Raw genomic sequence first — 57671 nt, forward strand, 5'->3', positions numbered from 1 at the left:
CGCCATAGAGATTGCTGTGACTTCCGCATCCAGTACTGTGATTGTCAGCGTCTGCTCCACCACGTTAAAGCCATCGGTGACTTCGATAATCGCATCGAACACGCGTCCGGTTTCGTTTTCCGGCGTGCCTGACAGCCTGCCTGCGGTCGACAGAATCAACCATACAGGCAGGTCCTGATCCGCTTTAAAGCCGAAGGTCAGGGAGTCGTTGTTGCTGTCGGTCGCTGTGATGGTGATGCTGGAGTTTTCCCCTTCGAGGAAGGTGAACGCCGCGCCCGAGGTGAACACAGGCACCGAATTCACGTTCGCGACCATGGCCGCAATCTCAGCCGGAGAGTCCAGATCTTCAGGGCTCAGACTCTCGATGGCCGCCTGATAGGCGCTGTTGTTCTCAGGCACGGCATCCGTCACGCCGTTGACAGCGTTCAGTTCAACGCTGGTGATGATGTTCACGCTTCCTGCTGCGGATGAAATGGCGTTGACCTCAGCATCAATCACGGTCACTTCAATCGTCTGTTCAACCACAGTAAAGGTATCGCTGACCTGCACAATGACATTGAATACCCGGCCGCTTTCGTTCACAGGCGTTCCGGTCAAAGCGCTGCCCGAGATGGTCAGCCACACAGGCAGTTCCTGACCGGCTTTGATGCCGAAGATCAGGGCGTCATTGGCTACATCTGTCGCCGCCAGCGGGAAGTTAAATGCTTCGTTTTCGAGAACACTTAAGGTATCTGCAGAGATAAACACAGGCACGCTGTTCACACTGGCCACCAGAGCCGCGATTTCTTCAGGGGTATCCAGCTCTTCGCCTGTGCGTGCCTGAATCGCCGCCTGATATTTCGCATTGTTGGCTTCGATCGCGCCGCTGACACCATCAACTGCATTCAGCTCGACATACGTGATGCCATTCGGCAGACCTGCCGCCATAGAGATTGCTGTGACTTCGGCGTCCAGCACCGTAATGGTCAGCGTCTGCTCAACGACGTTATAGCCATCAGTGACTTCGATCACTGCGTCGAACACGCGTCCGGTTTCGTTCACTGGCGTGCCAGACAGTGCACCGGCTGCTGACAGGTTCAGCCATACGGGCAGATCCTGACCGGCTTTAAAGCCGAAGGTCAGATCGTCACCGTTGCTGTCGGTAGCTGTGAGAGTATTGTCAGAGTTTTCACCCTCAAGGAGGGTAAATGCCGCGCCCGAGGTGAACACAGGCACAGAATAACGAGATTCAAGTACAGACACTTGAGCTTCCAGCGTATCCAGCTGGTCATTCACCATCTTGATAGCTTTAACCTGAGCTTCGAAAGGTAACTTACGAAGCTGACCACGTGTCACCAGGTCGAGCTCGTTAATGCCCTCGGCAAGGTTGGCGATCCGACGTTGCGACTCGGAGTTACCTACCGATACGGCTTCGGCAACCCGGGCGCTGTCATTACCGAGGATAATAACGCTGGGAACTTCACGAATATCCGGATCTTCGTTATCCGAAAAGTCACGCTCCGCCTTGACCCCGAAGACCAAAGATTTTTTCGTAACGGCGATAGGATTGGCCTCTCCAACGTTAAGGCACCTCTCTGTACCGTCTGCGTCATAAGACACACGATCAAACATAGTTGTCTTCGCTGGCTGTCCAGCAGGTATAGGCTCATCAAGAGGAGTTACGTTTGGGATGTAGAACTCTCCTGAAATTACGGTAGCAGTACATTCATAGTCAGGTGCACTGCCATCACTCAGGACAAGACCTTCCGTGAAGCCACCCTGCCCTACAACAAACTCGATATCGCCGCCGTTTATGGTCTCATTCGCCTCTAGCTTCCAGTTATTACCTCCAGAAAAATTGCCATAATAACCCGCCCCTGGATTCGCAAAACTATACAATTCTGCACTCGCAGTTCCATCAACCAGACTGAGTCGGACATTATTCTCTCTCAGGATGACAAGGAAGTCCGGCCGGCCCGGAGATGGCTGAGCAAAGGGAATATCGGGAAAGCAGTCCATGCCACTGCACAGACCGCCCTGAACGATGAATGTGTCCGGCTTAATGACATCTGCAATTACCAGCGCAGACGGTACTGCGCTCGCAACCAGCAGAAGTATCTTTTTAGAAATATGCATAGTTATCTTCCGGTCACGGCTCCAGTGCAGATACACGTGCGGAAAGTGCGCTCAGGCGGGCGTTCAACTCACTAAGGGCCGCATCAAGTTCGGCGGCCTCTGCTTCAACATCCAGATTGCTGACCACATCCTGAGCTGTACGTAAGTTAACTGCATCAGTATCAGACTCTGCATCCGCTACAAAAGTGACACGGCGCTGAGCAGACTCGCTACCAACAGATATGGCATCTTCTACCACGACAGACATGGTACCAAGGGCGACATCCCCCTCTGGCGAGATTTCAAGTACACGACGACTGTGCGTCGTATCCTCAATAAAGAAGCTCGCAGCACTACCTGCTACTTCGTCTGATACACCAATCTGCCAGTCATTGCGCGGGAAGGCACCTGAGTTACTGGTATCCTTGAAATAGATCTGAGGAGAGTCGCCTTTGACCTTCAAGGTTTCAAATGAAAACTGTTCACCATCCTGACAGTCCACACCGATACAGGCTCTTTGTGTAACGACAAGATTTTCATTAATCACCTCATCAGCTACTGCACCGCCCGCCGCGCTTAAAAGCAGCGCACTTACGAAATACTTTTTCATCAGGATGTCCCTTTGGTTAGCCAATTGTCGTCGCAAGACATTAAATTGGGCGAACAATTGCCTAATAAGTAACCACTGTCAAGTAATGTCTAATCTGCGTAACCGATTGTCACTGATGTTAGCTTTTTGCTCATGTGGGATATTGCGCTGGGTTTCACGGTCAGATAAGTCACACACTCTCTTTGTATCGGGGTACACTCTGCAGAACCCGATCGAACTGCTGCTTCAAGGACTCCACTCGGACTGTTAATGATGACCAGACACCTCACCACTTCATTACTCCCTCTCACCCTCGCGATCAGCCTTTTGAGCGGCTGTAGCTCGCTTTACGAAAAAGGCGATTCCGACGTTATTCCGGATAACGTTAAGCAAGTGGAAAGCCTGCCCAGCTGGGTAACCAACCAACCCACAGATAAAACAAAGGCGTATGGCGTCGGCTCTATGGAAGTGTATGGCAGCCCTGATCAGGCATTAAAACGTGCCACAGATTTTGCCCGTGCGGATCTGGTCAGTCGCCTGAAAGTGACTATTTCTGCAACCAATTCCAGTCGCATCAATGAGTACACAACCGATGGCGAAACCCGCCTTCAGAAAAATATTTCCCAGACCATCAGCAGCACCATACCGACTGTGACACTGGACGAAGTCGTCATCCGTGATACCTACGTCGACGACAACTACGCCTATGCGCTGGCCGAGCTGGATCGTACCGCTGCGGCAAGTCGTATCAAAGGGCAGCTACAGGAAGTAGAGACCGAACTAGAAATGATGAAGTCTGCTCAGGTGACTGGCACCGGTAAGCTCGAGCGCTTGCAGCAGCAGTTACCTGCGCTAGCTCTCTTTGCTCAACATGACCAACTGGCAGAGCAATACGCGTTTGTCGCCACCAGCAGAACCCGACCACAGGCCCCGCAGGCTTTGCGTGATTATCGTGATGACATTCTCGCTGCCGTAAAAGAACTGGATGTTCGTCTGGTGCTGCTCGATGACGGCGCGCGTATCATGCGCGGTGGTTTGTTTGAGACTCTGACAAACCAGGGGCTTCGCCTTGGCGAGAGCGACACCCCTGACCTGAGTTTTGAAGTCAGCGCCAACCTCGACAGTCAGCAGCAGGATGGAAATTACTACGTTTTCGCCAACGCGCGGGTCAACCTCAGAGACAGCAGTGGTAAGGTTTTAAGTTCTTTTTCGGATAAGGCACGGGGGGTCTCTGGCATTCAGCAGAACGCCCTGAATAAGGCGTCAGAAAAGTTGGCTGAGCAGCTGTCAGAAGAACTGGCAGCCACTCTTACTCAGCGCCTGCGCTGATTGATCAGGCGGCTTGCGCTGCCTCAGTGACAGCCGCTGCCGCGTTACGAGCTTCGAATTGCTCGGGCGTCATCAGCGTCGCGTTGTTCTCGTCCCAGATAATGTAGCGCATTGAATGTGGTACATCCTTAAGGGTCAGACGGGTAACACTCTCGAATAATGCACTATTCTGCTCATGACACTCACGCAAACGGTAATTTGGAATGCGTGCTGACAGGTGGTGGATGTGGTGGTAACCGATGTCTGCGGTAAACCAATGCAGAATACGAGGCAGCTTAAGGTAGCTGGTGCCCGCCAGCGCAGCCTGGTAATAGTCCCAGCCCTCGGTCGGTGACGCATAAGAATTCTCAAAATTATGCTGAACCGTGAACAGAATAATTCCTGACGCACCTGCTAATGACAAAGCCACGATAAACACCGCGGCAAACTCGGCAAAGCCAAAGGTCATTGAAGCCAGTGTCCAGATCGATAACAGAGCCAGATTGTTAGCCGTCATGTGGCGAAACTCCTTCCAGTCCGCCCAGTAACGCGTGCTGTACTCAGAAGCTTTTTTGCCCTTCAGGATATGCGCAACCAACCCAAGCGTACCCTTGAACCAGGTAAAACGTGGGTTGAATACAAAATACAGAAAACCCGCGAGCGGCCCCATGAACAACTTGCGTTGACGAGCATAACTGCGCTTCTGCTTCGGCGTCAGCTCAGAATATTCCTCTGTCGACAGAACCGTAAGCGGACCACGGTACTTCTCCCAGTTACCATTGGTCGAGTGATGATAGTCATGATGTCTTGACCATACGTACTGAGGAACACCGCACACGACGCCAAAAATAAAACCTGCGATTTTATTGGCTCGCGGCGATTCATACAGACAGTTGTGACCGCAGTCGTGCAACATGACAAATGCACGCAGCAAGAACAGAGTCAGAAGTAACACGATACCTGAGGCAAGCAGCATTGAGACATCAAGGGCAGCAATACCGGCGTAAGTCAGAGCGATAACAGGAAGAAGCGTGGACAACGTCTGTGTCAGTGCAATACGGTTATTACGGACTGCGTAGCGCTTAATCAGGTCGTTTTTTATTTTTCTGAGCACCTGTGCTCCGGTATCGGTCTGCGTCATACCGCCCCCTGAAAATTATTACAAAACGGAGACAGTCTAGCAGAACAATACGTTTCTGCAGCGGAACAATGTAAGCAAGATCAACTTAGCTTCAGGGTGGCTCGTTTAGGTACATTTGCTGACCGCCGCCTGTACGCAGCGGATCAGCTTTTCCGGGTCGATGGGCTTGGCGATATGGTCGTTCATTCCCGCCGCCAGGCACGCCATCTTATCGTCATCCATGGCGTTAGCAGTCATGCCAATGATGGGGATCTCAGGCATTAACTTGCGAATCTCCCGGGTCGCGGTATACCCATCCATAACAGGCATCTGCACATCCATCAAAATAAAGTCGACCGCCGGCTTAGCCGCCATTCTATCTACCGCTTCTTTCCCGTTTTCTGCGATCAGTGTGCTCACACCATGTTTACTGAGGAACTCCTGAACAATCATCTGGTTTACTTTGATGTCCTCGACGATCAGAGCGCATTTACCCTGAAGTTGTCCCCAGCCTTCATGACCTGCCCTATCATCACTAGCTGCATCCCCAATCGGTAAATGCATATACGCCAGAAATTCACTGCCTTCGTTCTCAGTACTGTTCACCAGAATATCGCCTTTCATCATGATGGCGATCCTGCGGGATATACTCAGACCGAGGCCGGAGCCTCCGTAGCGGCGGCTGATCGAAGCATCCGCTTGTCCGAAAGCAGCGAAGATGTGATCCATTTTATCAGCGGGAATACCGACACCACTGTCGGTCACGCGAACCTCCAATTTCTCATCATCTGCGCAATAGCTGATGTTCAGATCTATGTAACCTTCACGCGTAAACTTAAACGCATTACTCAGGAGGTTGAGGATAATCTGCTCGATTCTCAATTCGTCACCGATAAGTATTTCAGGTACATCGTTCGCCAGTTTAATCCTGAAGTCCAACGCACTTTCGTCAGCGATATGATCAAACAGGGCCTCCATCTTCCGAACAATGCGGCGCATACGCACACTGGATTGCTCGAGTTCCATATTGCCGGATTCTATCTTTGCGTAGTTCAGCGTCTGATTAATCAGGCCGAGCAGGGTGACCGAAGCGAGATCCGCTTTCTGCAGGTAACTCTCCTGTACGGGCGTCAGTTCTGTATCAAGAACCAGCTTAAGGAATCCGTTGATCGCATTCAGCGGTGTACGTAACTCATGACTCATGTTGGCAAGAAACGCGGATTTGGCGTCGCTCGCCGCATTCGCTCGCGATACAGCGTCACTTAGTTCGGCCGTTCGCAATTCAACCTGCCGCCGAACCGTTTCAATCTGCCCCGTCGTTGTCAGAACAAACACCAGAAATAAAGTCGCAATCACAAACCCGCCGGTCAGGATGACATAACTGGTCCAGTCATTACGTCCATATATGTAGTTCTCTGCAGGAAATATCTGTAAGTGATACTTACGTGTGCCGAAATAGGCGTCGTAGCTGTGCATTGGTAGGTTGGAATGCGCCTGCTCAGCGGATTCATAAATGGGCTGACGCCCGCCGTCCGTCACATCATATAGGTTAAAGTACAAACCGGCCTGACGAGACTGAAAGATGCTTTCTCCGAGAATCCCGCTCACTTTCAGAACGCCGCTTGCGTACCCTACAAGTTCTTCATCGTCATCAAGATCAAATACGGGCATATAGAGAAGAATGGCCTGCTTTTCTCCTGTCTCTTGTGCCAGAACAATCGGGGCCGTCGCGACAGGCACATGCTCTATTGCAGCTTTATCGAGCGCGGCTTTACGCTCAGCATTAGCTCCAAGGTTCAGGCCAAATGCCCTGCGATTTGGCTCAAATGGGTAGATATATAAGACCGGGTAATATCGATCCTGATTACTGGCCTCGACCAGGCGACCGCCCTCTGCAAACTCGGTGAATGTGAAGCCCTCGAAGCCACGATCTCGATAAAAAGCTTCCCAACGCGCACGCCCCGCATTATCAACGATCTCCGTCCAGCCAACGCCGAAGAAGGCGTCATCACGAGACATCACACGTTCCGAGAACCGCGCAAACTCCTCGGGCGTCACGAAATCACTTGCACTGAATAATGCCGCGTAAGCGATCAGTTTGTTCTCTGAAATAGTTAACCGAGCATCAACGAGTTGTGACAGCTCATCAGCTGAGGCCTTGAGATCACTGACGATCCGCTCCCGGTTAAAACCAACGGACTTATAGAAAAGTCCGAACACGGCAGCAAGAATCAACAGTATTGGCACCATCACCTTAATTTTACGATCACGACTGTAGATATGTTCAGGCGCAGCCAACACCATAATTACAGGCGTCACCAAGAGCGCCCCTATCGCGTCGCCGGCCCACCAGGTGATCCAGTTAAACGCCAGCCGTTCAGTGACGATAAACTCATTAACGTACAGCGTAATATTGCCGATCGTTGTGCTGACCACACAGCCAAGCGCGACGACGACGAAACAGAACCGAACCAGGTGAGACAGTTCATCCCAACGGCTGCGGCCTGGCAGATAAGTGCGGTAAAGCCAAGCCCCGAACAGCCCCTGCAGCGTTGCACCAGCCCCCATGGCGATACCAGAGATAAGGGCAGTTGCAGACAACTCATTCAGTGCCGACGTGGTGGTGTACAGGTTGGCCCAAACGGCGCCTGCCATAACACCGGTGAAAGCAACAGTTCTGCTGAAAAGAAGAAAAGAGGCCAGGGCTACACCTGCGGCTGGCCAAACAGCGGCGGCATAATCTGGAGGGATTGCGAGCGCTGAACCCAGTCGGGCGAAAACAAAATAGGCCAACGCAGCAATGAGAAATCTGACGAAGTACATACCACCGTCCAGGAACATAACTTTTCAAGTATAGACAGAGATTTGAGGTTGGCCTTCTCTCGATCAGAAGCCAATGGAGCTAGCCCGTTAACAGATGGGTGGATGAATGCCATATATAAACTAGTCTCTGAAGAGCCCAGTCGACCTACCCCTGACGTCATCACTCGCGCGAATGGCGCAGCTGGATAAGGCATTTCAGGTCAAACCTGCAAGTCGCGACTTGGTACGCAACTTGTCTCGAAGTGACGTCTGTCGTCTCATACCACTGACTGAAGATATCCGTTATAGTTGGTGGCTCGGCGACAATAACAATAATAGGAAGCCCCCGATGGCAGAAAAAGACTACATTGCCATGTGGTACCACGCGCGTAAGCCGTATGGCATCAACGACACTATCTACTGGGGTTGGTACGACCCAGACACCAACAGCATTGACTGGCAAACCTGGCAGCACGCAGATGCTGATGGTATGGCAGGCTTCGCAAATATTCTCCGCCCGATGGGCTACCCCTGCTCCCCGCTTCCTGTCTGTAATGAAACCAAGGTTCCGGGCTGGCGCGAAATCATTAAAGCGAAAAAAGAGTTCCCAACCGAGGAAGGCGAGAAAGTCGTAAACTGGAAGAAAACCTACGAATACTCCAAAAATGACGTGTTCACGCCTGAAGTCGCCTGCCTGACTGAGGACGAAACAACCCGCCTGAACCAATGGTGTAAGGAGCACAAAGTGGCTCCGGGCAGCCTGGTCTACTCAAGTCTGAGCAATATCATCGCTGAACGTATGGTAAAAGGCGACAAGCCCTTTTACTGGTTTTATCCTATGAACGTGCGCGGTGCCACAGGCATTAAGACAGAAAGCTTTAACCAGGTGTCCGGTGTCTACATGCTGACAGATCCGGTATCCACTCCCGAAAGCTGGCAGTCACAGATGCGTCAGCGCTTTAAAGCCAAGCAGCACTGGGCCAACTGGAAGCTTGCTAATATCGGTAAGTACGTGGGTTACGCGGGTGTAAAACTCATTTATCGACTCACCAGTGGCAAACAGTTCTACATGGGCAATTGCTCCAACATGGGCTCTTGGCCATTCCCCGGACAGGACAACCCACCCAAACAAAACAACCTCCGTCTGATTGCAGTGGCCCCTGGCACAGCCAACTACCCGATTTCCGCAACAATGACGGAGTGGTACGGCCAGCTGACACTGACCTTAAAGATGCACCCTCACATCTGTCCTGACCAACAAACGGTCCGCGATATTTCTGATGCATGGCGCGATGCGCTACTGACGAAAATACAATAAGAAAAGCCCGCGACTGCGGGCTTTTTGCTGTCAAAGGGCGGCGACTAACGCCTTATTGGCTATTGCCGTAGCGTTGTTGCAGCGCCTGGATCCGCACATCCAGTGGTGGGTGCGTCGCAAACAGGGCTGAAAACTTACCCTCTCCTCGGATGCCGAAAGCGACCAACTCACCCTGCAGTTCACTGGGTTGCTCATACGTTTCTTTTAAGCGCATCAGCGCGGACGCCATGGCCGCAGGGCTCACCAGTTCGGCACCCGCCTGATCGGCACGGAACTCACGACGACGGCTGAACCAGGCAACGATGGTAGAGGCCAGAATGCCGAGGATAATCTCAGACACAATGGTCGCCACGAAAAAGCCAATGCCCGGTCCATTTTCATTCTTAAAGATCGCCTTATCGACGAAGTTACCGATGATGCGCGCGAAGAACATAACAAAGGCGTTCACCACGCCCTGAATCAGCGCCAGCGTGACCATATCGCCGTTCGCTACGTGGCCAATCTCGTGGCCCAGAACGGCTTTCACTTCATCTTTGCTCATTCGTTGCAGCAGGCCCGTAGAGACCGCCACCAGCGCATCATTTTTATTCCAACCCGTGGCAAACGCGTTCGGCGCATCCGACTGGAAAATACCAACTTCCGGCATACCGATTCCGGCTTTATCCGCCAGTTCTTTCACTGTACTGACCAGCCACTGCTCGCCAGAATTGTGCGGCTGATCAATGACCTGAACCCGCATACCGCGTTTCGCCATCCACTTTGAGATGAAAAGCGATACGAAAGAGCCCGCCATACCGAACACCAGACAGAAAATCAGCAGCGACTGCAGATTCAGGTCGGTGCCGTTCTGCTGAAAGTAACTGTCTACGCCCAGCAGGCTCAACGTGATACTGGCAACCGCGATAACCGCAAGGTTGGTCGCCAGAAAGAGGAATATACGAAGCATCTTTATGCTCTCCGCTAATCAAGTAAGGGTCTGACAGAGGTTATGAGGGTTTTACGCCCGCATATCAATAGATAGTGAGTGTAAAAAAAGGTGATGACAGTGGTATTGACGCTTAGTTACCATGCGCCATACCCAGGGGGAGGTTGCCACAAGCAGCCTGAGATTAGCTTCGAGCTTAAACCCCGGAACCTGATCCGGTTAGTACCGGCGTAGGAATGGGAAGGCAGCCTTCACCAGCTGCGTGACATTTCAGACACTGTTTATTCAGTCCGCTACGCGACAGCCGGGTCTTTGTTTACCAGCATTTGTAAGGTTTACAGGAAGACCCATGACACCAAAAACTCTACGCTCGCCACTGGCACTCGCCATTCTCGCAGCGGCGACGCTGGCCAACGCCGACGTCGAACTTACCCCCGTGACCGTCGAAGCCGATTTTCGTCAGACCGATGTTCAGCAGATTCCGGAAGCCGTGACCGTTGTCGGCAGCGACGACATCAACGCCCGCAGCGCCGAACATCTGGAGCAGGTGCTGAGCTTCGCGCCGAACGTGAATTATTCATCGGGTGCGTCTCGTGGACGCTTCTTTCAGATTCGCGGTATCGGCGAGCGAAGCCAGTTTATCGACCCGGTGAATCCGTCCGTGGGTCTGGTGATCGACGGTATCGATATGACCGGCCTTGGCGGCGCTGCCACACTGTTCGACGTGAAGCAGGTGGAAGTTCTCCGCGGCCCACAGGGCACACGCTTCGGTGCGAATGCGCTGGCTGGCATGATCAACATCCGCTCCAACGATCCGACCAAAGAAACCGAGGGGTATCTGTCGGCCCGCGCTGGCAACTACGACAGCTACGGCTTAGGCGGTGCGGTATCTGGCAGCATCAGTGACTCTGTTCAGGGGCGTATTGCCATCAACGGTTACCAGTCAGATGGTTACACAGACAACATCTGGCTCAACCGTGATGACGTTGAACAGATCGATGAAATAGTGGCTCGCGGAAAGCTGGCGTTTCAAGTCAGCGAAGATACGGATCTTGGGTTAACTTACCTCTACGCCGATATCGACAACGGCTACGATGCCTTCAGCCTCGACAACACCCGTGAGACCTACTCTGATGAACCGGGCACTGACGCACAGGATACCCATGCGTTCGCTCTGAGCTCAGACACCCAACTGAGTGATGCGCTGATTCTCCAGACAGAATTCACCGGCAGCTGGTCAGACATTGAATACAGCTACGACGAAGACTGGGCTTATGGCGAGTACATCTGGCTCGACGATGACCCTGTTTACCAGCCTGATCCGTGCGATACCACGCAAGGGCCATGTCTTGCTGACTTCGACGGTTACAGCTCGTTTGATCAGTACCTGCGTGATTACGATCGTCAGTCTGCGGATGTCCGCCTGATGTCTGGCACCGATGGCCGCATCTTCGGGAACACCACCGACTGGGTTGCTGGCATCTACGCTATGCAGCGCAATGAAGATCTGACCCGTAACTACACCTACCTTGAGTCACCGTTTGAAAGCGAACTGGAGACCACCTCCACTGCGGCGTATGGCGAACTGAGTACTCAGTTGTCGGAATCGCTCCGTCTGATCACTGGTTTACGTGTTGAAAACTGGACCAATGACTACCGCGACAGCGACGGTATTGAAGGCAGCACAGATGAAACACTGCTGGGTGGCAAGGTAACTCTCGAAGCCCTCGTGTCGTTTGATCATCTGGCGTACGTCTCGCTGGCGCGAGGATATAAAGCAGGCGGCATCAACACCGATCCGGATATCTCTGAAGCCAATCGCGAATTTGATACCGAATTCAACAACGCGTTGGAACTGGGCCTGAAATCGTCGCTGCTCGACAACGATCTGAAAACCCGTATTGCCGCGTTTTATATTCAGCGCAAAGACCAGCAGGTGAAAAGCTCATACGCCGTGCTGGATACCAATGGTCAGCCTGAGTCGTTTCAGGATTATTTGGCAAACGCAGCCGAAGGGCGCAACTACGGCATTGAGCTGGAGTCGGACTGGAACCTGACTGCACGCCTGAGCTGGTTGCTGAGTTACGGTTACCTGATCACCGAATTCGTTGATTACACCTACCAGACCATCGTCGACGATGTAACACAGGAAATATCAAAAGACGGTCGCCAGCAGGCACATGCACCTCAGTACAGCGTTTCCAGTGCGCTGACCTACGCGTTGACGGATGCGCTGTCATTCCGTGTAGGCGGAGAAGCTAAAGACGCCTTCTATTTTTCCGACAGCCATGACGAACGTTCTGAAGCTTACGTGCTCTGGAATGCCCGTATCGCTTACAGTCAGCCTGCCTATGAAGTGGCGCTCTATGGCCGTAACCTGACCGATCGTGATACACAGGTGAGAGGATTTGGTGGTTTTGGTAATGACCCACGTAAAGGTTATGCAGAAGAGCCTTATTACCAATACGGCGAGCCGCTGACGTACGGCGTCGAAGGCAAGTTCTACTTCTGACAGTGACAAAGCGGTGGGCAATGCCCACCCTACTTGCATGTAAGGTGCGCACCGCGCACCTTTAACGACGTCTACATTTCATCCGGAGACCACCATGGAAATATCTGTAGAAATAAGCAAATACCCTCTGGCTGACGACTATCTCCCGGCGATAAAAAGCTTTATTGATCGCCTGAACACCATCGACGGTCTGACCGTAGTTACCAATACCATGAGCACTCAGGTATTCGGTGATCATGATCTGGTGATGAATACGCTGCGTGATGAAATGAAGCTGAGCTGGGAAACCTACGGCAAAGCGATTTTTGTCTGTAAATTTATCGGTGTGAATCTTGATCCAGCACTGAAGCCGCACGGTTAATCCGGTACGTAATACCCATACTGCGCTGCAGAATATGATTCGGACGGTGGGAAGTTACCGAAATCAGATGATCAGCGGGCATCTGTGCCATGGCAGGAGCTGTTCCATACAGCTCTCTGCATTTCCGCCATCCCTGGCGGTCAGACGCACAGCTGAGCATACATGGATGTACTTGCTGCGTCCCGATGATCACTTATTGCGGTAACGACATAACATGGAATTAAGGAGCCTCTATGCTCGACACCATACTTTCAGGCGCGATTGAATACGCGCAGACCATGAGTCACTGGGAGACCACCGCAGTGCTTCTCGGCATTGCGTATCTCGTACTGGCCATGCGTCAGAGCCAGTGGTGTTGGTACGCGGCTTTCGGTAGCACAGCGATTTTCAGCTGGCTGTTTTTCGACGTATCGCTGGTGATGGAATCCGCGCTCAACGTGTATTACCTCGCCATGGCGGTGTATGGCTGGCTGGCGTGGCGAAATGGTTCTCCAGAGTCACCTGACCTACCCATTCAACGTTGGAGCCTTCAGCAACACGGCATGGCTATAGGTGGCGTCGTACTTATCAGTCTCATGAGTGGCTGGCTGCTGACCAACAATACCACTGCCGCCCTGCCTTATCTCGATTCGTTCACCACCTGGGGCGCAGTACTGACCACCTGGATGATCACCCGCAAAGTGTTGGAGAACTGGCTCTACTGGGTCGTGATCGATGCGGCTGCGATCTACCTCTATATCGACCGCGGGCTTTACCTGACGGCGGTGCTGATGGCCTTTTATGTGGTGCTGGCCGTGGGCGGTTACCTGCTCTGGCGCAAAGACTATCAGACGCAACAAGCGTCTCCGCAGGCTGCTTGAAGAGTGTAAATGTGATTTCTGAGGAGATTCTGGCTGAGTGGCATAAGTGGGGTGTGACCTCACGCCCTGAAAAAATTCAGCGCATCCCAGGCGGATTAACGAACCAGAACTTCCTTCTTTGCAGTGACGGTGTCGAACTACTCCTGCGCCTGAACAACAAAGCGACATCCCTGGGTATCTACCGCGAGGAAGAGCTAACGATCCACCAGCAGATGGCCAAGGCTGGACTCGCCCCCAAACTCAGATACCAATCGGCTGAACTTAACTACTGGGTACGTGATTTTATTCCCGGTGAGTCCCTCAATGCTGCACCATCGATAGATGAACTCAGGGCAATTGCGCAGATTCTGGCTTCCGTGCACTCGCAGCACCCCACCATCAACCTCCACACTCTCGATGTTCAGGCCGCATGCTCCCAGTATCTCGCCCAATGCGATGGCAATTCAGAGGCTGTCATCCGACTTAAAAGTGAGCTTGCGAAGCTGGCTCCCTTGCCTGCCGAAGAGGCCTGTTTATGCCATCTTGACCCATTGCCCGCAAACTGGCTGCGCGACATAGCAGGCAAACTCTGGCTACTGGATTGGGAATACGCTGCCATTGCCCACCCCGCTCTCGACTACGCGGCCCTGCAGCTCCAATTACCCGAGAATATGCAGGCTTCGTTTGAATCTTTCATACCTGAAAATTTCCGTGAAGTGATGCCAGACGCCCGCGCTCAGGTTCAACTGCTTGATCGCTCATGGCGCCTGGCTCATGCGTCCGAATAAGCCCCTCTTTGTAACACTTTGTTACATCACAAGCATGACTTAACAGTCATTCATGCCTAGCGCGGCCTAAGTTGGTTGGATTACGCCATATACAGTGAAACATTAGCCTCTGATAATTGAACGCTCGTTGCTTCAGTGAAGTCAGCCAATGAACATGAGTACCAAGCGATGCTATCAATTGCTGGGCCTGCCAGACGGCAGCTCACGTACTGCTGCTCGTGAAGCCTACCAACGCCTGGCGCTCGCCTATCATCCCGACCGTAATCCCGGTGCCGGTGAAGTTTTCAGTCAGATATCAGAGGCTTATCAGGTACTGAACAGCTACTTTGATAGCTTGGAGCAGGACATTCCTGAAGATATTTCAGGACTGCCAGGAATATGCCGAGAAAGAAGAGGAAGGCGAGGTCACCCGACCGACCGGCGCTTTGAAATTATTCTGGAAGGGAGCTACCTGGGCACCAGCGTCCGCCAACGAATCTGACCTGGTCTCAGCCAGCGCTTTGAGGGAGAGGCACTTCTCACCGAAGTACCTTTTCTCTTCGCTATTGATTGTCAGTTGTTACCGTAAACAATTTTATATTTTAGCTTGTCGAACCACTGCGTACTGAGAAGTACCCGCATCCACCATTGAATTTTAGCGCTGGGGCCGACCAAATAGCGTGGCTTAGGTTTTTTTGCTGCCAAGGCTTCAAGCACCGTATCAACAACCATTTCAGGTTTCACGGCCTTATCGACGCTCTTGCGCACGGCTTCTTCCGAGCGTTTTGAGTCGGCTTCATAAAACTTACGGATTTCATCAGGTTGGCGCGCTAATTTTTCATGCACCGCCGAAAATGTCTTTTCCCACAACGGGGTAGCCACTGCTCCCGGATTAATCAGAACCGTTTCAACACCAAAACGGCGCAGCTCAACTCTGAGCACATCGCTCAAACCCTCAATTGCATACTTAGACGCTACGTACGCACCGGCAAAAGGCCAAGCAACTAAACCGGATGTCGAACTGACATTAATAATCCGCCCTTTGGTCTCACGTAGGAATGGCAACAGGCTGCGGATCATACGTGCTGTGCCGATCAGGTTGGTTTCCATTTGCCACTGGAGATCGTCATCACTCTGTATTTCCAGAGGGCCAATCACTGCGACACCGGCGTTATTAATCAGGGCATCAACGTTAATATTTTCATTCCGCAGCAGCTCTACTAACGCACTAACCTGTTCGGGATTACAGACATCCAGTGCAACAGGTCGTATGTTGGCATGCGCATTCCCCAGACGATTCAGGTCTTCCTGCTTTCGGGCACCTGCGAAGACGGTATATCCCTGACCCGCCAATTGCTCAGCCAGAGAAAAGCCAATACCCGTAGAAGCACCTGTGATGACAATCGCCATTATTTTTCACTCCACTTAAACTGACTGCGGAAAAAAGGTCGCGGCATTACCTGCAACGCACGGGAAACCATACGAATCTGCCAAGGGAAAACATAACGCATTTTCCTGCGCTTAATTGCCCGGGCAATTTTTCTGGCCGCCCGTTCAGAGTCCATTAGAAATGGCATTTTTTCGAGATCGGGATGCGTTGCCCGCGCCAACGGCGTATCGATGTAACCCGGCATAATCGCCGAAACAGAGATGTTCTGATCGGCGTAACGGAGTGACAGGCTTTCACACAGCATGTTCACCGCCGCCTTAGAGGCACAATAGGCTGGCGTCTGTCCAAAACCGTTCAGGCCTGCGGCACTGGAAAGAATTGCGATTGAGCCAAACCCTTGTTCCTGCATCATCGGCAGCGCACCTTCAACAGAATTGAGTGCACCGCGCAGATTCACATCCAGAATAAGATTAGAGCGATCAAAATCCAGCGGACGCCCCTGAACTGGCGATCCATCATTCACGCCTGCCGCAGCAATAAGAATATCGAGCGAGCCCTGAGCAAAACCTCCAATAACCTGAATGCAGGATTCTCGCGAGGTCACATCAAGTGAGTAGAATTCAATAAGTTCGGGCTGATCAGGAAAGGCGCGGATAAAGTCATCGTGACTGCCGCCACATACTCCGACCCGATGGCCGTATTTCAGATAGTATCTGGCCAGAGCAGCACCGATACCCCCAGTTCCCCCGGTGATGAAGACGTTCATATCATTCCCTGTTTGTCTTTTTTTAGAAGCGGCGCGATTTTATAACTGGCCTGAATAGCGGGCAAGGACACCAGAGAAGATTTGCAGTTACCGGCGCAAAGTATCCTTTTTGGCAAGTTGTTTTGTGCGGCCGGACTTAGCCAATTAGCCGGACAGGCGCGTCTCATCCAGTATGGCGTGCACACATTTCAACTTACCGACCACGACAGAATTAATCACGAACGGATAAGCATCCGCCAATCCCATACTGCGGTTCAGCGCATTCAACTTGACGCTGAACTCTCCCCAGCAGTCGATCAGCCGCTGAGGATCACAGACGCCTTCATCCTGCGGCAGTGTCAGCCCAGCGTATTTACCAAAGTTGATCAGATCCCAATCCCGCGCTGTTTCCAGCGTGTCGAGAATGTGCAGGTAATGAGCAAAGGTCTCTGCCCAGTCTTCCCAGGGATGCATTGATGCGTAGGCACTGATGAAATTGCGTCGCCAGCTCTGGTCTTCCGGATCACGGGCGTAGTGCTTATCCAGAGCCTCCTGGTACGAGAGATCAGGATCACCAAATACTTCACGAAATCTGGCCAGCCGCGCGTCATCGGGCTTCACCAATAAGTCCCAGTAAAAATGCCCGATTTCGTGGCGAAAATGTCCAAGCAGCGTGCGGTACTGTTCCCCCATATCAACACGCATACGATGGCGTGCCACGTCGTCCGCTTCAGCAAGGTTAATCGTAATGTCACCCTGAGCGTGCCCGGTAAATACCGCTGCGACGTGGGTCAGGGGCGTACGAAAATGATCACGAGCATCACTATCCGCCATAAAATGAAAGCTGAGCCCCTCAGAGGACTGCCGCTTATCCGGTATAGGGAGCCTGAGTTCATCCAGCGTAAACAGCAAGCGCCGCTTGGCGACCTCCAGATTACCCCAGAGTTCAGAGTGGCCATCAACGGACAAATCAGGAATGTTGTCATTGAAGTGGCAGGCGAAACACAGCGCGGGCTTTGCCCCGATGCTGTCAGCAGGAATCATGGCATTGCAAACGCCATTCGCGCGGTTCGCACAAGGAACGTAATCACGGCCCTTGTAATGAAAACCGCCGTCCTTATTTTGATCGAACACCAGCATATCGCGCTCTTCAAAGCACCAACCAACCTGACGCTGGCAGCTCAGACACTGAGTGTTCTCAAAAAACAGCGCAACAGGCTTGCCGTCACCAGCAGTGCAGTCACACGAAAAATAGCGCATAAGACGTTCAGCCTTCAGGTAAGGAATGAGCGCGATGCCAACGCAGGCGATCCCGATATTCCGTAGGTTGTTTATGCGCAGGGAGCTCTTCACTGCGACTTTTTGCCATACGGGCGGCAAGCAAGCGGCTCAACCAGAAACGCAACGCAGCACCGCGTAATACAAGATTCCAGTGCAGCCGCTCTTCTGCACTGAGCGGTCTGACCGAAGAATAACCGCCGACCAGCGCATTGAAACGCGCTTGATCCACAGAGCCATCCGGTTCAGCACACCAGTCGTTAGCCACGATCGCCAGATCATACAACCAGGCACCCTCGCAGGCGTTATAGAGATCAAGAATTGCGGTCAATTCATCGCCATTGAACAAGGCATTGTCATGAAACAAATCCGCATGAATCCAACCATGAGGGAGCTGACACCACTGAGGCCGTTGAGATTGCTGAAAGGCCAGCTCGTCGGCTAATAACGCTTTGTCATCGTCATTAAGATCCGCTGACAAATCCGGCGCAATACTCTGCCACCAGTCATAACCCCGTTCGTCCTGACGTGCATCGGGCAAATCACGGGATGCCAGATGAAACTCCGCCAGTTCGCGACCAATGGCTTCGCACTGAGCGGCTGAGAGCTGCTTAGGATGAGACCCAGCAAAGCGTTGGCACAAAATCGCCGGTTTGTTCTTCAGACCGTGCAGCCAAACACCCTCGGCATCATCCACCGGACTGGGAACACACAGATTTTTAGATCCGAGGTGCCGGGAAAGACGCACGAAATTACGTACTTCATCTGGCGCATGATGCTCAAACAGAGTAAGTACATACTCACCGGCAGACGTTGTCACTGCGTAGTTTGAGTTTTCAATACCGGCACTGATGGGCGAAAACGCCACCAGTTCGCCGACATCGTATTGCGATAACAGATCAGAGAGTTCTGCCGCTGAGAGAGAGGTATATACCGCCATAATAGATCAGCTTAGCAATTCAGCGATTGGTGCCATCACCAGCGAAACAGTACCCACTTAGGCACCCGCATATTCGGTGCATCAGTGCGCTCAAATTCTTCAGCTTCGCTTTGAGTTGGCGTGAGGTAATACGCCGGGCCGACTTTCGGCTGTACCTTGATCTCAACGATCTCGCCGTTTACCCGGAACTCATAATACGTATTGTCACCATCATTGCGGATGGTCACGGTTTCGCCAACAGGGTCAGCGGCCATTGCGCTCGCGCAGAAAAGGCCCGAGATCAGGCCAAGGATCAGAGTTTTCGGCATCTTCATGGTAGACTTCCCGTCCAGTTTTACGTCGTTACGGCCAGTGTACCTGAGGGGCGCGGCCAGCGTCAGTTTTCCTTTTTAGAAAGCTACTTTTTAGAAAGCTACTTTGACTTCAGGGCCGAACAAGATGTCTGAGACAACAAAACCTGTGATTCTCGTTGATGGGTCGTCGTACCTGTTCCGTGCGTTTCATGCGATTCCGATGCTGACCAACTCCAAAGGTCTGCACACCAACGCCATCAAAGGCGTGATCAGCATGGTCAAACGCCTGGCCAAGGATTACCCCGAGTCTCAGGTTATCGTCATTTTCGATGCCAAAGGCAAAACCTTTCGTAACGACATCTATCCGGAATACAAAGCACACCGCCCACCGATGCCCGATGAACTGCGCGAGCAGATCGAACCGATTCATAACATCATCCGCGCCATGGGCCTGCCGCTGTTGATTATCGACGGTGTCGAAGCCGACGACGTGATCGGCACTCTTGCCGCACAGGCGTTAGATCATAAGCAGGATGTGATTGTCTCCACCGGCGATAAAGACATGGCCCAGCTGGTGAACGAACACGTCTCCCTGATCAACACCATGAATGACGTCTTTATGGACGTTGCCGGCGTAAACGAAAAATTCGGCGTACCGCCAGAACACATCATCGACTACCTTGCGCTCATGGGCGATAAAGTCGATAACATTCCGGGCGTACCGAAAGTCGGCGAGAAAACCGCCGTCGGTCTGGTCGCTGGATTAGGCTCACTGGAAGATATTTACGCTAACCTCGATAAGGTCAAAGAACTAAGCTTCCGGGGTGCAAAAACCCTTGCTCCTAAGCTCGAAGAACACAAAGATCAGGCCTTCCTGTCGAAAGAACTCGCGACCATTAAATGCGATGTTGAACTCGAACACGGCCTGACAGAAATCAAAAGTACCGAACCCGATCAAGAAACCCTGCTCGGTTTATTCCGGGATATGGAATTCAAAGCCTGGATTGCTGAACTTTCTGATGAAGTGGGTGATGAAGTCGCAGCGAAAGTTGCAGCAAGTGCTGCTAGTTCCTCTGCCAAATCTTCAGCTGCAACAGCGTCTGAAAATGATGACGAAAAGAATATTCCAACGCCTGAAGTTTTTTCCGGCAAAGGCGAATACGAAATTATTTTTGAACAGACCGATCTGGATCATTGGATCGAGCAATTAAAATCCAGCGAATTGCTCGCCTTCGATACCGAGACCACATCGCTGAATTATAAAGACGCTGAAATCGTCGGCGTCTCGTTTTGTGTAGAAGCCGGCAAAGCCGCTTATGTGCCACTGGCACACGATTATGCAGGCGCACCAGACCAACTCAACCGCGATGCGGTACTCGCGCAGTTAAAGCCGATTTTAGAAGATAAAGATCAGAAAAAAGTCGGCCAGCACATGAAATATGATGCCCATGTGTTAGCGAATTACGGCATTCAATTAAAAGGCGTTGAATTCGATATCATGCTCGAATCCTACGTACTGGATTCGGTCGCCACCAAACACGACATGGACAGCCTGTCGCTGAAATACCTTGGCCACAAAACCGTTAAATTCGAAGACATAGCAGGCAAAGGCGCTAAGCAGCTGACCTTTAACCAGATCGGTATTGAAGAAGCCGGCCCCTACGCCGCCGAAGACGCTGACATCACCCTGCGCCTGCACCAGATGCTGTGGCCGCAACTTGAAGCGCGCAAAGCACAGGCGAAAGTTTTTAAAGACATCGAAATGCCCGTCATGCCGGTATTGTTCGAGATGGAAGAAAACGGTGCCTTAATCGACGCTGAAAAACTCCACGAACAAAGCGCCCAGATCGAACAGCGCCTGCAGGAATTAGAGCGTGCTGCTCACGACAGCGCCGGTCAGGTATTTAACCTCGGCTCACCAAAACAGTTGGCCGAAATCCTGTTTGAAAAACAGGGCCTGCCAGTCGTTAAAAAAACCCCGAAAGGCGCACCGTCTACCGCAGAAGAAGTGCTGCAGGAACTGGCCGAAGAATACGAACTGCCACGCCTGATTTTAGAAAACCGTGGGCTGGCCAAATTAAAAAGCACCTACACCGACAAGCTGCCACTCATGATGAATAGCAAAACCGGTCGGGTGCATACGTCCTACCATCAGGCCGTTGCAGCGACCGGACGTTTATCCTCGACTGATCCAAATTTACAGAACATTCCGATCCGCTCAGAAGAAGGCCGCAAAATCCGCCAGGCGTTTATCGCACCCGAAGGCTACAAACTGGTCGCTGCCGACTACAGCCAGATTGAACTGCGTATTATGGCGCATTTATCGGCTGATAAAGGTCTCGTTAGCGCCTTCGCTGAAGACCGCGACGTTCACCGTGCGACTGCTGCTGAAGTGTTCGGTGAAAAAGAAGAAGACGTCACCGACAACCAGCGCCGCAGCGCCAAAGCGATTAACTTCGGTCTGATTTACGGCATGTCCGCCTTTGGTCTCGCCAAACAGTTAGGCATTGCCCGCGGTGAAGCGCAGGACTATGTGAACAAATACTTCGAGCGTTATCCGGGCGTGCGCGAATACATGGACAACACCCGCGAACAAGCGAAAGAACAAGGCTACGTTGAAACCCTGTATGGTCGCCGCCTGTACCTGCCCGACATCCGTTCATCCAACGGCCAGCGCCGCCAGCACGCGGAGCGGACGGCGATCAACGCGCCGATGCAAGGCACCGCCGCCGACATCATCAAACGCGCCATGATTCGTGTGCACGAATGGCTGCCCGTCTCGGGCTACGATGCCAAACTGCTGATGCAGGTACACGATGAACTGATTCTTGAAGTACGCGAAGATCAGGCCGAAACCTTTGCGGTAGAACTGAAAACTCAAATGCAATGCGCAGCGGCGTTAGACGTGCCGCTCATTGTGGATGTGGGTATCGGGGATAACTGGGAACAGGCGCATTAAGCGCCTGTTTTTTTACAAAAAAATCTTCGCTAAATTCTCTTCAAACACAACACCACCAAGATTCTCTTTGGTAGCAATATCTCTGAATTCAGCACTGCACATTAAAAAACTATTATGTGCAAACCCTGGTTTAAACAACGCCTTCCCTGATATTTTTTCGGATTTCAGAGTAAGTGATTTAGGAACATGAAGAGAATCCTCTGAGTCTATCTGGAACTTAGATTTCTCAGCATCAATAGCATCACCACCGATACTATCAAGACAGTTAAAAAGCCAGAAATCATCTTCCAGCGGCAAGAACTCCCCTGTACCTACCAGAAAGCTCTCTAGTGATGACTTAGCATTAGCGCTGAGCACCAAACACGAATAGTTCCAGATAGAAATATCGGGCACTTCGTTGGTTTTGGTATCAGATTCAAATGTCACTGATACTGGCTTCCAATCATCTTTTAAACGATCAAGAAGTGTTTCGTTCTTTTGCGAGAACCAAACTTTGACACCGTCGAACTGCTTTCGCATCGTTCTGAAATCTATAAAAGCTTCATGGTAACTTTTTACATTATTCAGCAAGCGGAAGGTTGTCATAGGGTTCGTTCCATTGTCCTTTGGGGGGCATTACTTCTTCTGGATAGCTAGCGTGTAAGAGATCACTACGTGTTGCCAGCAAACGCGAGCGCATAACCTGCTCACTGAACACACCGGCAAATCGGATATTTAACCATGCGTAATAATTATGGCGATGAATACGGCTATGAGGCACCGCTTTCGGATATGGCTGTTGCCCTGTGTATTTCGTTCTTGATGGCAACCAACAACCATTATGGGCATCATCAATGCCTATCTGGAGTTCGGCAAGCAATGCCCGTAGTTGCCAAGATCGAGTGTCGCCACCTGCAATGATAGCATGCGCATGCCAATAGGGACTTGGCCTCGCAAAGCCTTCCGCACGCATATGATCTCCCAATTTCTGGGAACAGTGCTTTTCATCCTCGAGTTCATCTACATCTTTCCCCAAGCATTCCTGACGGTACTGCGCAAGACTTGCTTGCACCTGTGCAACCGCTTGAATACGCCCACGCTCATGCTGCACAAAACGGCGCCAACGTTCAGGATCTTCTTTTAATTTGATATTCTGAGCTAAGCGAGCTTTATAACCATTTAAGGCACGCTCTAATGAAGTCTGAAGCGCGTATGGCACGTCTTTCTGCGGTTCCATCCTAAGTTCTTCCTAGATGCCTATCCATTAATGTCGTGCTACGCCAACACGAGACCACTGCAATCATATGACCAGCCTTCGCATCTATCAAATAAATAGTGTCATTGATTCTTAGGGCTAGCCCAACGTTCTTTATACTGCGCAATCGAGCGACCTAAGTGCGCGGAGTTGTTTGCTGAACGCAGCAAATCTAGTGTTTCCATCAGGCTGTTGTAGTAATGGTGGGACATCACCACAACATCAGCTTCGCGAGAACGATTGATGACGATAGGCTCTGCCTCATTAACAACTTGATCGAGTACGCTATTAAGATTATCCCGTGCTTCGGTAAAAGAGATTGTTTTCATAAGGCCCTGCGCTGATCGGTTAATTATTCACGCCGTTTTTAGTGATCTGACGGTATCTCACTCGTCGTATTCTGCCGCCCCAGCACTCGCATGACCTCAACGTGGTCATTATTCATCTGATAGTAGATACTATCCGCACCACATACGCTGCGCCGATAGCCCGACCGGACATGATCAACCATTGGGTAGATTAATGGATTCTCTGCGATAGACTCGAAGCGATCAATCAAAGCGTTGTAGTACTTCTCGGCCTGAACGTCGCCAAACTCCCGAACGCCACGCCAGTAAATCCGCGCAAGATCCATCTTCGCTTGTTTACTTATTTTATAGGTCATCCCGTCCTAATCCGCTTTTAATTTCCTGCAGTATTTCTGCCGGTGTCTGATCTGTGAACCCGCTGCGTTCACCTTCAATAAGACGCGCCCGAATCCACTCAACTTCCCGTTGGGCTTCCTGTTCTCTTAGCTGGCGCTCACGAATCAGCTCGCGCAGCACTTCGCTTTCATTACCGTAATGTCCGGCACTGATCTGGGCTTTGAGCCAGGCGTCCTGCTGATCGGTGACGGTAATGCTCTTTTTGACCATGGCCATAAAGATTACTCCAATGCTCTTTTATACTACTTGGTAGGATAATAGGGCACAAAAAAGCCGGTCGCAATGACTGCAGACCGGCTTTGTAAGCACAATACTTGAAGAGAGCGTTTAGCTGATCTGCGGAATAATCTCTTCCATCACGCGCTCTGCATTTGCAGCGATGGTCAGGGCAGGGTTGGCCGCACCGGCACCGCCCGGAATCGCCGCACCGTCGACTACGTATAAGCCTTCTACGCCGTAGACTTTACCGCTGAGGTCACAGGCACTGCCCATGGCAACACCACCGAGTGGATGCCAGGTGCCGAACCAACCTGCTTCGTTCAGCTTACCGCCACCGCTCTGCACCATTTTTTCCATGGTGTGAACGAGGGCGTTGTGAGACGTTTCGTTGGCGTCACGATCCCAGTTGAGTTTTATCTTGTCGGTCCAGCGATTGTAGGTCACGCGGGAATTCTGATCGGGTACCACCATGCCCATCTGCAGTTGGGTATAGTCGCCGACGACTGAGGTCGGTGAGTGCATGTAGCCGGTGATTTTGTAGGGGTTTTCGGTGTCGAACGCGGCGATGGATGGTGGCCCACCCTGAATCGGTGCGGTCGAGGTGTTAATGTCGTTGCGGCCCATGAGTTCGTCGCCGTTGGTGCCCCACTCGGCACCGACCTGATCGTTCAGGCCCGGTATATCGCCGCGTGCTTTCGCCCGCACCAACAGACGTGTGGTGTGCAGTGAACCCGCACCCATAAAGAGGTAGTCGCAATCAATGATGTGCGTGCCGGTGATTTTGCCTTTTTCATCCAGCATGTCACAGGTAACACGGTAGCCACCGCCGCTATTGGCGTGGATATCTGTGACCAGATGCTGGGTATTGATGGTGACGTTGCCAGTGGCTTCAGCATCGGCCAAATAGTTACGGTCGAGGGTGTTTTTCGCACCGCTGTTGCAACCGAAAACATATTCGCCGACGGATGCGTACTGAGGCCTGGTGCCATTAAGTTCTTCGCGGATCACATCCCAGTCGAAGCTGACGTGGCTGCGCACAATTTCAAGGCCTGCGTCTTCGGCACTTTTAATGAACTCACGCTTGGCGGTGTAGTTGGGGTGATTCAGTACGTCATCCGGAATCGGGCCGCCACTGATGCGATCCAGCACGCGTGGATAGTAGATCTGGTCCATGTCTGTGTATGACAGCATCGGCAGAGCGTCTTCAAACGCGGCGCGCTTAGGCTGCAGTAACACACCACCATAAACGACCGAGCCACCTCCTAAACAAGCACCGCAACCGACGGCGATGGACGAATCGACAAAATATTCCACCATGCCCATTGAGCCCGGAATCAGAGAGCTTGGGTTGGTCCAGAGAACAGTGTCGTTGAGCTTCAGCGTCGAGAAGGTTTCGGTGACCGTGGGGTAGCTGCCTTCACCCTCATATTTCCAGTGTTTACCGCGCTCAAGCAGCATGGTCTGGATACCGGCTTCGGCGAGGCGCAATGTGGCTACAGAGCCGCCAAAGCCCGAACCAATAACAAGTGCCTTGGTTTGAGAGCGGGTTTTGCGGCGGAACCAACCTGCGTTTGCCGTTGTGGCACTTGTTGCTGCGACGGTGACACCGGCAGTTGCAGAGGTCTTTATGAAGTTACGACGGTTTAACTTAGCCATAAGTCACCTGTTTCTTATTTTATTGTTTTCTGAAGTGTGCAGAAAAGGCGAGAGCTGGGTCAACATTAAAACAACGCGAGGCACATGAAGTCCTGTTTTTGTCCCCTCATAAGCAGCAAAACATGGATAACTGAGCAAAGGAAAAGGAAAACCAGCGGATGGCAGACAAAAAAAGGCCCAACAGCCATTGGGGGAAACTGTCGGGCCAACTTCGGATCATTGGGGGAAGTACCGAAGGAAAAAGAACTACCCTTAGCGCTTAAGCGACCTCAATCACACTTAACCGCAGGAGGAATACTTTAACTATAGACGTTATTTATGTTTCTGCTGTGCGCACGATCACTTTTTTAGACAAGTTCGTAATATTGTCTGTGTTTTTTATACACAGCGCTCCTGCATTCTTATATGGACAAATTTAGGACTATTCGTGCCTGGCGACCTGCAAATCCAGCCATATCGGCTTCTGTCTTGTTTTGCCGTAGTAAATACAGAGGTTTAAGCGTGACACTGATCACACTTGACTCACCAACCAGGTTGGGTGGGTATTAATAAAAATAAAAATACACAGGGGTCTTCTATGTTGAAAAGTCATTCTGGTAAGGCGGCTCTGGCCGTTGCTCTCGCCAGCCTTTCAGTTAGCGGTCATGCGGCCGAGCAGTGCAATCCGACGTCCACTGCAACCTGCGCTATTCCTTTCCCATCATCTTACTGGATGGTTGATGATGCGATGAGCCCAACTGGCAAGACCATACAGGTCTCCAACACCATGATTCGCCCGGAAATTCTGGCCCAGCTGCCAGCCGACGAGGGCTTCACACCAGAAGGTATATTCAATGGTGCAAGTGGTTTTTCTGCCGCCAGTGCTGCTGTTTTCGAATTCAATAGCGCACCAGACGCGGCCACTCTGCCTGAGAATGGTGGTGCTGCCGTCGTCGCCATCGATCTTACAACCGCTAGCCGGGTTCCAGTTCGCGCCGTAATCAGTGAGTACTCACAGTCCGATAAGGTGAACGGTACTGCACACGTCGTTGAGGTTTATCCTCAGTCTCGATGGGAGTACGGGCACGAAATCGTAGTCGCGATCACGACAGATCTGGACTTAGAGTCGCCAGAAGCGGGCTTGGTATCGAAAATTTTGTCTGGTACCGCAGATCAACGTGCCTATACCCAGGACCTGATCTCCACTCTGACAGCGAACGGTGTAAATCCGTTGAGCGTACGTAACGCCACCCGTTTTCTCGTACGCGATCGCGCAGAAGTGATCGACCCAGTTTTCAACGCCGTTGCTGACGTTCGCGATCGCGAACATCCAGTGCGTAATCTCGACGTCACGTACAACTACACCAACCGCAACGTTGCGGCGCGCGTTGAAGGTGAAGTTCTTATTTACAACTACCGGATGAAAAACGGTACTAGTGATGTGGATTACGACGCCGAGCCTATGGAGCAATGGGTTGAGTTCCGTCTGACTCTACCCGCAGCGTCGCGCGATGGTGCTGCGCCAGTTGCTCTGTATGCGCATGGTCTGGGCGCCAATAAAGAAAGTGATGGCGTGGTCTCTACCATGAATGCTGAAATCGGCGTTGCCACCTTCTCAATTGGTTTTCCAAATCATGGCGCACGCGGTGATGCGGATGGTGGCTACGTGTTAGCAAACGTCAGCACCGATAAGCTGGGCATCCCAGTGGGTATGATCAACCAGAACGCAATCGACTTCGCATCAGCACATCGTGCGCTGGAAACCACGCTCTCAGACATTGACGTGGTTGGCGAGAAAAGCTGGCGCAGCTGGTATGGCAACAAAGCCGATGGTGTTGCTGACATCGACTCAACTCAGGTCATGATGCAAGGTACCTCGCTTGGTGGCGTACTGGGTTCCACCTATGGCGCGATCAGCCCGACGATTAAAGGCGGCGTTTACCATGTCACTGGTGTCGGCGTGACCAGTATTCTGGCTAACTCGATTCTTTGGGTCCCTATGTTTTCAGATCTTGTGCCTTCCGAAGCTAATGGTGCAGAAGCCATTATGCTGCGCGGTGCAATTCAGCAAACCCTGGACCACGGTGACTCGATCAACTACATAGATATGTTCCGTCACCCACAGCTTGGCAATGAGGCTCGCCCTCTGATGCTGACTAACGGTGCGGGCGACACGATCGTACCGAACTCGAGCAGTGTGGCTGCCGCTAACCTGGCCGACCTGCCTATTGTTGGTGAGCCGCTGTTTGATATGCCAGATGTGCGTGTTGAGAGTGACTTTGATGAAGGGGGTTACGGTATCCGTCACTACAAACCGGTTGTCGGAACCGTCCCTCTGATCTGGGAAGGTGAATTTGCAGAAGAGGCATCAAATGCCTCTGCGCACCTGATTTTTGCTCGCGCGTCGGATCGCCCTGATCAACAGGACTTCATTAAGCGCTTTATCTTTAAAGACTGAAGACTCAACCATTAAAAAAGGAGGCGAAAGCCTCCTTTTTTGTTGCCTGACTACAAATTTACTCATTCCTGAGCAAGAAACGGCGCATCCAGCCAGCTCGTCAGTTTATTCTGAAGTATCTTCAAACCTTCACCGTTGTGGCTCGAAAAGGTCTGTACCGTCACCAGGTCTCCCAGATCAGCCACTGCTCGCTGAACTTTCAACATGGTACTTTTTGCCGGGCCCCGTTTCAGCTTATCAGCCTTCGTAAGCAAGATATGCACAGGCATACCCGCTTCAGCCGCCCAGTCGAGCATGGCGTTGTCAAATTCCTTTAGCGGATGACGAATGTCCATCAGGAGGACCAGCCCGCACAGCGCCTGACGACGATTCAGGTAGGTTTCGAGCTCCTTCTGCCACTCGTTCTTTGTCGCAAGAGGGACTTTCGCAAAGCCGTATCCGGGCAAATCGACCAGAGCCAGCTTGGTTTCTCCCAATCTGAAGAAGTTAATTAATTGAGTCCGACCGGGAGTTTTACTGGTGCGAGCCAGCTTCTTATTCCCCGTCAACGTATTGAGGGCGCTGGATTTACCGGCGTTGGAGCGCCCGGCAAAGGCCACCTCACGGATGATATCCGTAGGGCATTGGCTCAGTTTAGCGGCGCTCTTTTCGAACTCGGCGTTGGTGTAAATCAAGGTTTCCTGAGCTGACATAGGGTATTGGTAATGACCGTCCGGAAAATAATGGTATATAATGAGCGCCCTTCAGCGCAGATCCTATTCTATCATAGAGGGATAATTCTGAAGTGGTGTGTTTGTCGGAAACCTGTGGCTATAACTGAAGAGAGAAATCAGACCATGAAAAAACTGACACTACTCGCGGCCCTGACCGCCACTTTGAGCGCCAACGTACAGGCGTTTGATGTTGAATCCAAATACACTCAGGCCTGTGCAGCCTGCCATAAAATGGCAGTCGCTGGTGCACCTAAAGCGTTCGACGCTGAAGCATGGGCGCCGCGCCTTGAGAAAGGCATGGACACTCTTGTACAGAGCGTGACAAATGGCCTGAATGCGATGCCTCCAAGAGGTCTCTGCATGGATTGTACTGCTGATCAGTACAAGGCTTTGATCGAATATATGTCAACGCCGAAATAATCGTACAAGTAACTAAGAACTATATCTGAAACTGGACCTGATGATGAAAAACCTGTTGATTAGCCTCATTCTGTCTGCCGGCCTCGTATCCGTCGCCCACGCGGGTGATGCCGAAGCTGGTAAAGCGAAATCTGCTACCTGCGCCGCCTGTCATGGTGCCGACGGTAACAGCATGGCGCCGACCTTCCCTAAAATCGCTGGCCAGGGAGAGCGCTACCTGATCAAACAGATCACTGATATCCGTGATGGTAATCGTCAGGCTCCAGCAATGATGCCTTTCGTGACCGGTCTGTCGGATGAAGATATCGCAGACTTGGCGGCATACTTCACCGAGCAGGCACCTACTGCCGGTGGCGCAAAAGAAGAGCTGGCCGAACTGGGTGAGCGTATTTACCGTGGTGGTATCGCTGAAAAGAACGTACCTGCGTGTCTGGCCTGTCATGGCCCTGCGGGTAAAGGCGTTGAAGCTGCTGGCTTCCCACGTCTCGCCGGTCAGCATGATGTTTATACATCAATGCAGCTGACTGCGTTCAGCAACGGCGAGCGCACCAATGATGGTGACAGCAAAATGATGCGTGATATTGCGTATCGCCTGCATGCTAAAGAAATCGAAGCGGTTTCTTCTTACATCCAGGGCCTGCGTTAAGCAGAGAAAACAAGAAGGTGGCCTCGGCCACCTTTTTTTATGCCCGCATTTTCTACAATGTCAGCCAGATTGACAAAGCTTTGCGCAGCCAGTCTGGCCGCACGCGGGCTTTCTGGGCAGAATAAAAACTATCTTACATACTCAATTGGGAGCGATGATGCTTTCTTCTTTCAAGAAATGGATGGCAGCAGCCTTAGTAACAGTCGCATCGGTCGCATCTGCGGCAGATTATGAAGCCGGAAAGCACTACCGTGTACTGGAAAACCCAGTCGCAGTAATGCAAGACGGGCAGATTCACGTCGAAGAAGCCTTCTGGTATGGCTGTTCTCACTGCTTCAGCCTGGAGTCAGTCATCGTCCCGTGGAAAAAGACTCTGGCTAAAGACGTCACCTTCTCTCGCGTTCCTGCCATGTTTGGTCGCGCCTGGGTTGTTCATGCGCAGCTATACTACACAGCCGATGCCTTAGGTGTGCTGGATCAGGTACACAGCGATATCTTCAATGCGATTCATCTTCAGAAAGTACGCCTTCTGACCAAAGAAGAGCAACGTGACTTCCTGATGACGAAAGCCGATGTCTCGGCTGAAGACTTCGATAAAGCCTACGAGTCATTCGCCGTGCGTTCGAAAATGACACGTGGCGATAAGCGTGTACGTGCGTTCGAGATCAGTGGTGTACCAACATTGGTAGTTAATGGTCAGTACATCGTTGATACCAGCTCTGCCGGTAGTCAGGAAGATATGGTTAAAGTCGTCGACTACCTGATCGAACAGGAACGTAACCGCTAATCGGCTGTGCCTGAGCTCACCTCATTAAGGGCGTTCACGGAGCTACCCTGCTCTCCTGAACGCCTGAGATTACTGACCTTCAATATGCAAGTCGGTATCCGTACCGGCGGTTACCATCATTATTTGCTGCGCAGCTGGCAGCATTTCCTTCCCTTTCAGGCTCGTGAATCGGCGTTAGATAACATCGCGGACCTTGTCCGGCCCTTTGATCTGGTTGCCTTGCAGGAAGCAGACGGAGGCAGTTGGCGCAGTGGACGCCAGAATCAGATCCAGAGCATCGCTGAACTTGCTGGCTTTGAGCATTGGCACCATCAGGTGAACCGCAATCTTGGGCGTTTTGCCCAGCATTCCAATGGAGTGCTCTGCCGCAACCGGGCCTTCAGTGTTGAGCGCCACCCGCTTCCGGGCTTACCGGGCCGGGGCATGATGATTCTGCGTTACGGTGACCCCGAAGACCCGCTGGTAGTCGCAGTTACTCACCTGGCTTTGCGTAAGCAAACGCAGTTCAGCCAGATCCGCTATCTGGTTGATGTGCTCGCTGATGCGCGAAAAGTCGTCATCATGGGAGACCTGAATCAGGAGAGCGAATGGCTTCTTCAGCAAAGTCCTCTCAAAGGGCTGAACCTGCACCCCATCGCAGATGAACTCCCCACCTACCCTAGCTGGCAACCTGCGCGCGGAATTGATCATATTCTGGTCAGCGACAATATCCCCCTTCATCGGATTGCGGTCATTGACCATCCGCAGTCCGATCACCTGCCTGTGGCTGCAGAAATAGGGCTATAAAAGTCCGAATCAACCCAGCGGACTGTCCAAACGCGACTATACTCAAGTAACAACCATCTGAGAATCGTCTTCGGGAAGTAGCATGGCGGTAACAAAGCAGGGACCCTCCGATCTTCAATGGAGGGATAAGTACCTGACCCTCAATGAAAAATACGACAAACTCAAACTTCAGGTAGGCACCAGAAACGAGCAGCTGCGGCGTGGGCTGGTACTGGTATCACTGCTGGCAGAAGGTCAGTCGGCACCGCTTGATCAGACTCTGGCAGATCTTCGGGAGTCGATGCGAGGCTCCACCAGTGATCTGAACAAAACGATGAATACACTCAATGGCCAGATCAAAGAATACGATCTGAGCCAGGCCGAACATTCCGCGGCACTCGCCGAGAAGATCAGCCTGATGGCTGAGAAGCTTTGTCACTGCCAGATACCCAAGAAATTAGTGAGTGACGTTCGTGCTTTGCGGAAGGCTGCGCCAGAGGCTCTCAATGACTGGCAGGGCTATTCCCACCAGCTTGAGGGCTGGGCGGGCGTACTGGCAACACTGGTAGCGCTCGATGAATCCTCAGACGATAGTGCCAAAGGCCCTTGGTGGAAGAAGGTATTTTCAAAAGAGAAACCTTCACCTGACGCGGTCGAAGAGGCCGATTCTCAATCCGTTTCCGACGATGTCGCCGACAATGACGAGCCCGCGGAGCCGGGCTTCTCTACGATTGCTAGAGAAGTCGCCAGTGCATTGAATGGCCTGATATCACGCCTCGTAGTGCCCGAACGATTACACCAACGCTCTGACGAACTACAAAAAAGACTGGATGACGGGCTGCACTGGTATGAGTTTGTCAGCGTACTCGAAGATACCTCTCAGTTTTTACTCGACTGTCTGGGCTCTGGGCAAGAGGAATTCGAACGATTTCTGCATAGTCTCGATCAGCGCCTTCAAGCGATTCAGACCATGGTGTCTGACGCTAATTCAGGTCAGGCCGACCGCGAAGATGCACGTACGAGCCTCGAGACCATGGTCAGAGACCAGATTGATGATATTCGCGGCGTAGTGAATGGTCTCGGAGATCTCGGGGAGTTAGGTTCTAGCGTCCGGGACCATCTGACGACGATTGTCCGTGCCATGGAGCACTATCAGGAAGTCGAGTCACAACGGGAAGCTCGTCTGGCAGAGCAGCTTGAAGTGCTGCAGAACCGCCTCTCGGAAATGGAAGCCGAAGCCTCTCAGGCGCGCCAGATCATTGAAGATCAGAAAAAACGGGCAACCCTCGATCACCTGACCGGGCTCCCCAACCGCGCAGCCTATGAAGTTCAGCTAGGAGAAGAGCTGATGAAACGCAGTCGCGGTGGCCGGTCACTCTCTTTTATCATCTGCGACGTGGATCATTTCAAGCACATTAATGATAACTATGGCCACATCGCCGGCGACAAAGTCCTGCAACTGATCGCCAGCACGCTGAGGAAGAACCTTCGCGATACCGATTTTATCGCACGTTATGGCGGTGAAGAGTTCGTGGTTCTGCTACCCGGCACTCAGGCTGATGGCGCCGCCGGAGTCGCAGAGAAGCTACGCGCCAGCATCGAAGCTTGCCCGTTTAACTTCCGCGGAGAGCGAGTGTCCATCACTATGTCATTCGGTATCAGTGAATTTCGCGCTCTGGAATCCACTGAGATGGTCTTTGATCGGGCAGATAAGGCACTTTACGAGGCCAAAAAGTCTGGCCGTAACCGCGCGGTGATCGCCTGAAACTAAAAGCCATAATGAAGGTGCAACTTTGCCAGCCCAGCAGGCATCAGATATAGTTCGCCGCTGGAATTCTGGAAGGTTTGAGTATCATGTGTGGAATCGTTGGTGCCGTTGCACAGCGCGATATTGTTGAGATCCTGCTCGAAGGTTTACGTCGCCTTGAGTACCGCGGATACGACTCCGCTGGCGTTGCTGTCATCAATGAGTCACAGAACCTCCGGCGTGTACGCCGCATGGGAAAGGTGCAGACACTGGCAGACGCGATCGCCGAGTCACCGACACCCGGTGGCACAGGGATCGCTCACACCCGCTGGGCCACCCACGGAGAACCTTCCGAAGATAACGCCCACCCGCATGTATCCGGTGATATCGCCGTTGTTCACAACGGTATCATTGAGAATCACGAAAAGCTGCGAGAAGAGCTTCAGGATCAAGGCTATACCTTTACCTCCCAGACAGACACAGAAGTCATCGCCCACCTGGTAGAACGCGAGCTACGTGACTCAACCAGCCTGCTGAATGCGGTAATGGCAGCCAGATCGTTACTTGAAGGCGCGTATGGCATGGTGGTAATAAACCGTACAGATCCTGAGCGTATGGTTGTTGCGCGCTCAGGCTCACCCCTGGTGATCGGCCACGGCATTGGTGAGAATTTCATAGCCTCCGATCAGTTAGCCCTGCTTCCGGTTACCCGCAAATTCTCCTATCTGGAAGAGGGAGATGTCGCAGAAATCACCCGCACAGCAATCCGTATTTTTGATGCGGGTAATGAACCAGCTATCCGCGAAGCTCACGAGTCTGACGTCGAGCATGACGCTGGCGACAAAGGCGAATTCCGTCATCACATGATGAAGGAAATCTACGAGCAGCCGGTTGCGATCGCAAACACACTCGAAGGCCGCTTAGTAGCAGGAAAACTCAACCTTGAATCCCTCGGTGATCTGAGCAACATTGACCAGGTTCAGATCATTGCCTGCGGCACCAGCTATCACGCTGGTATGACCGCTCGTTATTGGATCGAAGAGCTTGCAGGCATCGCCTGCAACGTCGAGATCGCGTCGGAATTCCGCTACCGCAAGTCAGTCGTACGCCCTAATAGCCTTCTGGTTACAATCTCACAAAGCGGTGAAACAGCCGATACGCTTGCCGCGCTGCGACTCGCAAAAGAAACCGGCTATGGCCGCACGATCACAATTTGCAATGTGCCCGGTTCATCCCTCGTCCGCGAATCGGATATGGCTCTGCTCACCCGAGCCGGCGCTGAAATTGGCGTCGCCTCAACCAAGGCCTTCACAACTCAGCTGACCGCACTGATGCTTCTGACGGCGGGCCTCGGACGAGCTAATGGCATAAACAAAGACAGCGAGGACCGTATCGCTGAGGCTCTGCTGAAGCTGCCAGCGCTGATTGAAAAAGCGATCAGCATGGACAGCGCAATTAAAGATCTGGCCGAGAATTTCGCCGAGAAACAGCATGCTCTGTTTCTTGGCCGTGGTGATCAGTATCCGATTGCGATGGAAGGCGCCCTGAAGCTGAAAGAAATCAGCTATATTCACGCTGAAGCCTATGCAGCAGGCGAACTCAAACACGGCCCGCTGGCGTTAATTGATTCAGAAATGCCGATCATCGTCGTGGCGCCCAACAACGAACTGATTGAAAAGCTGAAGTCGAATATTGAGGAAGTCCGCGCCCGCGGTGGTGAGCTGTTTGTTTTTGCCGATGAAAAACTCAGCATCAGGCCCGAGAGCAATATGAAGGTCATGAGCGTACCGCACTGCGACGATATCATTGCGCCTGTGGTATATACGCTGCCGCTGCAACTACTAAGCTATCATGTCGCCGTTATCAAAGGCACTGACGTGGATCAGCCACGGAATCTGGCCAAGTCGGTGACGGTTGAGTAGCAAAGACATCAAAACTTCCAGCTCAGCTCACTGTTCAATCTGAATTGCCGGTAGTCTGCTACCGGCAAGTTCGAATGATACTCATCACCACCGATATCGCCTTCAAATGTGAAACCACGCCCAATAGCCCATTTAAGACCAGCGGATATACGTAACCGGTCGTCCTGACGCCGCTCACCTATTTCAGACCAAACGGCTTCATAACGTCGACGTTCCAAACTTCCTTGCAAATAATACTTCACTTTGCCTGAACGTAGCTTCCAGCGCAGACGAGTGTTAATCGCATCGTATCCAAATGGCTCTGAGCGGGTATCCTCATGACGGAATACAGTCCGCAATGAAAGGTAGTTAAGAGTACGGTTGAACATCCAGTAAACGGTGGCCCGACCACCGAGCTGGGTTGCATCACGTTCAGGGTAGAGCTGAAATCGTTTATCCCCAATGTCCAGCTGTCCACGAACATAGAGACGGTCAGTGAAAAAGTACCCCCAGGCCGGGCTCAATCGGCGAATGTGCATGAAGGTCTTACCCTCCAGATCTGCACGGGCGATAAGACCAACCAGGTCTGTTGTATGCGCCGCACGGTTGTAGCTGGCACGAAGATAGGCAGAATGGATGTCGGTATCGAACTCTACTGCTTGCTGCCAGCTGGTCGCTGAATAGTCATATCGAGCCTGCCAGTCAGGACCAGCGCCCTTACTCGATTCCCAACCGACAAATGCACTTTTCGCCAACGCCCAGTCACCGGAGTTTTGGGTCGTGGTGTCAGCCTCTGGGAGGATATTGCTGTCATACTCTACGGCCAGGGAGATTCCAGCTTCAATGCTTGCATATGAGGTGAGCGGAAGACCAAACAATCCGACGAGCAAGAGGGCGATCACAACCGTGATAGCCCTCTCGTAACAACCTGACACTAGTGCCCTCACTGATGGGGAAGCTTCGGCTGGTTAATCGTCGTCATGACCTTCACTATCGCCATCATGATCTTCGTATTCATCATCCTCTTCACCATCAGTAGCAAAGACAATCGAACCATCAAAAGTCCCCTCGACCTCAAGATAAGTACCGTTCTGCAAAAGGCTCAGATCCAGTCCCACCAATGCTGATGTATCGACGGTAATTCCCAGCATAGTGACCGTACCTGCAGAAGCATCGATAGATTCTACCGGAGCTGTAATTTTGACCTCGCCTTCATCATCTTCGCGTTCAAGTTTCAGAGCCCGAAACGTTCCGTCACTTTCGATGGTGAGACGCAATTCTACATAATCACCCGTTGAGATTGAGCTCAGATTGAAGTAATACTCGTCATCCCGCTCATCGCGAACCCGGGTACGCGTGTCGACCGTTGCAGTAATACCCATGACAGAGATCGTACCATCACCAAGCGCAGTCACCGGTCCTTCAAGCTCAAGCTTCACTCTCGCTTCAAAATCAATCTCCTGAGCTACCAGCTGCCCCGAAGCATTGAACTCGCCTTCTACTTTCACTTTAGCATTGAGTGACAGATCCGATACTGAACCATCGTCGAACTTGGTTGAATTACTAAAAAGCACTTCGGTACCGCCGACTGTCATAACGCCAGCATCGGAATCCAGCGCCGAGATAACACCGTACAGCTTAATGTCACCATCGTAATCATGGTACATGTCTTCCTGCTCTATTTTGGCCGCTACCAGAACATCGGAGCTGAGTTCACCTTCGACCTCTACCAACATGCCATTGGCCAGAGCGATTTCATCTAATTCCAGGGTAATAACACTGCTGTAATCAACCTGCAGGCCGTTAATAGAGAATGTGTTGTTTGCTTCGTTGAGTGAGCTGATCGTTCCGCGCAATTCAATTTCAGTCTCACTTTCAACCTCAATAAATGAAGCCAGGAGATTCCCCGCACCATCGCGAATGCCACTGACTTCCAGATACTGTCCAACGCTGATGGTATCAAGCGAGACGCCTCGATAAACGGTCATGGCATCCGTTAGAACGGTCTGCCCAAGAATCACCAGAGTCCCTGCCGCCGCATCTACCGATACAACCGGGCCACGAATGTCAGCATCATAACTAATACGCGTAGCCACACCTTCAACCCCGTCGTCAGAGCCCTGAACCACGACTCGCTGTCCAACTCTTAACTGGCTCTCTACACCCACCTGATCATTAATCTCAAAAGCGGTATCCGTGCTTGAATAGTGCACACCATCAACAATGACACTGCCAAAGCCATCGACCGTCCCAACAACCGTGCGATCTGCTGCTGCAACCGATGTAGAAGGCGATGATGAGGATGAGGAGCCACCTCCACCACCACAAGCAACCAGTAGGCAAGAGGAGGATAGCAGCAGCGCAGGAAATACGACTTTATTGTTCATAACATTACCTCGTTTGTGTCGTGATAAGCAGGCCCATAAAATTTTGGTGGCCTGTTGTACCGTTAAACGAGGGTTTCCGAAGTTTATTCCGTTATTGAGATGCTATTTTTGTCAACACTGAGTAAGCCGTAGCCATAGACCTCATCAAATCCCGGCAGGCCCAGGTCAATGGCGGACGACTTAAAATGCTGAAGAGGTGGCCCTGAAGCTAACACAGCACTCGCTAATGCTGCGGCAACAGACGTGCCGGCCTTTAATACAAAGCCTCCCTGTTCATCTGCGAGCCGAATACCAACACCCGGCGCAGAGAATTGCACATGCTTTCCCCGCACCGCTCTTGGATATATTTTCATATGCTGATCGACAGCGGTCACGGCAATAACACCGGCCTGCGCTGCAGGGTATCGCGGAAATGCTGCAGGGCCCTCATTTCCAACGGAAGCAACAACCCGAACACCACGATCAATCAAGAGAGTCAGAGCAACTTCCAACATACTATTCGGCGGCCCCGATAAAGACAGATTAATTACGTCGGGCTCACTAGCCGACAGCCAGTCGAGACCTCGAATCAGGTCGGCAGCTGACGCCAGAACCAACCCTCCGGGCGTTTGGCCAAACACGGCCGCATTATAAATACGCGCGTTAAGAAGCACGCCACATGTTGCAGTGAATACAGACGCCATTGCTGTCCCGTGCGCGTATACACTCTGAGCCGCTGAAGGATAGAACACCTGCTCGGTAACGGCCGTTGAATCGAAACATTCATGTGACTGCTGAATAGAAGAGTCCATCATTCCAATCACCAAAGGTTCAGCCGACAACTGCTCTATCCCCATCAAAGCCGCGGCCTCTGAAGTTGAAAGCGCCGACGTCGCCGTTTCTGCGACGTCATCCAGAGTGTAAATATGATTCATTTCCGCAGAGGCCGGACGCTCGTCACTACCGTATATAACCAGTAACTGCCCCAGACCATTCAGTTTTTCTACCGCCTGAATATCGGCCCCTTGCTCCAGCGCTTCCTCCAAAGACGCTTCATCCATCAGCTCAATGAATTGTTCAGGGATGGCAAGGACCTCAAGATCATCCAGCCGCTCATCCAGCTCCGCCAACTGATGCAGCCGGTCTAGTGTGTCAGGAAAAGTCTGCTCCAGGCGATCAGCCATACGCTCTTCGAGATCATCTTCCAGGTCGTCCTCAAAGTCGTCGTGGTCTTCCTGCTCTTCAAACATATCTTCGAGGCGATCTTCCAGGTCATCATCTATTTCACCCGATTCCTCGAAACGACTTTCAAGGCGCTCTTCAATCTCTTCTTCAGCATCTTCCGTATCATAGTGATCCTCTTCCCAGTCTTCCTCACTATCCTCCGAACGCTGCTCCATCCGCTCTTCAATTTCAGCGTCATTATCGAAGTCATCATCACTGTCGCCGTATGAGGCTATGCTGATAAGTGCCAACATCAGAAACATCGGAAACAAGTCGAGTCGTCTCAAAGTAATCACCACAGAACGTTATTCATCTGTTTACTATAACGAACATATTGAAAAAATATTTCACCACCGGGGAATAAAACGAAAGGAACATCGTTAAGTCATATATGAAGGCTCAGGAAACAGAATTCCGCCAGCAATTGCTGAACATGCTGCCAAAGCTCAAGCGCTACTGCTACGCCCAGACGGGTGAGAAGCACAGCGCTGATGACCTCATGCAATCAAGTGTGGAAAAAGCGCTGCGCCGATGGCAGCAATACCAACCCGGCACCGAGTTTGAACGCTGGATGTATCGCCTGTGCCGTAACCACTGGATCGATACCATGCGAACAGAAAAAATCAGCGATGAGCTCAATGACGATATAATGGTCGCCAGCGACGTCGAGAATCCGGAGCAACAGGCGTTAACCCAGGCCGCTCTGAGGCATATGCAAATCCACTTCAACGCCTTAAGTGAGGGGTTAAGAATGGTGTTGTATCTCGTTGCTGTCGAAGGGCGCAGCTATCAGGAAGCCGCCGATATTCTCGATATTCCTGCAGGGACCGTAATGAGCCGCTTAGCTCGCGCGCGCAAGCAACTAGCCGAAGCCAGCCAACGTTGAGGTATAACGATGAAGAGCATCTCTGAAGAAACCTTATCTGCCTACATTGATGGTGAGCTTTCTGCAAACGAGCATCTTGCCGTAGAAAAGGCACTGGTTGATTCACCAGAACTGCGGGCCGAGCTGTACGCTCTTAAGTCAGCTGATGAGATAGCGCGGGCAGCATTCATCCCTGTCGATGAAGCCCCTATGCCCGCCGGTTTAGAAGCCTTAATAAGCGGCGAATCAGCAGAGCGAGCAGACAATGTCGTGCGGTTAACGACGCGCTCACAACAGCAGCCTCGACCGAAGGTTATGCGACCTGCCGCCATTGCTGCAAGTGTTGTTCTGTGTGCCGTACTAGTGTGGCAGACAGGCCTGGAGTCTCCTGCGCATCCTGCTCAACTGGCCGTCGCGCCGGCGCTCACTACAGAGCAATCCGGCTACGTCGAGCACGGGAACGATTGGCGCATGGAGATTGTCGCCACCCGCGAGACGACTAATGGTGATATCTGTCGGGATCTTATGCTACATACCCCAGAGCGCTCGACTGGATATAGCGCCTGCCTGCACTCTGGTGAGTGGCAATGGCAGCAGCATCAGTCCACTCCGGGCTACGTCACTGCCAGCGCGGACAAACCCGTAGGAGTAATGACAGCGGCAGAGGAAAAAGACTGGCTTGAGCGTCAGTGATCAATCCCGGGCCAGCAACGCCAGGGTTGCCTGTTCATCGGTGGACAGTAAGCCATCCGGCTGCTCACGGAGCTGCTTACGCAGATTCTGGATCGTTCTGCCTTGCTCATAAGCTTTGATGATCGCCGGGTGAATATAGCTCTCGCGGCAGATTGCCGGCGTATTCCCTAAACGCTCTGCGACATTTTTCACCGCCCGGACGACTTCCGATTTAGTGAGTTTCTCCTCGTCCTGAGGGCCAGCCTCGGCAAGCGCGACAGCCATTAGCAGAGTACCAGCCCAGGTGCGGAAATCCTTTGACGTAAAATCCTCACCCATGATCCGGCCAATATATTCATTCAGATCCGACGATGTAAATTTCTGACGCTCACCATCGGGTAAAGTCACGTCAAACAACTCGTAGCCGGTCATTTCCTCAAGTTCATAAAGAAGGTCACAGACGGCATCATCCTCAATTATCCGTCGCTGCTCCTGCCCGGATTTCCCCCGGTATTCAAAAATCACCGCATCACCCTCGATCGTCATGTGACGGTTTCTGAGGGTGGTCAGCCCATGGCTTTGATTCTTTTCGGTATAGCGTTGGCTTCCGGGTCTGAAGAACGCCTCGTCCATCATACGCACCATGCCAGCCAGTACTGCATCAGCATTTACTGGTCGCTGATTGATGTGTTGAGCCGTCACGCGGCGCATCGTTTCGAGCTGTTCGCCAAAGCGCAGTATCCGCTGGAACTTACGCTCCGCCGCTTCAGCCGCCCAATCAGGGTTGTAGATATATTGCTTTCGCCCTTGCACATCACGACCTGTCGCCAACACCTTTGCGTTTCTGTCGGTGTTTATTTCAACCTCTTGCCACGCAAGTGGTATGGCCAGAGACTTCACCCAACGTTTGAGGCTGGCATTACGAACCGTCTCGCCTGATTCATACTGAAATGTGAAGGTTTTTCCGTACGGTTTCCGATAAATACACGTCGCCATGAATGAGCCTTTCAGGGTTTATGGCATTGTATGCGCTCTTGCCTGAAAAGGGCACGCGAGTAACAATGCCTGAGACCAAACCGTGGAAAATCACATGTTAAAGATTACCAGCCTGACCTCGCTATTTATTTCCTCGCTATTTGTCAGCGCACTTGCTGTTGCCGAACAGTCAGACGCAGAAGACGCGATTCCAGAACCCGTTATCGTACTGACTGAGCTGACCGGCAACATCATCCTGAAAAATGGAGAGTTACCGGAAACATTGCTGCAGCTGCTGATTGAGAATGAGTCAAACGAAAGCTATTCCGGAACCCTCGGCTTTGCAGGCGCAGAAGCCCAGAAAATCACTGTTTCGTCGGGCGAATCGACAACTGTGTCACTGCCTACAACACCGCGCCATGCAGGCAAGGCCAATCGGATTCAGAAAGCAGAAGTTGATCTGTCACTGCTTCTTAATGATGCACCAGCACCCGCCATCAGTTCCGTCGATATTGATATCAAGATACCAGAGGCCGCTTTCCCGATTATTCGCTCAGAACCGCCGGCAATGGAAAAGTCAGCGGAGGATGAATTTCAGTACGAATATTACGCCCGGTCTCAGCAATTGCAGCCGATCAAGTTCACCTATAACCCCGGCCCGGTAAACCTTCAGGTTCGTAAAACCGTCTACCCCATTCCCATTGAGGCAGGACCAGTAGAGATCAGTATTGAAGTGGTCAATCATGGCTCTCAGACGACTGGCGAGCTGACGCTCCGGGATGCGCTCGACGACGAAGATTTCAGCGGCGCTGGCGATAACTTCACCCGCTTTGTAGCGGAAGACAGCACGGATTTAATTTGGGAACGAACGCTTGAACCGCTGTCACCCGGCGAGCGTCGCCGGATTAATTACACAGTGACTGCAAAATATGGGGTCGGCGATAAACAGCTGCCCGCAACGACGGTCATCATGGATGATGGGCTGACCGGGCTGAGCAATAAAGTCTGGCTGCCAAAATGGCATTAAACATTTCCTTTTCAGCGCCCGATCACGAAAATTCTCTAACGCCTTTGTTGTACGTAGCAGAGGCGTTACCCCATTGTTCTTTTTTGTAGCCGCACACCAGTTACTAAACTCTTGTCGTGTTAGACAAGTCACCGCCACAGGCTAAATCAGCTCAGCCTGCTTCACTGTACATACTTCCTCCCACACCGAGAATTTACGTATGTTCAGACAACTCATCCCAACAGGTGCTGCTCTTGCAGCGATTTTAATTGCCAGTGGCTGATCCAGTAGCAGCGGTAATTCTGACGACTCCGACAACAACGACGCCAGTGGTAATGCCTCCCTTGAAGGGAAAGCTGCAGATGGTTACCTGGCAGGTGCACGTGCCTGCCTGGACTTAAATAATAATGCGAGCTGCGACGATGGCGAACCGACGACTACGACAAGTGCGGGTGGTGGTTATACCCTCGAAGGCGTCACGCAGGAGCAGATCGCAAATTCACCTATCGTCGTTGAAATTATCGTCGGCGAAACCATCGATGAAGATAACCCTGGTGAAACCATTGATAAGACTTACACCCTGACAGCACCCGCTGGCTCGGCGTTTGTCAGCCCGCTGACAACTATGGTGCAGAACGAAATTAAAGAAAACGGACTAAGCCCCGATGAAGCGAAAGCCAGTATCCAGGCAAGGCTTGGGACGGAACTGGACCCGACTGAAGACTATGTCGCTGGCTCCGATGACGGTACCAGTGGAGAGGAATTTCAGCGGCTGCACAAAGTTGCACAGGTCACTCGTGCTGTGATGCAGAAAAACATTGAATTGGTGAATACGGTTGTCGACGAAACCGGCGTTTCTCAGGAAGACCTGACCGCCTTAATCGTAGAACAGGTGCTTGAGGCACTGGACGATATTCAACAAGCGATTGAAACGGCAGGAGATGGTTTCAACGCCGACGGTCTGGCCAGCTCTGACGAACTACAAGGCACCCGTCTCGATCCAAGCAAGGTGGAAGAACAACTCGAAGAGCGCCGCGACCGCAGAGCAGCCACCGCCGCAAATCTGGCTGCGTTGCTGACTGATGGCGACGGCCTCAACTTCTTCGAAGCGTTTGAAGAAGAAGGCGCGCTGATGTTCGGTTATGGTAACGTGCAGGCAGACGGAGAAGGCGTCATATCTATCACGCAGTATGGCTACGATACGCTGGGCGGAAGCTGGTCAGCCATGTCAGACGAGGGAAATCAGCAACAGGATTGCCTGCTGGGTAATGGTGACTGGCGTTGTTTTGCTCAGGATAACGAGACTATTTCTACCGATGCCAATAACGTACGCATTCTACGCGGCGGTCTGAGCTTCGCTGAAGAAATCATTTCCGGCGAGCAGATCAACCTTCAGGACAAACGCATTGCTGCCTACCTTGAGCATGAATATCAGGCAGTCATTGACCCGGCAGCAACCTTCGACAGCTCCGCTCTGGGCTACCTGCTGACCTTCACACGCAGTCAGGATACGTATGAGCTGTACAAAGACAATGTAGAGTCAGTCGGCGACTGCTGGGATGGAGAGGTTATCGAGGGTAATACCTGGTCTCCGACCGATACCTGGTGCAACAACGTCTTCGTTCATACCGGAGATGGCAACCATGAAACCGATGGCGATGCAGCAACGTCTCTCTCGCAGCTGATCAGTGCAACCGCCGCAAGTAACCCACAGTATCGTGCCGACCTGGGAGGCATTGATCTGTATGGCGATGGCAATCAACACGTTGTAGAGCTGGTTTCTGGTGGCACAGCGAATCTGTATCGCCTCGAGCGAAGCAGTATGGGCGAATCGGAAAGCCTTATAGCTGCAGGCTCAACAAGCTGGCGCCTGTCGACGGTGGAAACAAAAGAAGTGCTGGTCATCGATCTACCAGCGGATATCGCACTGCGCAGTGATTACGATCGTGGCGCGAAGCCTCTCCTTGCCGTCGTTGATGGCTATGTCCGTTCGGGCGAGATGATGCCAGCCGGAGGCCGTAGCGATAAGCAGTGGGTATTCAACGGAAACGCACGGGAGCAGATCAAAACAGCGTTCGACTACACCTTGCTTGAAGCGCTCGCCGCCTGTGACATTGCTGAGAATGAAGACTCATCCTTCGCCGACTTCGATACCGCAGCGACAAACTGCAGTGCGGTATCTTTCACCTCAGGGGACATCGCGGGTAAATCGTTCTTCTTCGGGGACGGCGCCTTCAGCTTTACCCAGGACGGTAATGGTCTCTATCAAGGTGAAATCAATGACGGAGATTTTGTTTCTCTCGGCTTCACCTGGACCATCAATGGCGACGGTTACCTGATTCTTAATACCCAGCACACAGATGACGGTGTCACTCAGTACTTGCGAATGAACCTTGCCAAGGTTGAAGCGAACGCTCGACAGATCAGCGTCGTCAGTTTCGGTCAGGAATCTGAAGACAACAACGCACTGAGTAGTTCAACCGGTGAGGTCAATGGTGAGGTGTGGGATGTCCGCTAGACGCTAGCTGACACCTTGACCTACGGATAGCCCCAGCAACGCTGGGGCTTTTTTTATGTCTGCTCAGCTATTCCTAACAGCCTTCTTCATCGCCTTCTCTATCGCCTTCTTTACGGACGGAAGTCTTCTACCGTCAGTGATCTACCCGACCTCAGGCCTTTGCTCTCCGTATTTTTGTGTGCCCTTTTATTATCTGACAGCTGAAGCCTCTGTAACGCCACCAGCAACAGACCACCGAGATACGCTGTAGCGAATTGCTGTGCCCGGTGCTGCCTGCACTCGCGTCGCAAACCAGCAATGCAATCTCTGAATACAGTCTTTCAATACGCTAAAAAAGATCGTCGATTACAACCAGGAGGCCTTCGGCAAGCTCAGGTCACTCAGAGAGAAAAACGAAGGTACAAAGAAATTAAAATAGAGAGAAATTAAGATAGAGGGAAATGTGCACAAAAAAACCAGAGCCGCCGAATGCAGGTCTGGTTTTTATGCAACTGAGTTACAGGGCTATTAATAACGGAATTGTTTCAACGTCGTCTGTAATGATGCCGCGAGCTCAGAGAGGCGGTCAGCTGACGCCCGCGTTTCATCGGCAATAGATAGTGTTTCCGTACCGATCGCATTGATCTGTTCAACACTGCCTGTCGCTTCGCATACCGCCGTATTCTGCGTCGCCGCGCCAGAAGATATCTGTTCATTCAGCTCAAGAATGGTCTTAACAGCATCAGTGATCTGCCCCAGCGATGAAGCAACCTGCTGGGATTGAGCCACACTCTCCTGCACCTGATCCCGACCGTCCGTCATAATATTCATGACCTGAACCGCATCTTTATTCAGCGTATCAAGAATGCCCCCAATCTCTGCGGCTGACGCTTGCGTTCTGCCTGCGAGCATCCGTACTTCGTCTGCTACTACCGCAAAACCACGGCCCTGTTCGCCCGCGCGCGCGGCCTCAATCGCAGCATTTAATGCAAGCAGGTTGGTCTGTTCAGTGATCTCACTGATGACAGTCAGTACACCAATGACATTTCGGCTGGTTTCGGCGAGGCGCTCCATGGAAGCCACACCGGACTCTATCTTTTCAGCGAGTCGCGACACACTTTCCGCCGACATATTCACTTGCCGCTGGCCTTCACTGGCTTGCTCGCAGGCGATCTTGGCTGAATCAAGCGCATGATTAGCCGACCCCGCAGTATCTGCAAATGAATGAGAAAGTTCTTCCATAACGGTCGCCACTTGCCCGGTTTCGTTCGCCTGACGCTGAATCGCATCACGACTCCGCTGAGCAATCGTAGTGGTGCCACTCACAGAACCTCCCAGCTGATCTGCGACTTCACCTACGGCTTTTACCGTTATATGTAAGCGATCTATAAAGCGATTAAAGTGAGAGGACAGAACGACAGCTTCTTTAACTCCGGTCACATTAAGGCGGCGGGTAAGATCGCCTTCACCAGAGGCAATATCATTCAGCGCTCCGGCGACCTGATCCAGTGGTCGCGTAATAAATCGGGTAATCACTAGCGCAAGTACCAGCAGAACAACGAGAACCACAATACTGGTGATCACGCTGGCTGTCGTGATACCACTGATGCTGCTGTCAGCTGCGAGTAGTTTTTCCTGGGTATCCAGTCTGACTTGTTCAGTGCGCTGTGACGAAAGCTCTGCAACTTCAGCAATCAATGCCATCATATGAGTACTTAGTGCTTTCAGCTCAGAGCTCATACTGATGTGATTTTCGCGCAGACGACGAAGCGAATCGTCACTCGAAAACAGAAGGCTGGATACGGCTTCTTTTTGAGACTTGAGCGCTGCTACTAACTCAGCGAGGGCCTGCGTCCCTTCCGTTGCGACGGTGAGTGAATCTAATGAGTTATCTATCCGTTTAAACAGCGGCACAGCGACATTTTTTTCAAGACTAATCAGACCAGGCAGATCATTAATGGTCTGCATCTGAAAGGAAACAGACCCAAGACGAGCAGCACCTTCTGAGAGCTCCACTGATGTCGTAGCCACCGTCTCACCGTTTCCTTGAATAAAGGCAAACAAGTCTCCAGCCATTCCTTCCCAGTCGCCTTCAAAGGTATCTTCCACGCGACCGAATTGTTTTTTTAGTGCACGCTTCTCGCGCTTTACCATCAACGAACTTTTGCCTTTCAGAGAACCCGAGTCGCGTTGCATCGCAAAAATCTGTTTCTCAATCTCTGCAACCTTGTCGGCCATCAGGGTTTCATTAGTTAGGAGGGCCCCCTTCGTTTTATGCAGTTGGCTTTCGGTATCTTTAAGCTCGACGATGAGCTGGCGAAGCTCAGGCCAGGCCACCTCGCCCTCATCCATACCCAGCGCTGCATCCTGCGCCAGGGCGTCGGTCGAGTCCGCCGTTACGACACTCAGCGCTTGTGCCAGTATCTCTGAGTTCAGCTGCTGCTGGTCAACCAATGCAAGTGACTGCTCAGTTTCATCGGTCATGTTTTCACCGACCCCTGTCGCCACCTGACCCAACCAGAATGTCATGGCCGATACGATGACAACAGACACCAACGCAATGGCTGACAAGGCAGTCAGCAACTGACGAATCGACAGACTCAAACGTGTCATAGGTTACCCCGTTCCAAATAAATGAGTGTCACTAGAGCTGAGTATCACTTGAGCTGCGACCACTCCAGCGACTCATACTTGCCATTACGGATGATCGTTGGCCACACCTCATGACTCGCCTGGTGCTTATCTTTTGCGAACGACACGGGCACGCCGATGCCGACATCAAGATCAGACAACCCTTCAATGCCATCAATCACTGACTCCCGGTCGGTCGCGGCTGCGTTCTTCAGGCCCTCAACGAAAATCTTGGCTGCCAGGTAACCCTCAAGGGAAACGAAGTCTGGTTCAGCGCCTTCACCATGAGCGGCGAGATCTTTGCGGTATTGGGCAACGCCCGGAAGGTCTGATGCGTAATGCGGGACTACCTGGGTGACGATCACGCCTTCGGCATCTCCCCCAAGTGCTTTTAACAGCGGCAGGCTGCCAACAAAGGAAACGTTCGCATAGACGACATCGTCCAGGTCAAGCTTGGCCTGACGGATAAATTCAGCGCATGGGGCGTAAGCGCCTACCATGATGATGGCTTTCGGCTCGGTATCAGCGTCGAGAATGGTACCCAGCGCGCCTTCCACATTGGTGGTATTGCGGGCATAGCGACCGTGGGCGAGGCTGTCAGTATCATTGAAACCACGGGCTTTCAGGGCTGCTACTGCACCGTTATAGCCAGCATCACCGTAGCCGTCGTTCTGGGTAAAAAAGGCAATTTCTTCGGGTTTGATACCCGCACCAAGAAGGCCGTCAACCATCGCGGCGGTTTCTTCTGCATAGCTTGCGCGATAGTTAATGACGTAGCGATCAGGTGGAGACTTGCGCAGAACCCCAGCGCCGGTATAGGCACCAAAGAGCAGGGTCTTTTTCTCATTCGCGATGGGAACAGTCACGATGGCTGTGGGAGTGCCGACATTCCCCATCACAGCAACGACGCCTTTTTCATCAATAAGCGTGTTCATATTTGGCGCCGCCCGGTCCGGCTCGTAGCCATCATCCAGCGCGACTAACTCTACGTTGTGACCGTTCACACCACCCGCGGCATTCACACTCGCAAAGTAGCTTTCAATACCCGTTTTAACGCCATTTCCCAGCGCCGATGCAGGGCCAGTGAGCGCCGCCGACATACCAACTTTTATAGTTTCTGCGACCGCGAGTGAGGATGTTGCCGCAACGGCAGAAGCAAACAACATGCGAACAACAATTCTACGCAAGCGGCGTAGGCTTCGTAATGGACGCACTTTCATAATCTGACTCCAGACGTTTTGATGGGCTATCCATTGAGTATAGAGAGCAATCCGGAATCATCGCTGCGATCAAGCATTCTTAGCAGGCCAACACGACTTTCCTGTCTTTAATGCCTGATATTCATTGCCGCCCTGCAAGCAACACTGAACAAAAAAGCCCCGGGAGTGACTCCGGGGCTTCTTCGTTTTGCATCGGGCAAAAGGAACTGTCAGAACAGATTCATCAGGCTATCCAGCGTATCCTGGCCTCGTTTCTTAGACTCTTCCGGGGACGTTTCTGATTTCCCTTCCCACTCAATGTCGTCGGCAGGCAGTTCATCAAGAAAACGGGAATGCGTGGTGTCCGTTGCCTCTCCGTATTGTCTTCGTTTGCCGGCATAGGTAAGGGTCAGGGTGCGTTTAGCGCGAGTAATCCCTACGTACATCAGGCGGCGCTCTTCCTCGATCGTATCCGCTTCAATGCTGTTGCGGTGAGGCATCAGCTCTTCTTCCATGCCCATGATGTATACGTGAGGGAACTCCAGGCCCTTCGACGCATGCAACGTCATCAGCTGTACCTGATCATTTTCATCTTCTTCGCTCTGTTGCTCGAGCATGTCGCGCAGAATAAGCTTACCCACCGCATCTTCGATGGTACATTCATCGCCCAGCTCATCAGCCTTATCGATCATTTTCTGGATCTGATCAACCAGGAAGTAGACGTTTTTCATGCGCCGCTCAGCCTGATGCGGTGTTCCGGAATTCTGGTGCAGGTAGCTTTCATAATCGATGTCATCGATCATTTCTTTGATCGCCGCCACCGGATCATCGGTATAGGCATTGCGAGTAATCCGCTCCAGCCAATGTCCAAAGCGACGCAGGCGATCAAGAGCTTTCGGCATCAGTGCCTGTTCAAGCCCCATTTCGGTCGTCGCCGCGATCATACTGATATTGCGCATGGCAGCGTATTCGCTGAGTTTCTCAATCGTACTTGGCCCGATTTCACGTCGAGGAGTATTCACAACGCGCAGAAACGCGGCATCGTCTGTTGGGTTAATCAGCAAGCGCAGATACGCCATGATGTCTTTAATTTCATTGCGTCCGAAGAAGGACTGACCTCCGCTCAACTTATACGGCACCTGATACGCCTGGAGCTTCATCTCTATCATGCGTGACTGATGATTCCCCCGGTAGAGCACCGCAAAATCACGATAAGTGCCGCCGTAACGGAGGCGGCGCTCGACAATCTCGGTCGCAATACGCTCGGACTCGACTTCGTCGTTCTTGCACTTAAGGATTTTAATCGGGTCGCCGTACCCCTGGTCTGACCAGAGTTTCTTCTCAAATTCGTGCGGGTTGTTATCAATAACGATGTTTGCCGCGTTCAGAATCAGGCCCGTTGAGCGGTAATTCTGCTCCAGCTTGATGAGCTTCAGCGACGGGAAGTCTTTTTTCAGCAACGACAGGTTTTCTGGCCGTGCACCACGCCAGGCATAGATCGACTGGTCGTCATCCCCTACCACGGTCAGGCCATTCCGGTGCCCTACCAGCAGCTTGACCAGCTCATACTGCGACGTATTGGTGTCCTGATACTCATCCACCAGCAAGTAGCGAATCTTTTTCTGCCAACGGGTCAGAACCTCGGGGTTATCTCTGAATAAGATAGTGGGCACCATAATCAGATCGTCGAAATCGACCGCGTTATACGCTTTCAGCATGCGCTGATAAACGCTGTACGTCTGGGCCACTAATACTTCCTGAGGACTGGCGGCTTTGTTGATCGCCTGCTCAGGAGTGATCAGATCATTCTTGAGGTTGGATATTTCGTTCTGAACCATATCCAGCATATCGCCGTCGTCACCGTGCTCCCGGTGCATCACGTCGCGAAGAATACCTTTGCAGTCATCCTGATCGAGGATAGAAAAACCTGATTTATAACCTGTGGTAGCCAGTTCCTGACGGATAATACCCAGCCCGAGGTTATGGAAAGTCGAGACGGTAAGCCCACGAGCACCACCGCGGCCGGTAAGCTGCATTACCCGCTCTTTCATCTCTTTCGCGGCTTTATTGGTAAAGGTTACCGCCGCAATATGGTGCGATTTGATGCCACAGGCGTCGATCAGATAAGCGATCTTACGGGTGATCACACTGGTCTTGCCCGAACCCGCACCCGCGAGCACCAGCAAGGGGCCATCAATGTACTTGGCGGCTTCTCGTTGACGGGGATTGAGCTGACTTAAATCGACCACGGACATACCTCTGAAACAGGCCGCTGATTCTACCAGTATTTACCGCAAAGGAGACACCACTGCCGACAAGGGAAGAAACAAAGTCAGGGGTGAAAATAACGTGCCAATCGAGGCACATTTCCGGCCATTCATTCGCGAAGCCCTGCTCTCTCTTCTATATGTCATAGAGCGGATTAATTTTGGGGTACACCGTTTCAGGATGAGCCAGAGAATGGACACCGAGCAACCGATGCTGCTGGCGCTGGGCACTGACAGCCCAATGCCTGATTTTCTGACAGACTGGCTGTGTCAGGAGTCAGCGCAGCAGAAAAACGTGATTCGTACAGGCATGCTGGATGCGTTTATTCCCATCCCGAACGGTCATATGGTCGTGATTACCGTGCCCCATGGTGATCCGGAGCAACGCGATCGGGTTCAGGAGGTGACTCTTCAGGTGCCGACGCTACTGATCGGATTCGCAGACGAACGGGCCTTCTACCCTGATGCCTGCGTCTGGATCGACGCAGATCACCTCACACCTCACGCACTCAAACACGGATTGACTGAGCTCAGAGCCTGCGTTGCTGGTCAGCTCCGTCCATTACTGGCGCGCCAGAACTGGATGCTGCAGTGTCGCAGCCTTCTGGAACGCAATTCTGACCTGATGCTGCAGCTCGTGAGCTGTCGCTGGCGGCCTGCTGCCTCCGGCGATAGCGCTGAAATCCGCTTTGACACCCAGCAATCGTTTGAACATCAACTGCGGGCAAGCGCTCCCGCCGATGCACTAATAGGGAAGCTCCTGGACGATCAGTTTGTGATTGTCAGCCAGAATAAAAAGCATCTTTCAGAAAAGTGGGTCCGCTCTCACGATGATGATACAAGCTTTCTGTGGACGGCTTTTTTGAGTACCCCGGTACCACTTCACTCATACGATGAACTGGGAGAAGCGTTGCAGCACTGTGTTCGCGAGATTGAGCGCAGCCGCATGATGTGCAGCAGAATCGGGGGGCGCTCGCTGACAGCGGACGAATCTGTGGTCGTTAAAGACCTGATACGCGCTCTGCGAAATAAAGAATTTTACCTCGAATTCCAGCCACAATTTGATAGTCACACAGCGACGATTGTTGGCGCAGAAGCCCTGCTACGCTGGCTACATCCAGAGCTGGGTATGGTGCCGCCTACGGCATTTATACGGGATGCCGAAATGGCCGGCTTGATCCGCACCCTGGGAAGCTGGGCCCTGCGTGAAACCCTGCGCGTCTGGCATATACTCAACGACCGTGGCATCAATATCCGGATGGCGGTGAATGTTTCTTTTCCCGAGGTAGCTGACCCTGATTATGCCGACAAGGTTCTTGACCTGTTGGATGAAACCGGTGTCCCCGCTGCCAGCCTCGAACTGGAGCTCACCGAAACCGCGATGATGCTGGACGCCAGCGTATCTTTGAATAACCTGAACCGCTTAAAGCTGGCAGGAGTCCGCATTGTTCTAGACGATTTTGGTACTGGCTTCTCGTCGCTTTCTCACCTCAGCGACCTGCCAATTACCGGCATCAAACTTGACCGGGCATTTGTGACGCCACTGAACCACGACGACGAAAACTCAGCGCAACGGCATATAGTCGCAACCATGCTGGATCTTTCTAAACGCCTGAAACTGGAAACAACGGCAGAAGGGATTGAAGACCAGAGCTGCCTTGAAGTGATCCATTCACTGGGCTGTGATCGTGTGCAGGGCTACTTTTACGCTCAACCTATGTCCGTCGACAAGCTCATTGAACGCGCCTGCGTTCAGGAGTCCGTTCTGGTCGACTACGCATCCGGGCAACAAAGCCTCTTCTGAAAACATCGACCAGCCAGACGCAAACAGAATTTACTGTTGAGGCGTGTCTTCCGGTGGCGGCGGCACGTCTTTAGGGCCAAAAAATGCCTCACCGTCAAAGGGGCTTGGCGTACTCACATGGTAGTACGACATCGCGCCCACAAAGGCGCCGATAACCAACAGAAATATGACCAGCTGCTTATTCACTGAGATCTCCATAGTTGCTCAGTCTGTAATATCAGTCTGGCACGTCACCGGTGTTTCGCAAGAAGCTTCATTGATACAAAACAGCCAACATAAAAAAACGGGGCCAAGGCCCCGTTCATTCTTTCGCTGCAGATATCAATCTGCGCGCTTTTCAGTTGGTAACTTAAGGGCCACAGGGCTCGTCTTACCTATAATGACTATTGACTCGACATCTCCCGCAGCAACGGTCTGATTAGTAAGCCCCGGCACAACAGCAGGTCCAGCTTTTCCCGAACCTGAGTTAACGATGCGAATGTCGTATGTATCAGGCGCAAGAGTAATGTAATCAGTGTCATCGCCTTGGCTCACTCCAGTGGTTTCGTACGCTTCCTGGCTACTGTCAGCAGACTCATAAATATAAACATCCGCTGAATTCACATCAGTGGCGACTGATGCATTGACCAAACGGATATCCGCGGAGTCAGCCTGCGATGCCTCGCGCTGATCAGTCAGGAAGATACGTATAGCACTGGTAAAATCGTCATTACTGCCACTCGCAACCAGTGTGTAGGATTCCCCTCTCTCAAGCTCAAGCGATGTTGATAACCCAGATGGAGCATCTGCTAAAGCGGCGTCTGCAGCGGTAATACTGATTGGCAAAGAGCCCGCGGGGAATACAAGATAACCGGAATCTCTGGTGTAACTCATACCTTCTAACGGAGCATACAACTCACCTTCAACATAGACATCAATATCCTGATTATCAATGGCATGAACAATACGCAGTTCGCTGGTGTTATCACGAACAGCAGTCGCTGAAGGACCAGACCACACCAGCAGAGAAACCGGAGAGCGTCCTTTATCGCTATTCACTGCTACAACAATCGCGTCATCCGTAACACCTACTGAGCCTGAATCATAAATAACGTCCGAAGATCCATCCGCAGTTACCCGAATCTGATAAGAGCCATCTTCAACACCTTCTATAATTTGATTAGTCAGATAAGAAAGTGCATCCACCTGAGGCGTCGCGCCGAGATCAGCATCCGGTTCAGAGACGTATACATCAACATCAGTAGATTCGGCGGCTGGCGCAGCGTGCAGCACACGCAGATCAATGTCTCCGTCGGTGACTACATCGGTTTCATCAAGAACCGTAATATCCAACGCACTGGCCTGATTCACTGCAACCGCCGCGTAGTATGCGTTTGAATTCAGACTCGCTGCGTATGAAGCGGCGACCGTGTCCGTGCCTGCAAGGCGCAGTTCGATATTCGCATTACCATCGGATAACTTGAGATAACCAGTACCATCCTGAAAAGCCACGTCACTGAGCTGAAGTTCACCATTGACGTAGACATCGACGGCTTCGGCATCAGGTGATGCATGTAAAATACGTACGTATGCATCGCCATCGTCATCAGCACCACAGGCAGCGAGACCAGCAATGCTGGCGGCAATCGTCAGTTTTTTGAGCAGGCTCATAGGTTTCTCCGGATAATTATTATTCTTCAACCTGAGCACTATACCAAACAACCTGTGTCAGGCCATCCGATAACGGTCAAGAGCCCGAAAACCAATCGCTTCCATCAAATGTTGGCGCTGAATGCTATCCGATTCGGTAAGGTCTGCCAGAGTGCGCGCAACAGTGAGCAGACGGTGGTACGAACGCGCCGACAGGTTCAGACGCGCAATAGTATCCAGCAACCAGAGCTGATCAGTTTCTAGTAGCCGACACACATCGTCCCGTTGTTGCCCCGACAAACGGGCATTCGCGCACCCCTGCCTGCGTATCTGGCGCTCCCGCGCAGCCATCACGCGATCACGTACCGCAGTACTCGGCTCCGAAGGTGGCGCCTGCTGCAACAGAGCTGGAGACACAGGCGGAACATCGACATGAAGATCAATCCGATCAAGAAGCGGCCCCGATGTCTGCCCCTGATAACGACGGATCTGATCCGGCGTACACTGACAGCGCCCGGACGGATCGCCATAGTAACCACAGGGGCAGGGATTCATTGCAGCTATTAACTGGAAACTGGCGGGATAGGTGACAGAGCGATTGGCACGGCTGATGACGATTTCGCCACTCTCCAAAGGCTCCCTCAGCACATCGAGCACTTTGCGGCTGTATTCGGGCAGTTCATCGAGAAACAGTACGCCACCATGGGCCAATGAAATTTCACCGGGCTTGGGGTTCCCTCCACCACCAACGAGCGCAACACCAGAAGAGGTATGGTGAGGAGCACGGAAGGGCCTCTGCCCCCAGCGACTTTGCCAGTCGCCACTGTGGTGGCTGATGGACGCAACAGAAGCTGCAACCAGGGCTTCATCATTACTCATCGGTGGCAGAATTCCGGGCAGACGAGACGCAAGCATAGTTTTTCCGGTACCCGGTGGCCCGATGAACAACAAGTTATGTTGTCCTGCCGCGGCGATTTCTAACGCGCGCCGGGCACCGATCTGGCCTTTCACCTCAGAAAGATCGTTCGTCAGACGAGAAGTACGCACAGGTACATCCTCCGCGGTAACTTCCGCCAACGGCTGATTATTGTGCAGCCAGTTACAGACTTCAGAGAGCGAACCTGCGTGCAGGATGCTGCCCTCATGGCAGAGAGCAGCTTCGCCAATATTCCCGGTCGGGACGACCAGTGTCTTTCCTGCATGCGCAGCGCGCAACGCCGTCGGCAGGATACCCGTCACCGGGCGTAACTCGCCCGACAAGGTTAACTCGCCGACAAATTCATAGTCAGTCAGCTTCTCTTTCGGTATCTGCTCAGAAGAGGCAAGAATTCCCAACGCAATCGCTAAATCATAACGTCCACCTTCTTTGGGAAGGTCTGCTGGCGCAAGATTGATCGTGATGCGCTTTGCCGGAAACTCATAGTGACTGTTGAGAATCGCACTGCGTACCCGATCTTTAGACTCTTTGACCGCCGTCTCGGGTAAGCCAACCAGACTTAAAGACGGCAGACCACCAGAAAGGTGCACCTCCGCCTGAACCAAAGGCGACTCAATGCCCACCTGAGCACGGGTATAAACTGTAGAAAGTGACATCGGGCCTCCTTGCCGCTGTGTCCAGCTAGACTATAGAAGTACCCAGGTAACGACCATACGAAGAAAGACTGACACCTTTACTGCCAGTCACGTATCCTTTGCATCTGAAGTCCCGGCTGCGCCGTATTGAAGCAATAGAACCAACGAAGATGCACACACAAAGAGAAGAATTAGACTCTGAGTGTGGTTTGTAAGGAACGTACTGTGAACCGGCACTATCTGATATGTATTACGCTGAGCCTTATCCTGACTGGGTGTGGAAGCAGTGATAGCAACGAAGACGATGAGACTATGACCCCTGACGTTTCGATAGATAATGAGTGCGACTCACGCAAAACCAGTTCAACCGTCGCCGGCCTTGCCGCGACCTTGCTGAGCACAGCTATCCTGACTGGCTGTTCAGATGGAGACTCAGGTTCAGGACACACCGTTAGTGGCACATTATTTACAGCTGGGCAGACGGTCATCGACTACGACATCAATGACATCTACAGCGGCTCTCTGACCAACGACGATCCATTCAATGGCCAACCCTTGCCAAACGTGGTCACAGTACAAGGATTTGCTTCGAACACGCCGACCAATGCCGTGGCAGCGGGCGATGCGGAGTTTGAACGCTTCGCTAACGTAGCAGATGAAAGTGACTACTTTGCTGTGTCATTGCAGGGAGGTCAGCGCGTGGTGTTAAACGTCGTGGATTACTACGGCAACAATAATCCCGACAGCGCGTACGCGGGTGATCTGGATATGTATCTGTATCCAAACTCTGGTGGCGATCCAATCCGCAGCTCGCAATCTGAAACTAACCGGGAAGAGTTTTCTGTCCCCACAGATGGCGACTATATTCTGGAGGTGTTTGCCTACAGCGGCATCTCCAAGTATGTACTGCAAATTTTACCGACCAGCAATAGCATTTTACCTGTCACTTCAAACGCCAGAACTCATAGGCAATCGTTTAAATCTGGCGAAGCAATCGTACAGTGGAAAGACAGTGCGGATACTGCCGCGACCTCAGCCTTATCAGTCAGAGGCCATCGGGTAGAAGCGACCAGTACCGCGAAAGATCGTCCGGTCAAACTGAAACTTGATAGAGCGGCATCCGTTCAACGCCTGTCGGCCAGCAACGGGCAGGATCTGAGCGTATTCACTGCTGGCCGGGATACCCTGACTACCATCAAAGCACTGAACCAGCGTGACGACGTCGAGTACGCCGAGCCTAACTACATTAGATACGCTACCGCGACTCCTAACGACAGTCTTTATCGCTCACCATTTAACTATACTGATATACGCCTGCCGCAAGCCTGGGATCTGACCACCGGTTCATCCTCCGTGATCGTTGCCGTGATCGATAGCGGGGTATTCCTCAACCATGACGACCTGGCCGGCAAACTTGTATCAGGCTACGACTTTATCAGCGACCCTTCTGTCAGTCGCGATGGTGACGGCATTGACTCAAATCCGGATGACCCTG

48 protein-coding genes and 1 riboswitch (1 of these 49 cut by a window edge) are annotated in these 57671 nt (G+C 52.1%); of the genes, 21 read left to right on the forward strand and 27 right to left on the reverse strand.

Annotation, left to right across the window (positions count from 1 at the left end):
• Nucleotides 1-2115: putative Ig domain-containing protein (locus B2R29_RS16185; RefSeq protein ID WP_301182010.1), on the reverse strand; the 2115-nt coding region annotated here is incomplete at its 3' end.
• A gap of 13 nt (nucleotides 2116-2128) precedes the next feature.
• Nucleotides 2129-2704 (reverse strand): hypothetical protein, encoded by a 576-nt coding sequence (locus B2R29_RS16190; RefSeq protein ID WP_301182011.1) that lies wholly within the window; start codon nucleotides 2702-2704, stop codon nucleotides 2129-2131.
• A 249-nt stretch (nucleotides 2705-2953) separates the two neighbouring features.
• On the opposite strand from B2R29_RS16190, the gene B2R29_RS16195 reads away from it, so the two are divergent.
• Nucleotides 2954-4012, forward strand: a complete 1059-nt coding sequence (locus B2R29_RS16195) for an LPP20 family lipoprotein (protein ID WP_301182012.1) — start codon at nucleotides 2954-2956, stop codon at nucleotides 4010-4012.
• A gap of 4 nt (nucleotides 4013-4016) precedes the next feature.
• Here the strand turns inward: B2R29_RS16195 and B2R29_RS16200 are convergent, their stop codons facing one another.
• Together B2R29_RS16200 and B2R29_RS16205 are read right to left on the reverse strand one after the other, a co-directional pair.
• Complete coding sequence (locus B2R29_RS16200) at nucleotides 4017-5132, reverse strand: fatty acid desaturase (RefSeq protein ID WP_301182013.1); 1116 nt, start codon at nucleotides 5130-5132, stop codon at nucleotides 4017-4019.
• Between the two features lie 105 nt (nucleotides 5133-5237).
• Nucleotides 5238-7952, reverse strand: coding sequence for a CHASE domain-containing protein (locus tag B2R29_RS16205; protein ID WP_301182014.1), 2715 nt, complete (start codon nucleotides 7950-7952; stop codon nucleotides 5238-5240).
• A 310-nt stretch (nucleotides 7953-8262) separates the two neighbouring features.
• Here B2R29_RS16205 and B2R29_RS16210 point away from each other — a divergent pair, with 310 nt between their 5' ends.
• Nucleotides 8263-9231 (forward strand): hypothetical protein, encoded by a 969-nt coding sequence (locus tag B2R29_RS16210; protein WP_301182015.1) that lies wholly within the window; start codon nucleotides 8263-8265, stop codon nucleotides 9229-9231.
• A 52-nt stretch (nucleotides 9232-9283) separates the two neighbouring features.
• Here B2R29_RS16210 and htpX read toward each other — a convergent pair whose 3' ends face one another.
• Nucleotides 9284-10177 (reverse strand): protease HtpX, encoded by an 894-nt coding sequence (gene htpX, locus B2R29_RS16215; protein ID WP_300428517.1) that lies wholly within the window; start codon nucleotides 10175-10177, stop codon nucleotides 9284-9286.
• A gap of 125 nt (nucleotides 10178-10302) precedes the next feature.
• Nucleotides 10303-10410, forward strand: a riboswitch (TPP riboswitch).
• Between the two features lie 95 nt (nucleotides 10411-10505).
• On the opposite strand from htpX, the gene B2R29_RS16220 reads away from it, so the two are divergent.
• The 5 genes from B2R29_RS16220 (at nucleotide 10506) to B2R29_RS16240 (ending at nucleotide 15137) form a co-directional block, all read left to right on the forward strand.
• Nucleotides 10506-12668, forward strand: coding sequence for a TonB-dependent receptor (locus B2R29_RS16220; RefSeq protein ID WP_300428516.1), 2163 nt, complete (start codon nucleotides 10506-10508; stop codon nucleotides 12666-12668).
• A gap of 94 nt (nucleotides 12669-12762) precedes the next feature.
• Nucleotides 12763-13029, forward strand: a complete 267-nt coding sequence (locus tag B2R29_RS16225) for a hypothetical protein (protein WP_300428515.1) — start codon at nucleotides 12763-12765, stop codon at nucleotides 13027-13029.
• Nucleotides 13030-13262: 233 nt separating this feature from the next.
• A complete protein-coding gene (pnuC, locus tag B2R29_RS16230; protein ID WP_300428513.1) occupies nucleotides 13263-13889 on the forward strand; it encodes a nicotinamide riboside transporter PnuC in 627 nt (208 codons plus the stop codon).
• Between the two features lie 11 nt (nucleotides 13890-13900).
• Entirely contained in the window at nucleotides 13901-14656 is a 756-nt protein-coding gene (locus B2R29_RS16235; RefSeq protein WP_301182016.1) for a choline/ethanolamine kinase family protein, read from the forward strand.
• A gap of 148 nt (nucleotides 14657-14804) precedes the next feature.
• Nucleotides 14805-15137 (forward strand): DnaJ domain-containing protein, encoded by a 333-nt coding sequence (locus B2R29_RS16240; RefSeq protein WP_301182017.1) that lies wholly within the window; start codon nucleotides 14805-14807, stop codon nucleotides 15135-15137.
• 71 nt (nucleotides 15138-15208) lie between these two features.
• Here the strand turns inward: B2R29_RS16240 and B2R29_RS16245 are convergent, their stop codons facing one another.
• The 5 genes from B2R29_RS16245 to B2R29_RS16265 form a co-directional block, all read right to left on the reverse strand.
• A complete protein-coding gene (locus tag B2R29_RS16245; protein WP_301182018.1) occupies nucleotides 15209-16045 on the reverse strand; it encodes an SDR family oxidoreductase in 837 nt (278 codons plus the stop codon).
• Complete coding sequence (locus B2R29_RS16250) at nucleotides 16045-16791, reverse strand: SDR family NAD(P)-dependent oxidoreductase (RefSeq protein WP_301182019.1); 747 nt, start codon at nucleotides 16789-16791, stop codon at nucleotides 16045-16047. The genes B2R29_RS16245 and B2R29_RS16250 overlap by 1 nt, the downstream gene beginning before the upstream one ends.
• A gap of 144 nt (nucleotides 16792-16935) precedes the next feature.
• Entirely contained in the window at nucleotides 16936-18030 is a 1095-nt protein-coding gene (locus B2R29_RS16255; RefSeq protein ID WP_301182020.1) for a zinc-binding metallopeptidase family protein, read from the reverse strand.
• A 7-nt stretch (nucleotides 18031-18037) separates the two neighbouring features.
• Nucleotides 18038-18988: a homoserine kinase gene (locus B2R29_RS16260; protein ID WP_301182021.1), complete on the reverse strand. Its 951-nt coding sequence runs from the start codon at nucleotides 18986-18988 to the stop codon at nucleotides 18038-18040.
• Nucleotides 18989-19023: 35 nt separating this feature from the next.
• On the reverse strand, nucleotides 19024-19302 hold the full coding sequence (locus tag B2R29_RS16265) for a DUF2782 domain-containing protein (RefSeq protein WP_301182022.1): 279 nt from the start codon (nucleotides 19300-19302) through the stop codon (nucleotides 19024-19026).
• A gap of 124 nt (nucleotides 19303-19426) precedes the next feature.
• On the opposite strand from B2R29_RS16265, the gene polA reads away from it, so the two are divergent.
• Nucleotides 19427-22240 carry a DNA polymerase I gene (gene polA, locus B2R29_RS16270; protein WP_301182023.1) on the forward strand — a complete coding sequence of 938 codons (2814 nt, stop codon included), beginning with the start codon at nucleotides 19427-19429 and terminating at the stop codon, nucleotides 22238-22240.
• A gap of 12 nt (nucleotides 22241-22252) precedes the next feature.
• Here polA and B2R29_RS16275 read toward each other — a convergent pair whose 3' ends face one another.
• The 6 genes from B2R29_RS16275 to B2R29_RS16300 form a co-directional block, all read right to left on the reverse strand.
• Nucleotides 22253-22825 carry an imm11 family protein gene (locus tag B2R29_RS16275; protein WP_301182024.1) on the reverse strand — a complete coding sequence of 191 codons (573 nt, stop codon included), beginning with the start codon at nucleotides 22823-22825 and terminating at the stop codon, nucleotides 22253-22255.
• Complete coding sequence (locus B2R29_RS16280) at nucleotides 22800-23456, reverse strand: AHH domain-containing protein (RefSeq protein ID WP_301182025.1); 657 nt, start codon at nucleotides 23454-23456, stop codon at nucleotides 22800-22802. Before B2R29_RS16280 ends, B2R29_RS16275 begins: the two co-directional genes overlap by 26 nt.
• A 101-nt stretch (nucleotides 23457-23557) precedes the next feature.
• Nucleotides 23558-23803 carry a type II toxin-antitoxin system Phd/YefM family antitoxin gene (locus B2R29_RS16285; RefSeq protein WP_301182026.1) on the reverse strand — a complete coding sequence of 82 codons (246 nt, stop codon included), beginning with the start codon at nucleotides 23801-23803 and terminating at the stop codon, nucleotides 23558-23560.
• A 38-nt stretch (nucleotides 23804-23841) separates the two neighbouring features.
• A complete protein-coding gene (locus B2R29_RS16290) occupies nucleotides 23842-24138 on the reverse strand; it encodes a type II toxin-antitoxin system RelE/ParE family toxin (protein WP_301182027.1) in 297 nt (98 codons plus the stop codon).
• On the reverse strand, nucleotides 24128-24394 hold the full coding sequence (locus B2R29_RS16295) for a type II toxin-antitoxin system ParD family antitoxin (protein WP_301182028.1): 267 nt from the start codon (nucleotides 24392-24394) through the stop codon (nucleotides 24128-24130). Before B2R29_RS16295 ends, B2R29_RS16290 begins: the two co-directional genes overlap by 11 nt.
• Nucleotides 24395-24505: 111 nt before the next feature.
• A complete protein-coding gene (locus B2R29_RS16300) occupies nucleotides 24506-26053 on the reverse strand; it encodes a GMC oxidoreductase (protein WP_301182029.1) in 1548 nt (515 codons plus the stop codon).
• Between the two features lie 577 nt (nucleotides 26054-26630).
• Here B2R29_RS16300 and B2R29_RS16305 point away from each other — a divergent pair.
• On the forward strand, nucleotides 26631-28490 hold the full coding sequence (locus B2R29_RS16305) for a hypothetical protein (RefSeq protein WP_301182030.1): 1860 nt from the start codon (nucleotides 26631-26633) through the stop codon (nucleotides 28488-28490).
• Nucleotides 28491-28552: 62 nt separating this feature from the next.
• On the opposite strand, the gene yihA is transcribed toward B2R29_RS16305, so the two are convergent.
• On the reverse strand, nucleotides 28553-29182 hold the full coding sequence (gene yihA / locus B2R29_RS16310) for a ribosome biogenesis GTP-binding protein YihA/YsxC (RefSeq protein WP_301182031.1): 630 nt from the start codon (nucleotides 29180-29182) through the stop codon (nucleotides 28553-28555).
• A gap of 144 nt (nucleotides 29183-29326) precedes the next feature.
• Here yihA and B2R29_RS16315 point away from each other — a divergent pair, with 144 nt between their 5' ends.
• From B2R29_RS16315 to glmS, 6 genes are all read left to right on the forward strand, one after another.
• Entirely contained in the window at nucleotides 29327-29623 is a 297-nt protein-coding gene (locus B2R29_RS16315; protein WP_301182032.1) for a c-type cytochrome, read from the forward strand.
• Between the two features lie 43 nt (nucleotides 29624-29666).
• Nucleotides 29667-30269, forward strand: a complete 603-nt coding sequence (locus B2R29_RS16320; protein ID WP_301182131.1) for a c-type cytochrome — start codon at nucleotides 29667-29669, stop codon at nucleotides 30267-30269.
• Between the two features lie 154 nt (nucleotides 30270-30423).
• Nucleotides 30424-31056, forward strand: coding sequence for a thiol:disulfide interchange protein DsbA/DsbL (locus tag B2R29_RS16325; RefSeq protein WP_301182033.1), 633 nt, complete (start codon nucleotides 30424-30426; stop codon nucleotides 31054-31056).
• 6 nt (nucleotides 31057-31062) lie between these two features.
• A complete protein-coding gene (locus tag B2R29_RS16330) occupies nucleotides 31063-31842 on the forward strand; it encodes an endonuclease/exonuclease/phosphatase family protein (RefSeq protein WP_301182034.1) in 780 nt (259 codons plus the stop codon).
• A gap of 82 nt (nucleotides 31843-31924) precedes the next feature.
• The gene (locus B2R29_RS16335) at nucleotides 31925-33586 is read left to right on the forward strand and encodes a GGDEF domain-containing protein (RefSeq protein ID WP_301182035.1); all 1662 of its coding nucleotides are present in this window, start codon (nucleotides 31925-31927) and stop codon (nucleotides 33584-33586) included.
• A gap of 89 nt (nucleotides 33587-33675) precedes the next feature.
• The gene (glmS, locus tag B2R29_RS16340; RefSeq protein WP_301182036.1) at nucleotides 33676-35490 is read left to right on the forward strand and encodes a glutamine--fructose-6-phosphate transaminase (isomerizing); all 1815 of its coding nucleotides are present in this window, start codon (nucleotides 33676-33678) and stop codon (nucleotides 35488-35490) included.
• A gap of 8 nt (nucleotides 35491-35498) precedes the next feature.
• On the opposite strand, the gene B2R29_RS16345 is transcribed toward glmS, so the two are convergent.
• The 3 genes from B2R29_RS16345 to B2R29_RS16355 all read right to left on the reverse strand — a co-directional run bounded on the left by B2R29_RS16345 (nucleotide 35499) and on the right by B2R29_RS16355 (nucleotide 39346).
• Nucleotides 35499-36371: a hypothetical protein gene (locus tag B2R29_RS16345; protein WP_301182037.1), complete on the reverse strand. Its 873-nt coding sequence runs from the start codon at nucleotides 36369-36371 to the stop codon at nucleotides 35499-35501.
• 66 nt (nucleotides 36372-36437) lie between these two features.
• Nucleotides 36438-37856, reverse strand: a complete 1419-nt coding sequence (locus B2R29_RS16350; protein WP_301182038.1) for a DUF5666 domain-containing protein — start codon at nucleotides 37854-37856, stop codon at nucleotides 36438-36440.
• A gap of 83 nt (nucleotides 37857-37939) precedes the next feature.
• Nucleotides 37940-39346 (reverse strand): S8 family serine peptidase, encoded by a 1407-nt coding sequence (locus B2R29_RS16355; protein WP_301182039.1) that lies wholly within the window; start codon nucleotides 39344-39346, stop codon nucleotides 37940-37942.
• Nucleotides 39347-39450: 104 nt separating this feature from the next.
• Between B2R29_RS16355 and B2R29_RS16360 the strand changes: the two genes are divergently transcribed.
• Together B2R29_RS16360 and B2R29_RS16365 are read left to right on the forward strand one after the other, a co-directional pair.
• On the forward strand, nucleotides 39451-39945 hold the full coding sequence (locus B2R29_RS16360) for an RNA polymerase sigma factor (protein WP_301182040.1): 495 nt from the start codon (nucleotides 39451-39453) through the stop codon (nucleotides 39943-39945).
• 9 nt (nucleotides 39946-39954) lie between these two features.
• Entirely contained in the window at nucleotides 39955-40617 is a 663-nt protein-coding gene (locus tag B2R29_RS16365; protein ID WP_301182041.1) for a zf-HC2 domain-containing protein, read from the forward strand.
• Here the strand turns inward: B2R29_RS16365 and B2R29_RS16370 are convergent, their stop codons facing one another.
• Nucleotides 40618-41592: a DNA topoisomerase IB gene (locus B2R29_RS16370; protein WP_301182042.1), complete on the reverse strand. Its 975-nt coding sequence runs from the start codon at nucleotides 41590-41592 to the stop codon at nucleotides 40618-40620.
• A 94-nt stretch (nucleotides 41593-41686) separates the two neighbouring features.
• Between B2R29_RS16370 and B2R29_RS16375 the strand changes: the two genes are divergently transcribed.
• A complete protein-coding gene (locus B2R29_RS16375) occupies nucleotides 41687-42598 on the forward strand; it encodes a hypothetical protein (protein WP_301182043.1) in 912 nt (303 codons plus the stop codon).
• Between the two features lie 604 nt (nucleotides 42599-43202).
• The gene (locus tag B2R29_RS16380) at nucleotides 43203-45095 is read left to right on the forward strand and encodes a hypothetical protein (RefSeq protein WP_301182044.1); all 1893 of its coding nucleotides are present in this window, start codon (nucleotides 43203-43205) and stop codon (nucleotides 45093-45095) included.
• Nucleotides 45096-45602: 507 nt separating this feature from the next.
• Here B2R29_RS16380 and B2R29_RS16385 read toward each other — a convergent pair.
• The 3 genes from B2R29_RS16385 to rep all read right to left on the reverse strand — a co-directional run bounded on the left by B2R29_RS16385 (nucleotide 45603) and on the right by rep (nucleotide 51153).
• Complete coding sequence (locus tag B2R29_RS16385) at nucleotides 45603-47687, reverse strand: methyl-accepting chemotaxis protein (RefSeq protein ID WP_301182045.1); 2085 nt, start codon at nucleotides 47685-47687, stop codon at nucleotides 45603-45605.
• 44 nt (nucleotides 47688-47731) lie between these two features.
• Nucleotides 47732-48925, reverse strand: coding sequence for an ABC transporter substrate-binding protein (locus B2R29_RS16390; RefSeq protein ID WP_301182046.1), 1194 nt, complete (start codon nucleotides 48923-48925; stop codon nucleotides 47732-47734).
• Nucleotides 48926-49134: 209 nt separating this feature from the next.
• Nucleotides 49135-51153 carry a DNA helicase Rep gene (rep, locus tag B2R29_RS16395; protein WP_297533696.1) on the reverse strand — a complete coding sequence of 673 codons (2019 nt, stop codon included), beginning with the start codon at nucleotides 51151-51153 and terminating at the stop codon, nucleotides 49135-49137.
• A 211-nt stretch (nucleotides 51154-51364) separates the two neighbouring features.
• Here rep and B2R29_RS16400 point away from each other — a divergent pair, with 211 nt between their 5' ends.
• Entirely contained in the window at nucleotides 51365-52975 is a 1611-nt protein-coding gene (locus B2R29_RS16400) for an EAL domain-containing protein (RefSeq protein ID WP_301182047.1), read from the forward strand.
• Nucleotides 52976-53005: 30 nt separating this feature from the next.
• Here the strand turns inward: B2R29_RS16400 and B2R29_RS16405 are convergent, their stop codons facing one another.
• The 3 genes from B2R29_RS16405 to B2R29_RS16415 all read right to left on the reverse strand — a co-directional run bounded on the left by B2R29_RS16405 (nucleotide 53006) and on the right by B2R29_RS16415 (nucleotide 56197).
• On the reverse strand, nucleotides 53006-53161 hold the full coding sequence (locus B2R29_RS16405) for a hypothetical protein (protein ID WP_301182048.1): 156 nt from the start codon (nucleotides 53159-53161) through the stop codon (nucleotides 53006-53008).
• Nucleotides 53162-53296: 135 nt separating this feature from the next.
• Nucleotides 53297-54625 (reverse strand): DUF4397 domain-containing protein, encoded by a 1329-nt coding sequence (locus tag B2R29_RS16410; protein WP_301182049.1) that lies wholly within the window; start codon nucleotides 54623-54625, stop codon nucleotides 53297-53299.
• A 57-nt stretch (nucleotides 54626-54682) separates the two neighbouring features.
• On the reverse strand, nucleotides 54683-56197 hold the full coding sequence (locus B2R29_RS16415) for a YifB family Mg chelatase-like AAA ATPase (RefSeq protein WP_301182050.1): 1515 nt from the start codon (nucleotides 56195-56197) through the stop codon (nucleotides 54683-54685).
• 204 nt (nucleotides 56198-56401) lie between these two features.
• Between B2R29_RS16415 and B2R29_RS16420 the strand changes: the two genes are divergently transcribed.
• On the forward strand, nucleotides 56402-57671 hold the start of the coding sequence (locus B2R29_RS16420; protein WP_301182051.1) for a S8 family peptidase. The gene runs 1511 nt beyond the window's last position; only the first 1270 of its 2781 coding nucleotides appear in the window; its start codon is at nucleotides 56402-56404; its stop codon lies beyond the right edge, outside the window.

This window comes from Thalassolituus sp. UBA3500 (genome assembly GCF_002377545.1).
GTDB lineage: Bacteria > Pseudomonadota > Gammaproteobacteria > Pseudomonadales > Oceanobacteraceae > Thalassolituus.

Coding starts and splice junctions, on each gene's coding strand:
- htpX (WP_300428517.1), bottom strand. CDS start 10,177: ATGCTTCGTATATTCCTCTTTCTGGCGACCAACCTTGCGGTTATCGCG.
- polA (WP_301182023.1), top strand. CDS start 19,427: ATGTCTGAGACAACAAAACCTGTGATTCTCGTTGATGGGTCGTCGTAC.
- B2R29_RS16245 (WP_301182018.1), bottom strand. CDS start 16,045: ATGGCGATTGTCATCACAGGTGCTTCTACGGGTATTGGCTTTTCTCTG.
- B2R29_RS16195 (WP_301182012.1), top strand. CDS start 2,954: ATGATGACCAGACACCTCACCACTTCATTACTCCCTCTCACCCTCGCG.
- B2R29_RS16375 (WP_301182043.1), top strand. CDS start 41,687: ATGTTAAAGATTACCAGCCTGACCTCGCTATTTATTTCCTCGCTATTT.
- yihA (WP_301182031.1), bottom strand. CDS start 29,182: ATGTCAGCTCAGGAAACCTTGATTTACACCAACGCCGAGTTCGAAAAG.
- B2R29_RS16415 (WP_301182050.1), bottom strand. CDS start 56,197: ATGTCACTTTCTACAGTTTATACCCGTGCTCAGGTGGGCATTGAGTCG.
- B2R29_RS16365 (WP_301182041.1), top strand. CDS start 39,955: ATGAAGAGCATCTCTGAAGAAACCTTATCTGCCTACATTGATGGTGAG.
- B2R29_RS16285 (WP_301182026.1), bottom strand. CDS start 23,803: ATGAAAACAATCTCTTTTACCGAAGCACGGGATAATCTTAATAGCGTA.
- B2R29_RS16205 (WP_301182014.1), bottom strand. CDS start 7,952: ATGTTCCTGGACGGTGGTATGTACTTCGTCAGATTTCTCATTGCTGCG.
- B2R29_RS16210 (WP_301182015.1), top strand. CDS start 8,263: ATGGCAGAAAAAGACTACATTGCCATGTGGTACCACGCGCGTAAGCCG.
- B2R29_RS16385 (WP_301182045.1), bottom strand. CDS start 47,687: ATGACACGTTTGAGTCTGTCGATTCGTCAGTTGCTGACTGCCTTGTCA.
- B2R29_RS16400 (WP_301182047.1), top strand. CDS start 51,365: ATGGACACCGAGCAACCGATGCTGCTGGCGCTGGGCACTGACAGCCCA.
- B2R29_RS16320 (WP_301182131.1), top strand. CDS start 29,667: ATGAAAAACCTGTTGATTAGCCTCATTCTGTCTGCCGGCCTCGTATCC.
- B2R29_RS16370 (WP_301182042.1), bottom strand. CDS start 41,592: ATGGCGACGTGTATTTATCGGAAACCGTACGGAAAAACCTTCACATTT.
- glmS (WP_301182036.1), top strand. CDS start 33,676: ATGTGTGGAATCGTTGGTGCCGTTGCACAGCGCGATATTGTTGAGATC.
- B2R29_RS16220 (WP_300428516.1), top strand. CDS start 10,506: ATGACACCAAAAACTCTACGCTCGCCACTGGCACTCGCCATTCTCGCA.
- B2R29_RS16265 (WP_301182022.1), bottom strand. CDS start 19,302: ATGAAGATGCCGAAAACTCTGATCCTTGGCCTGATCTCGGGCCTTTTC.
- B2R29_RS16240 (WP_301182017.1), top strand. CDS start 14,805: ATGAACATGAGTACCAAGCGATGCTATCAATTGCTGGGCCTGCCAGAC.
- B2R29_RS16290 (WP_301182027.1), bottom strand. CDS start 24,138: ATGACCTATAAAATAAGTAAACAAGCGAAGATGGATCTTGCGCGGATT.
- B2R29_RS16225 (WP_300428515.1), top strand. CDS start 12,763: ATGGAAATATCTGTAGAAATAAGCAAATACCCTCTGGCTGACGACTAT.
- B2R29_RS16315 (WP_301182032.1), top strand. CDS start 29,327: ATGAAAAAACTGACACTACTCGCGGCCCTGACCGCCACTTTGAGCGCC.
- B2R29_RS16190 (WP_301182011.1), bottom strand. CDS start 2,704: ATGAAAAAGTATTTCGTAAGTGCGCTGCTTTTAAGCGCGGCGGGCGGT.
- pnuC (WP_300428513.1), top strand. CDS start 13,263: ATGCTCGACACCATACTTTCAGGCGCGATTGAATACGCGCAGACCATG.
- B2R29_RS16280 (WP_301182025.1), bottom strand. CDS start 23,456: ATGGAACCGCAGAAAGACGTGCCATACGCGCTTCAGACTTCATTAGAG.
- B2R29_RS16275 (WP_301182024.1), bottom strand. CDS start 22,825: ATGACAACCTTCCGCTTGCTGAATAATGTAAAAAGTTACCATGAAGCT.
- B2R29_RS16260 (WP_301182021.1), bottom strand. CDS start 18,988: ATGGCGGTATATACCTCTCTCTCAGCGGCAGAACTCTCTGATCTGTTA.
- B2R29_RS16380 (WP_301182044.1), top strand. CDS start 43,203: ATGGTGCAGAACGAAATTAAAGAAAACGGACTAAGCCCCGATGAAGCG.
- B2R29_RS16350 (WP_301182038.1), bottom strand. CDS start 37,856: ATGAACAATAAAGTCGTATTTCCTGCGCTGCTGCTATCCTCCTCTTGC.
- B2R29_RS16295 (WP_301182028.1), bottom strand. CDS start 24,394: ATGGCCATGGTCAAAAAGAGCATTACCGTCACCGATCAGCAGGACGCC.
- B2R29_RS16390 (WP_301182046.1), bottom strand. CDS start 48,925: ATGAAAGTGCGTCCATTACGAAGCCTACGCCGCTTGCGTAGAATTGTT.
- B2R29_RS16255 (WP_301182020.1), bottom strand. CDS start 18,030: ATGCGCTATTTTTCGTGTGACTGCACTGCTGGTGACGGCAAGCCTGTT.
- B2R29_RS16325 (WP_301182033.1), top strand. CDS start 30,424: ATGATGCTTTCTTCTTTCAAGAAATGGATGGCAGCAGCCTTAGTAACA.
- B2R29_RS16305 (WP_301182030.1), top strand. CDS start 26,631: ATGTTGAAAAGTCATTCTGGTAAGGCGGCTCTGGCCGTTGCTCTCGCC.
- B2R29_RS16200 (WP_301182013.1), bottom strand. CDS start 5,132: ATGACGCAGACCGATACCGGAGCACAGGTGCTCAGAAAAATAAAAAAC.
- B2R29_RS16410 (WP_301182049.1), bottom strand. CDS start 54,625: ATGAGCCTGCTCAAAAAACTGACGATTGCCGCCAGCATTGCTGGTCTC.
- B2R29_RS16335 (WP_301182035.1), top strand. CDS start 31,925: ATGGCGGTAACAAAGCAGGGACCCTCCGATCTTCAATGGAGGGATAAG.
- B2R29_RS16300 (WP_301182029.1), bottom strand. CDS start 26,053: ATGGCTAAGTTAAACCGTCGTAACTTCATAAAGACCTCTGCAACTGCC.
- B2R29_RS16250 (WP_301182019.1), bottom strand. CDS start 16,791: ATGAACGTCTTCATCACCGGGGGAACTGGGGGTATCGGTGCTGCTCTG.
- B2R29_RS16360 (WP_301182040.1), top strand. CDS start 39,451: ATGAAGGCTCAGGAAACAGAATTCCGCCAGCAATTGCTGAACATGCTG.